Annotated in this window: 27 protein-coding genes and 2 pseudogenes; 8 read left to right on the top strand and 21 right to left on the bottom strand. The window is 56.9% G+C overall.

The genetic code is table 11. The features are described 5' to 3' along the window. The 9 genes from ACRXB1_RS02725 to ACRXB1_RS02685 form a co-directional block, all read right to left on the bottom strand. A partial coding sequence (locus ACRXB1_RS02725) for an NAD(P)H-hydrate epimerase (RefSeq protein WP_449491014.1) occupies positions 1-222 on the bottom strand: 222 nt, incomplete at its 3' end. Positions 223-265: 43 nt separating this feature from the next. Further along, entirely contained in the window at positions 266-1,300 is a 1,035-nt protein-coding gene (locus ACRXB1_RS02720) for a zinc-dependent alcohol dehydrogenase (RefSeq protein ID WP_449491013.1), read from the bottom strand. Between the two features lie 33 nt (positions 1,301-1,333). Next, positions 1,334-2,785 carry an NAD(P)(+) transhydrogenase (Re/Si-specific) subunit beta gene (locus tag ACRXB1_RS02715; protein ID WP_449491012.1) on the bottom strand — a complete coding sequence of 484 codons (1,452 nt, stop codon included), beginning with the start codon at positions 2,783-2,785 and terminating at the stop codon, positions 1,334-1,336. Between the two features lie 10 nt (positions 2,786-2,795). Continuing rightward, positions 2,796-3,158, bottom strand: a complete 363-nt coding sequence (locus ACRXB1_RS02710; RefSeq protein ID WP_075357217.1) for an NAD(P) transhydrogenase subunit alpha — start codon at positions 3,156-3,158, stop codon at positions 2,796-2,798. Between the two features lie 28 nt (positions 3,159-3,186). Continuing rightward, positions 3,187-4,377: an NAD(P) transhydrogenase subunit alpha gene (locus ACRXB1_RS02705; protein ID WP_449491011.1), complete on the bottom strand. Its 1,191-nt coding sequence runs from the start codon at positions 4,375-4,377 to the stop codon at positions 3,187-3,189. A 27-nt stretch (positions 4,378-4,404) separates the two neighbouring features. Next, positions 4,405-5,787 (bottom strand): NAD-dependent succinate-semialdehyde dehydrogenase, encoded by a 1,383-nt coding sequence (locus tag ACRXB1_RS02700; protein ID WP_062001837.1) that lies wholly within the window; start codon positions 5,785-5,787, stop codon positions 4,405-4,407. Between the two features lie 354 nt (positions 5,788-6,141). After that, a complete protein-coding gene (locus tag ACRXB1_RS02695) occupies positions 6,142-6,423 on the bottom strand; it encodes a hypothetical protein (RefSeq protein WP_449491010.1) in 282 nt (93 codons plus the stop codon). 43 nt (positions 6,424-6,466) lie between these two features. Next, positions 6,467-7,066 (bottom strand): hemerythrin domain-containing protein, encoded by a 600-nt coding sequence (locus tag ACRXB1_RS02690; RefSeq protein WP_449491009.1) that lies wholly within the window; start codon positions 7,064-7,066, stop codon positions 6,467-6,469. A 995-nt stretch (positions 7,067-8,061) separates the two neighbouring features. Then, complete coding sequence (locus ACRXB1_RS02685) at positions 8,062-12,495, bottom strand: CheR family methyltransferase (protein WP_449491008.1); 4,434 nt, start codon at positions 12,493-12,495, stop codon at positions 8,062-8,064. 1,064 nt (positions 12,496-13,559) lie between these two features. Between ACRXB1_RS02685 and ACRXB1_RS02680 the strand changes: the two genes are divergently transcribed. The 5 genes from ACRXB1_RS02680 to ACRXB1_RS02660 all read left to right on the top strand — a co-directional run bounded on the left by ACRXB1_RS02680 (position 13,560) and on the right by ACRXB1_RS02660 (position 19,771). After that, positions 13,560-14,669, top strand: a complete 1,110-nt coding sequence (locus ACRXB1_RS02680; RefSeq protein ID WP_449491007.1) for an asparaginase — start codon at positions 13,560-13,562, stop codon at positions 14,667-14,669. 115 nt (positions 14,670-14,784) lie between these two features. Then, the gene (gene aspT, locus ACRXB1_RS02675) at positions 14,785-16,491 is read left to right on the top strand and encodes an aspartate-alanine antiporter (RefSeq protein ID WP_449491006.1); all 1,707 of its coding nucleotides are present in this window, start codon (positions 14,785-14,787) and stop codon (positions 16,489-16,491) included. Between the two features lie 20 nt (positions 16,492-16,511). After that, positions 16,512-18,110, top strand: a complete 1,599-nt coding sequence (locus ACRXB1_RS02670) for a bifunctional aspartate transaminase/aspartate 4-decarboxylase (RefSeq protein ID WP_449491005.1) — start codon at positions 16,512-16,514, stop codon at positions 18,108-18,110. Between the two features lie 162 nt (positions 18,111-18,272). After that, a complete protein-coding gene (locus ACRXB1_RS02665; RefSeq protein ID WP_449491004.1) occupies positions 18,273-18,857 on the top strand; it encodes a universal stress protein in 585 nt (194 codons plus the stop codon). A 41-nt stretch (positions 18,858-18,898) separates the two neighbouring features. Beyond that, entirely contained in the window at positions 18,899-19,771 is an 873-nt protein-coding gene (locus ACRXB1_RS02660) for a slipin family protein (protein WP_449491003.1), read from the top strand. Here ACRXB1_RS02660 and ACRXB1_RS02655 read toward each other — a convergent pair. Genes ACRXB1_RS02655 through ACRXB1_RS02635 form a run of 5 tightly spaced genes read right to left on the bottom strand, consistent with a single transcriptional unit; the run spans position 19,755 to position 26,863 of the window. Beyond that, positions 19,755-20,684 (bottom strand): carbamate kinase, encoded by a 930-nt coding sequence (locus ACRXB1_RS02655; protein ID WP_449491002.1) that lies wholly within the window; start codon positions 20,682-20,684, stop codon positions 19,755-19,757. The two genes, ACRXB1_RS02660 and ACRXB1_RS02655, sit on opposite strands and share 17 nt — an antisense overlap. 10 nt (positions 20,685-20,694) lie before the next feature. Then, positions 20,695-21,699, bottom strand: a complete 1,005-nt coding sequence (locus tag ACRXB1_RS02650; RefSeq protein WP_089161061.1) for an ornithine carbamoyltransferase — start codon at positions 21,697-21,699, stop codon at positions 20,695-20,697. Positions 21,700-21,726: 27 nt separating this feature from the next. Next, positions 21,727-22,950, bottom strand: coding sequence for an arginine deiminase (locus ACRXB1_RS02645; protein ID WP_179258310.1), 1,224 nt, complete (start codon positions 22,948-22,950; stop codon positions 21,727-21,729). Between the two features lie 22 nt (positions 22,951-22,972). Continuing rightward, complete coding sequence (speC, locus tag ACRXB1_RS02640; RefSeq protein WP_449491001.1) at positions 22,973-25,318, bottom strand: ornithine decarboxylase; 2,346 nt, start codon at positions 25,316-25,318, stop codon at positions 22,973-22,975. A 42-nt stretch (positions 25,319-25,360) separates the two neighbouring features. Then, positions 25,361-26,863 (bottom strand): basic amino acid/polyamine antiporter, encoded by a 1,503-nt coding sequence (locus ACRXB1_RS02635; RefSeq protein WP_449491000.1) that lies wholly within the window; start codon positions 26,861-26,863, stop codon positions 25,361-25,363. A gap of 196 nt (positions 26,864-27,059) precedes the next feature. Here ACRXB1_RS02635 and ACRXB1_RS02630 point away from each other — a divergent pair, with 196 nt between their 5' ends. Both ACRXB1_RS02630 and ACRXB1_RS02625 read left to right on the top strand, forming a co-directional pair. Continuing rightward, positions 27,060-28,670: an oleate hydratase gene (locus ACRXB1_RS02630; RefSeq protein ID WP_449490999.1), complete on the top strand. Its 1,611-nt coding sequence runs from the start codon at positions 27,060-27,062 to the stop codon at positions 28,668-28,670. A gap of 176 nt (positions 28,671-28,846) precedes the next feature. Then, positions 28,847-29,401 carry a general stress protein gene (locus tag ACRXB1_RS02625; RefSeq protein ID WP_449490998.1) on the top strand — a complete coding sequence of 185 codons (555 nt, stop codon included), beginning with the start codon at positions 28,847-28,849 and terminating at the stop codon, positions 29,399-29,401. Positions 29,402-30,237: 836 nt separating this feature from the next. Here the strand turns inward: ACRXB1_RS02625 and ACRXB1_RS02620 are convergent. The 5 genes from ACRXB1_RS02620 to ACRXB1_RS02600 all read right to left on the bottom strand — a co-directional run bounded on the left by ACRXB1_RS02620 (position 30,238) and on the right by ACRXB1_RS02600 (position 35,434). After that, entirely contained in the window at positions 30,238-30,543 is a 306-nt protein-coding gene (locus tag ACRXB1_RS02620; protein ID WP_449490997.1) for a chaperone modulator CbpM, read from the bottom strand. After that, the gene (locus ACRXB1_RS02615; RefSeq protein ID WP_449490996.1) at positions 30,540-31,502 is read right to left on the bottom strand and encodes a DnaJ C-terminal domain-containing protein; all 963 of its coding nucleotides are present in this window, start codon (positions 31,500-31,502) and stop codon (positions 30,540-30,542) included. The genes ACRXB1_RS02620 and ACRXB1_RS02615 overlap by 4 nt, the downstream gene beginning before the upstream one ends. Before the next feature lie 269 nt (positions 31,503-31,771). Continuing rightward, complete coding sequence (locus ACRXB1_RS02610) at positions 31,772-32,758, bottom strand: 2-hydroxyacid dehydrogenase (protein WP_449490995.1); 987 nt, start codon at positions 32,756-32,758, stop codon at positions 31,772-31,774. A 22-nt stretch (positions 32,759-32,780) separates the two neighbouring features. Further along, the gene (locus tag ACRXB1_RS02605) at positions 32,781-34,145 is read right to left on the bottom strand and encodes an MFS transporter (protein WP_449490994.1); all 1,365 of its coding nucleotides are present in this window, start codon (positions 34,143-34,145) and stop codon (positions 32,781-32,783) included. Between the two features lie 521 nt (positions 34,146-34,666). Continuing rightward, positions 34,667-35,434: a PRC-barrel domain-containing protein gene (locus ACRXB1_RS02600; RefSeq protein ID WP_449490993.1), complete on the bottom strand. Its 768-nt coding sequence runs from the start codon at positions 35,432-35,434 to the stop codon at positions 34,667-34,669. A gap of 2,031 nt (positions 35,435-37,465) precedes the next feature. Between ACRXB1_RS02600 and ACRXB1_RS02595 the strand changes: the two genes are divergently transcribed. Next, on the top strand, positions 37,466-38,812 hold the full coding sequence (locus ACRXB1_RS02595; RefSeq protein WP_449490992.1) for a paraquat-inducible protein A: 1,347 nt from the start codon (positions 37,466-37,468) through the stop codon (positions 38,810-38,812). A gap of 299 nt (positions 38,813-39,111) precedes the next feature. Here ACRXB1_RS02595 and ACRXB1_RS02590 read toward each other — a convergent pair. Next, positions 39,112-39,252 (bottom strand): annotated as a pseudogene (locus ACRXB1_RS02590) (AAA family ATPase); the annotation flags it as partial. 577 nt (positions 39,253-39,829) lie between these two features. Continuing rightward, positions 39,830-40,399: pseudogene (locus ACRXB1_RS02585) on the bottom strand (TniB family NTP-binding protein); the annotation flags it as partial. Between the last annotated feature and the right edge of the window lie 125 nt (positions 40,400-40,524).

The raw sequence follows: 40,524 nt of genomic DNA, 5'->3' as shown, positions 1-40,524 counted from the left end.
TTCCGCGAGCCGCCTCGCGGCCACGAAGCCGTCACCACCGTTGCTTCCTGGGCCGCATAGCACAACCACCGGGCATGGCGTCCAGCGCTTTGCGATCTCGAACGCCACCGGACGGCCCGCGTTTTCCATCAAAGTGATGCTGTCGATGCCCGAGGCCACCGTGAGACGATCCGCTTCACCCATCTGTTTTGCGCTGAGGAGTGCGGTTTTGGTATTCGTCATGATTGGCGGTGACTCAAGGTTTAAGCCTAGCGATGCGCAGCGCTCAATGGCTCGTGAACTCCAGCACCACGCGCGAAGGAACGTCGCCATGGGCCAGCCGATGGAACACGTTGTTGATCGCCGATAGCGGCTGCAACTCGATATCCGCCTTCACCTTTCCGTCCGCGGCAAAGGCAAGCGCTTCGGCCATGTCGCGTCGATTGCCGACGAAGGAGCCCTTGATCGTGATGCAGTTGGCTACCACGTCGAACAAGGGAGTCGGAAATTCGCCCGGCGGCAAGCCCACCAAAACACAAGTCCCGTGCTTGCGGGTCATGCCTACACCCTGCTTGAACGCCCCGAGCGACGGTGCGGTAATCAGCACACCATGAGCGCCGCCGCCGGTGGCCTTCTTGACAGCTGCGATCGGGTCTTCGTCCTTCGCGTTGACCATCACGTCCGCGCCCAGACGTTTAGCGTGTGCGAGCTTGCCATCGTCGATGTCAACCGCGCACACGTGCAAGCCCATGGCCTTGGCGTACTGGATACCCAAATGACCCAAGCCTCCGACACCTGAAATGACAACCCATTCGCCCGGACGGGCCTGTGTTTCCTTGATGCCCTTGTATGACGTGATGCCGGCGCAGATAAGCGGGGCCGCATCCCGGGCGGCCAGATGCGCCGGTATGTGCGCTACGTAGTTGGGGTCTGCGAGAATGTAGTCTGCGAAGCCACCGTTTTTCGTGTAACCGCCGAACTGCGCTTCCGGACACACGGGCTCGTGCGCCGCGAGGCAATATTCGCAATGTCCACAGGCGGAATAGAGCCAGGGTACACCAACGCGGTCCCCTTCTTTCACGGCCGTCACCCCCGCGCCGATAGCGGTGACAATGCCGATACCCTCGTGGCCCGGAATGAACGGCAAGGTGGGCTTCAAGGGCCAGTCTCCGTTTGCCGCATGCAGATCGGTATGGCAAACGCCACAGGCCTCGGTCTTGACCAGCACCTGCCCCGTCCCGGGCGTTGGAATGTCGACTTCCTTCAGCACCAGTGGCTTGCCGAACGCTTCGACAAAAGCGGCTTGCATCTTGCTTTTCATGATCTTTCCCTCGGTTAAAACGTGTCTGGCGCTTTACGCCACTGCGGGCAAATTCAGGCCTCTGACCGCCTCGATCATCTTGATGAGCACCGTCTGCGCATCGCCATACACCATGTCGCAGTTGTCGGCATAGAAAAGGGCATTGACAATCCCGGCATAGCCCTTGCCTTCCCCGCGCTTGATCACGAATACTTTCTTGGCCTGATCAGCATTGAGGATCGGCATGCCATAAATAGCGGAGGATTTATCAGTACGCGCGGCTGGATTCACCACGTCATTGGCGCCGATCACAAGCGCCACATCGGTGCTCGCGAACTGGTCGTTGATGTCCTCCAGTTGAACAATCAGGTCGTAGGGCACACCCGCCTCGGCCAGCAGCACGTCCATCTGGCCCGGCATCCGGCCGGCAACCGGATGGATTGCGAACTTGACCAAGACGCCCCCTGCCTGCAGCAGTTTGACGAACTCGAAGAGCTTGCCCTGGCCTTGCGAAACTGCGAGGCCGTAACCCGGCACGATGATGACTGACGCCGCATAGCGCATCGCGATGCCTGCGTCGCCCGACTGCATTGGCTTCAAACTGCCTTTTATCTTCCCCTGCTTGTGCTTCGCCACTTCTCCGAAGTTCGTAAAGACCACGTTGCTGACGGAGCGGTTCATCGCCTTCGCCATCAACAGCGTCAGCAGCATACCGGCCGCGCCCACCACCATCCCCGCGATCATCAGCGCCGGGTTTTGAAGCACGTAGCCCTCGAGCCCAACCGCCAGGCCCGTGAAGGCATTGAAGATGGAGATCACGACCGGCATGTCTGCACCGCCGATTGGCAACGTCATCAGGATGCCTAGCGCCAATGCACAACCAAAGAACAGGTAGATCGTAGTCGGCATGGCCAGCACCAGTAGAGCCTTGTCCGCACTCGCGACCACGATGTATACGCCGACCGCGACGGTAGCGAGCATCAACAGCGCGTTGAAGGCTTGCTGTCCCTTCACACGAAACGGCTTGTTGATCACCCCGTCGAGTTTGGCCCATGCGATCAGCGAGCCCGACAGCGACACGGCGCCGATCAACGCTCCCAGCAAAGTGACGATGAGCTCGGTCTTGCCTTGCGCCTTGTTGCCGAACAGCTCCACAGCCGCAATAGCGCCGGCCGCACCGCCGCCCATGCCGTTGTAGATCGCAACCATCTGCGGCATGGCCGTCATTGCGACCTTACGGCCGCTCCACCAGGCCGCGCCTCCGCCAAGTCCCAGCGCGAGCACCGCGAGGCCTATGTTGACCGGCAGGTTGGATCGCGCAGCAGTGCCGACGCCGAAGGCGTAGAGAAAGCTCGCGAGCACAGCCACGGCCATGCCGATACCGGCGACGAAGATGCCCGAAGGCGCCGTCACTGGCGATGACATACGATGCAGGCCATACAGGAAGAGGAAGGCCGCCGCCAGATCAGCCGTACCAATGCCAAGTTGTTCAATGAGAGTTAGCATGGCGGCGTCCTCACTGCTTCTTTGCGTGGATAGACTTCACGCGAGCGGTCTTGCCGTGGGCGGCATGCTTCGCGGGAGGGCCGCTTGTCTTGAACATCGCAAGCATGCGGTCGGTAACGGCGTAGCCACCCGCGGCATTGCCCGCACCCAGCAGCACGGCGAAAAAACCAATCACCTGCTCCTGCACCGTTGATGCATTCAGCAGCGCATAGATCCCGCCCACCACCACGATACCGTGCACGAAGTTCGAGCCCGACATCAAGGGCGTATGGAGGATAGCCGGCACGTGCCCGATGATCACCCAGCCCGCGAACGCGGCAAGCATGAAGATGTAGAGGGCGACGAAGCCTGAGATACTAATCTGGAAGTCCATGCGTGTGTCCTCTGTCGGCTCGTGATGTCTAACTGGATGTGGCCGGTGTCGATTTTGCCGGCCGTGCAGCCGGCGCGTCCGGTCTTGCGGCTTTGTCTCCTTTGTCTTCTTTTTTGCTCGCGGAAGCTTTGTTCTCGCCCGCATGCGTGAGAACCGTCTGGGCAAGGATTTCGTCGCTCCAGTCGATTTCGATCACGTTGTCTTTCATGATCAACGCAAGGAGGTTGTACTGATTTTTCGCATACAGTTCACTCGCGTCCTCACCAAGCATTGAAGGTACGTTGAGCGGAGCGACAATCGTCACCCCTCCCAATTTCACCGTCTCGCCGGGGCGCGTGTCTTCGCAATTACCGCCGCCCTCGGCTGACAGGTCCACAATCACGGCGCCGGCCTTCATGCCAGCAACCTGCTCGTTGCTGATCAGCTTAGGCGAAGCCTTACCTGGAATGGCTGCCGTTGTAATGATCAGGTCCGCTGCCTGAATATGTTTTGTCAGTACCGCCGCGACCTTGGTCTTTTCCTCTGCACTTAGCTCGCGGGCATAGCCGCCTTTTCCGCGCGCGTCGACGCCGGTGTTCACGAACGTGGCACCCAAAGAAAGCGCCTGCTCCTCCGTTTCGGGGCGCACGTCGTAGCCTTCCACGATCGCACCTAGCCGGTGAGCCGTGGCGATCGCTTCAAGTCCCGCCACGCCCATTCCCATCACGAGTACATGGGCCGGCCCGAGAGAGCCCGCCGCACTCGTGATTTTCGGCAGCACGCGCGCCAGATGCGTGGAGCCAAGCTGTACCGCGTAGTATCCGGCGAGCGCCGCCTGGCTTGAGAGCGCGTCCATTGCTTGCGCGCGGGTAATGCGCGGCACTCGCTCCATCGCGAAGCAGGTGATCTTTTTCTCGATCAAACGCTTCACCAGTGCAGGCTCGTTGTGCGCATAGATGAAGGAAACCAGGATCGAGCCCTCCTTCATCGCATTGATCACCTCGAGCGCGGGTGGTTGAACGGCAAGTACAACGTCCGCATCCTTGACCAATGCGCTCCGGTCAGCCATGAAGACCACGTTCTCGAAGGCCGCATCGTCCAGGTCGATGGCCGCCCCTGCGCCGGTTTGCATGTGCAGTTTCGCACCCAGCTTGATCAGTTTAGGAATGACGGCGGGAACAAGCGCCACCCGGCGCTCGTGTGCGTGTGTTTCCTTTAGCACGGCAACGTTGATGTACATGTCGGAGTTTCCCGTGGCGAGTCGTGGTCAGGCCGGAGCGTTCAGATCAGCGGTGCGAACCAGCTTCTTATTGACGAACTCCTGAATCCCCATGTTGCCAAGCTCCCGCCCGTAGCCGGAATACTTGATGCCTCCGAACGGCAGTTCGGCGTCGGACCAGTCAATGTTGTTGATGAACATCATCCCGGTGTCGACCTGGCTGGCCACACGCTTACCGCGTGCCTCGTCCTTGGTGAAGACGGAGCCGCCCAATCCGAAGTCGGAGTCGTTCGCAAGAGCAATCGCGGCGGCTTCGTCTTTGACGCGGAAGAACGAGACGACCGGGCCGAAGAACTCGTCACGAAAGGCCGGGTTGTCAGGCTTGATATCGGTGAGGATCGTCGTTTCCATGAACGAGCCGGGCCTGTCGATGCGCTTGCCGCCCATCACCAGTTTCGCGCCGCTGGCCACTGCGTCGTCAACTTGCTTGAGCAGTTGTACCAGCGCCGCTTCGGTCGACAAGGGACCGTGCGTGGTCTTCTCGTCCATTGGGTCGCCCGGTGTCAGGGCCGAGAGAGCGAGCTTGAACCTCTCCAGGAACTTGTCGGCGATGGAATCGAGAACAATGAATCGCTTTGCCGCGCAACAGGTTTGGCCGGCGTTGTACATCCGCCCCCATACCGCCCATGGAATGGTTTTCTCGAGGTCAGCATCGTCGAGCACGATAAACGCGTCGCTGCCGCCCAGTTCCATCGACGTCTTCTTGAGGTTCTGTCCGGCTTGGGCCGCAATACTTTTGCCTGCCGCGACACTGCCGGTCAACGCCACACCCTTGATCCGCGGATCGTCGATAATTTTCTCGGACTGTTCATGCGAGATCAGCAGGTTGGTGTAAGCGCCTTTAGGTGCACCTGCGTCGATCCAGAGCTTTTCGAATGCAATAGCGCATTGCGGGACGCAGCCCGCGTGCTTGACCACCAACGTGTTTCCCGCCATTAGTTGTGGTCCGGCAACACGTGCAAGCTGATAGAACGGAAAGTTCCACGGCTCCACGCAAAAGAGCACACCAAACGGGCTGCTTTCCATGTGGGCTGCGCCGACTTTAGGATGTAGTTTGGTTGGTGCCAGGAACTTTTCAGCATGCTCGGCGTAGTAAGCAAGGATGTCGGCGCTGAACTTCACCTCACCACGTGCTTCGTCAATCCGCTTGCCCATCTCCAGCGTCGCCAGCTTCGCGAAATCATCGACGTGGCCGCGCATCAGTGCGGCGGCCTTCCCTACGATCGCAGCGCGCTCCGCGTAGGTGGTGTGCTTCCAGGTCTGGAAGCATGATTCGGCCGCAGCGAGCGACTGTTCCAGCTGCGAGTTGTTCAGTTGATCAAAACTCTTCAGGACTTCACCGTTGCTCGGGTTAACGCTTTGGTAGGCCATATCTTGCTCTCTTCAGGTAGAAGTGTTCCGGAGGTCAGGGAGATGACATCAAGTGTGCTTGAACATTTTTTATGATTACATCAGTAATACTAATTATTAGTGATTGAGATGTTAAATTCGGGCTTAGTGGAGCCACGCTACGCACGACGTGGCCGCTTCGACAACGCGGCATCTTTCGACGTCGACTCTTGAATTGATGCTCAATCATAGGCTGTGTCGACACCGAAACCAGCCTCGGAAACTACTCAGTACAATTGCGGGCTTACCGGCAATGCGCAACGACGTGAATTTGGGCGCGGCACCGTACCATTTAAGCCGTAGAGCTTATTCAAAAAATCGCCCATCCTTGCTAGCTCAGCTGTGCGCGAAAGAGTCGCCTAATATTTCGTCTCGTTCCGCGGAATCCGATAACAAAAAGTCTCGTCGGGCCTCCTCAATCACTCGTCTCGCGTAGGTATCTTGAGGGTCGTGATCCTCATTCTTCATATCCCAGTTCCGCGCTTCAGCGTCGGGCGAATGAGGTGTTGGCAAAGAGACGAAAATCTGCGAACCGTCTCCGGGCGCGGGAGACTCTTGAATCAAGCGTCTGAGCACTTCCTCGCGAATTTGTTCGGCAGTAAAAACTTGCTTTGGCATGACAGTCTCCCGAGATTCACGCATTGAGTAAGACGGAGCCGATTCAAGCATTGGGCCGAGAACCCCGCCCAGAAGCGGGATCAGCGTGCTCGCTCGTCGCTTCCTCTGTAATGACCCGATACAGTTGAGAAAATTGTTCGTCCACCTCGCCATCAAAAAGTGGGTCCGCCTGCCCCTGGAAACCAATGTCTTCGATCGCGTGCCAGTCTTCTTCGTCGAGGCTCTTTCTGGCTGCCGGGAACAGCGTCAACTCCTCGATGGCCATGTTGTGCCGGAGTCGCTCGGCATAAAGCCGGACCCGGATGTCGACGAGCTCCTGCGACATATTCTCTCCCCGGGTTGCCGCCTCCAAATCCCTCAGCAAATCGAGTCCATCCCGGATCAACTTCGTGTGTTGTGCCTCGATCTCATGCCCGAACTCGACCGGGAGCGCCTTCTTTGCCAGCAACCTCTCGACCATTCGATCCTCCAGCACGTGATGGCTCACGTCGGGAAAACGCGTCAGATAACAAAGCGCATCGACCAGCAATCCGATATTTGGCGCAGTTGCATCAGTCCGGAGATTTGATTGGTCGTTGAGCAGCCGCACCACTTTTGTGAGCCTCGAATGTTCCGTAATCAGCCTTTCAATAACATTGGACATGGCGCGCCATCCCCTATTCTTCGTTTTCTGTCTGATACGACAATGGAAGCTTCGCCCGCACGTAGCGGACAATTCCAGCAACATGCTTGATTGTTTTCATCGGACGGGTATGCCCCCTCACGTTACGCATCGGATAGGGCATCAGGTATCAGCCTCGACAAACGGTCGATCGAGACATCGCCTGTGTTGCCGTAAGCGTTGCACTCGCTCGAAGCCTCAGCGTGAACACGAGCTCATAAACGTCCCTGTCCTCGCCCTCACAATAGCGCCGAGTGCCCAACAAAGGCAGACTCGGAAACTACTCAGGCCGTCGTCCAACAATACTTTTGAATGAACAGTTTTCGGCCTGCGTAAGACCGTACAGCATCGTGATTCACAGCTTTTCCAGCACCATCGGCACGAGCGATTCCTCGGCTCGGGGCCTGCAACATAAGCGCAGGTTTGATTGCTGGATCTTTGCAAGACAAGCGGATGATCTGGCCGTCTCCGGTTGCGAGGTCGTATGATTTCGTTACGTTGGATTCGGCAAACTAAGTAGTTTCCGATCCTGCCTAAGCGATTCTTTGGGGATTACATTGGTCAGATAGGACCGCGATGGCTTCATCGTTTGGTCGTGGGAGGTGCTGTCCTGCACAGTGCAAACGCGTCAACCTATAATCATAAAACTAGGAGTACAACCATGGCACTACCAATTTGGGGCATCTTGGGTGGTATGACGGCATTATTCTTCTCGGCTCTTTTTTTGCGCGGGCAGAAAATGCTCGAACCTCGCAGAGCACTGTCCAAGCATAACGGCACAAAATAAGACCGACTATGCGGAGCATGAAATTCCCTCAATCTACAAAGCGGAAGTCGTACCGGGGATGGTCCGCGAGCCTCCTTTGTCAAGGTCGCTTGATGTGCTCAACCGTTGGGAAAACGGCTGAGCAATGCCGCGCAGCCTGAGAGAGCGTCGTCTCTACCGCCCTCTTCGCTATCTGCGACGCAGGCTCCTACTAACTACTGGAAGACGGGTCGTCGACACTATTGGCATTCACCAACTGGGCCGCAAGTGCGAGGCGAGTCAAAGCCGGCAGAGACCTCGAGCCGGTTTTCTTCATGATCAACGCCCGGTGATTCTCGACCGTACGCTGGCTGATGCCAAGGTCCGCTGCGATGATCTTGCTAGGGCAGCCCGCAAGCACGAGATCCATTATCTGGTGTTGTCTCGGTGTTAGGCCCGAGATGTGACTGGCCGCAGCTTCACGCCAAGCAAAGAGCTTTTGCGAATTCAGTGACTGTTCAAACGCACGCCCGACGCTTTCGAGTAACTCGGTCGTGCCGATCGGCTTTTCAATGAAGTCTGAAGCGCCTTCCTTCATGGCCTGCACCGCCACTCGTACGTCGCTGTTTCCCGTGATCATGATTGCGGGTAACCGGTCTCCCCGGTAGTGCAATAGCTTGAGCAGATCGACACCTTTCATACCGGGCAAGTAGGCATCCACAAGCAGGCATGCCTCTCGTCCCGGCTTGTAGGCTTCCAGGAACGCCTCACAGGACTCGTAATCTTCGACGGTGCGGTCGTCGTCTTCAAGCGCCTGCCGAATTTCCGTGCGGACATATTGGTCGTCATCGACTATGTATACGACGGACGATGTCTGCCCCGTCGACCGCGCGACAGGCTCTGACGCCCGCAGCGGAACTGGATGACGCGAAGTATCCATGAGACCTTCGATCGCCTTGATGAGGTCCCCTACCTTAACCGGCTTGTTAAGGTGCAGGCATTTCCCTTGCGCAATGTCGCGCAGAGTCTCCAGCGATATGTCACCCGTCAAGATGATCGCCGGAATCTCCCAACGGGCGATCTTGCGAACGCTGGCAACAACCTGGAGCCCATTCATGCCTCCAGGCAGGTTGTAGTCCGCCAGGATGAGGTTGGGTCGGATGACGTTCTGTAACACGAGTTCCAAACCCTCGACACCGTCGGATGCCGTCCTCGCGTTATAGCCCTCTGCCTTGAGCATCGACCCTATTAAGTCTCGAACTTCAGGGTCGTCCTCGATGACGAGTATCGAGCCATTGTGCGCGTTCGGCTCCGGCGTTGCGACCTCCGCAACGGGCTCGCCATCGTGCTTTGGAGGCCCACTCGTTTCGGGCGGCACAAGCGCGACTTCAATCGAGAAAACAGAGCCCTTGCCAGGCTGAGAGCGCACCGTCACTTGATCGCCGAGAAGATCAGCCAGACGATTCGCTATAGACAGGCCAAGACCCAAACCCCGGCTGCGTTCCCGCGCCGCGTTGTCCAACTGATGGTATTCATCGAATATCGCCTTTAGCTCATCGTTCGGAATACCAATACCTGTGTCCCAGATTTCGATGCGCAGTCTATCGCCTTTGCGGCGGCAACCTAACAACACGCGCCCCCGCTTGGTGTACTTGAAGGCGTTGGACAAAAGATTACGAATCACCTGCATCAGCAAATGCGGATCGCTTCGAATCAAAAGACTACACGGGGCAACGCGGAAAGTGAGGTTCGACGGGAGCGCGCGGTCGTTGAACTCATCCTTCATTTGATCAAGAAGCTCGCCAATCGGAAAACTGGCCAGCTCCGCATGAACGGTTCCGGCTTCGATCTGGTTGATGTCCAGCAACGCGTTCAACATACCGGACATCGAGCTCAGTATATGCTCGAAACGCTCGACCATCTTCTTGGCGGCGTCGCCTTGCACTGCGTTAGCGAGGGAACCTTGCAGCAGGACAAGCGCTTGCAGCGGCTGGCGCAGGTCATGGCTCGCCGCAGCCAGGAATCGCGACTTCGCATTATTGGCTTGGTCTGCAAGCCGTTTGGCTTCCCTCAACGAGGTCTTTACTAACTTACGTTCGGTAATGTCCGCAAACGTAATGACAACGCCCTCCACCCGGCTGTCCTCCGTTCTATACGGCGAGATCCGACGAATAAACCAGACACCGGTTTGCGTCTGTATCTCACGCTCGGAGGGGACCGACGTGCGCAGTACCGTGCGTGTGTCGGCTAGCAGATCGTCTTCCGGAGCCAACGACCTGAGATCTCCCAGTGGCCGGCCTATGTCACCCGGGAGGACATTAAACACCGATCTCGTCGCCGGCGTGAAGAAACGAATATTGAGTTGCACGTCCAGGAAAAGCGTTGCTACCTCGGTGCTATACAAGACATTCTGGAGATCGTTGGAGGTCGTGCGCTGCCGCTCCAGCGTCTCTTGTAGCTGGCTGTTGAGCGCAGTCAGCTCTTCGTTCAGCGCTTGCAATTCCTCTTTAGAGGTCAGCAACTCCTCGTTAGTCGATTGGTATTCTTCGTTAACCGACAACGCCTCTTCGTTGACCACCTTATGGTCCTCGCTGATTATCTCGAGGCTGTGAATTGCACTCGCCAGTTCCCCTTTGGTCGCCTCAAGCTCGCTCTCAAGCTCTGTAAGTCGAGGCACGTCCTCCGGTGAAGTAGTGACGGCCTTCCTGTCATGATGGTCATGATACGGCTCGTCGACAAAGCAAACCAGAAACATTTCCTCTCCGTCGTTCGAGACAGGCTCGACGTCGAGTTTGAAGCCCACAACTTGGCCGTTCAGCTCCGTCGTGCCCCCGGTGACGATCACGCGCGCATTGGATTGCTTCGCGCGCTGGATGGCGAGCCGGAGCCTGCTTCGCACGTCCTGGGACGCCATTGCCAAGATATCTTGCGTGGGAGGGCCCGACGCGACATGCAGATACCGGTTGGTGGGTCCGACAGAATGGATGCATTCATGGTCCCGGTTGATCAGGACGGTCGCAGGTGCATGCGACTGGATGACCAGTCGTCGACACAGCTCTGCCATGGCGGATTGGCGCGAGACACCGTGGCCCTGCTCTTGCCGGGAGGCAATGCGGACCGCATTGGTAGAATTCATCGAAAAGCCGACGTTGTGCGATCGGCCGCGACCGGTATGCCGATAAATTCGCTCTGACTTTGAAAGAATCTCGAAACGGCCGTCAGGTTTTCCGACTGTCTCTGCACTGCCGAGGAGAAGAACGCCGCCGTCGCGCAACGCGAAGTGGAAAAGGGATACGACCTTCGTCTGGGCCTCGGGATTCAGATAAATGAGCAGGTTGCGGCACGAGACCATGTCAAGCCGGGAAAATGGCGGATCCACAAGCACATCATGAGCGGTGAACACCACCAACGACCTCAGCTCGGCCAACACCCTATAGGTGTTACCTTCCTTCATGAAAAAATTAGCCAATCGAGTTGGCGATACATCCGCCTCAATGGTTTCCGGATACAGGCCTTCGCGGGCCTTGATAAGCACATCCGGATCGGCATCTGAAGCAAAGACCTGCAGCTTGATGCTTCGCCTCGAGGCCTCGATCTCCTCGAGAAAAAGCATGGCAAGCGAATAGGTTTCCTCTCCGGTGCTGCACCCTGCGATCCAGATGCGGATGTCCTGACCTGGCGCATGATTGCGGACAAGCTCGGGCACGACCGTTTTCGCCAGTAAATCAAAAACCTTCGGATCGCGAAAAAATTGCGTGACGTTAATCAGGATGTCTTTGGCGAGAAGTTCCAGTTCGGCAGGGTCGTTCGCGAGAACCTCAATGTAGCCCGCCATGTCGCGCGTCTCGACTGCCGCCATTGCGCGGCGGCGCTCTATTCGACGCTCCAGCGTGCCGCGCTTATAGAGCGTGAAATCGTGATCGGTTCTCGTGCGCAACAACTCAATTATCGGAGCCAGCCAAGCCGGCCCGGCGCCCTCGTTTGAATCTTCGTCAGCCCGCTCTCTGCCTGGAGTTCGCCGTCGGTATTCCATGAGCGCTTCCGGAATTTTTGCTAGCGGCAGCACCCGGTCCACTGCCCCGGTGGCAATCGCGCTCAGTGGCATTCCGTCGGATCCCGCTTCGTGAGGATCCTGGGCAATGATCATTCCACCTTGCTCCTTGAGCGCCGTCAGGCCGAGACTTCCATCCGCGCCGGTTCCCGACAGGACAACGCACGCAGCCTGTGGGCCATACTCTTTCGCGAGTGAATGCAGCAGGAAGTCAAAGGGCAGCCGCGCGCCGTGACGTGCTTGTGGAATGAAACTGCGTAACACTCCGTTGGCGACGGATAGATACGTACCCGGGGCAATAATGTAAAGGTGTTCCGGCTCAACCAACATACCGTCTGCCGCTTGCATGACGGTCATCCGTGTATGACCGGTAAGCAAGCTCACCAACAAGCTTTCGTGAGCCGGATCCAGATGCTGTACAAAGATCCACGCTGTCGCGGTTCTCGGCGGCAACGCTTCGACAAGCTTACGGCACGCGTCGAGCCCGCCTGCCGATGCGCCGATCCCGACGACAAAAAGCTCGTCGCTCTTAGCAGCAGGACCAGCGTTTGAAAGTGGCTTGCGCTTCGACCTGGGTCGAGAGAGGCTAGCCTGACGAACGATACTTGCAGGCATCTTGTGCATCCGGAGAGAATTGTTTCGAAGCGGCCAGCGCTCCTCGAGCCTTCAGGCTCACAAACGCAAGCCGTCAGTGTGCGTAAGTGCAGATCGCTGGCATTCGACGATCACCCCAGGCAGAAAGCCGTAGCGACCTTGCTAGTTGACAAACAGGTCGATATGCGCAGATATGCGGGATCGGAGAATAATCACGCGATTGCAGAAACCAATCGGGATTCCCCTTGGATGACGCATAAACCAAGCCTACATCAGCGTATGTTTGCGGATTGAGGAGCGAATGCAGATGGGTACCCACGGAGCAGCCCCTGCATTCAATTCATTCATCGTACTCGCCTATCTCACTGCTGTCGCGGTCTTAGGTGTCAGGTTAGCGTGGCGGGTCGAAAATCACGCGGCTGTACGCCGCTTCATTCTTGCTGCCGATCTAACAGACTGCTCCGTTCACTCTGAATCTCAATGCGACGGATGTCTATTTTTTCTGTGCTTCATTCACAATTGAAGAATCCTCTAGAAGAAATATCCCCGTTGGGAGCAAAAAAAATCGACAGATTAGCTGATCGCAAGATCGACGCGCGAATTTGTTCCGCAAGTATCACAATCTCTCAGCGCTATCTGACGACGGAAATGCCGCTTTCCATACCGCAGCTATGATGATCCGGTCCCGTTGCAGTCGAAAGGGTCGGAAACTACTCAGGCGCATTTTTATCGGTCAGATCCAACGTTTGTCGCCATACATGTGACGACAGATTTGCGGATGCCACTATCTCTGGCGCGCTGCCTCCAGGCTCGCGACGCAACCGCGAACTCCCCGCGCCACTGGCATTCAAGGGTTCCCACACCGACGGGCTTCCATTCTGCCAAATGAGAATGCGCTCCTGCTAACGGTTCTGAGTACTTTCCGACTCTACCGTTTTCTTTATCCAAGCGTGATCATTCCGAACACGGCCACCCCATAGTTGCCCGAGATGCGGAATCGCGCACCACCAATTTTATGCTCTTTAGGATCCCGGAAAATGCGCTCGTTAGTAAGCCCCCTTACATTGAAGGCACACCATCGCATAGTGAAAGCGCTCGTAGCGGCGAGTTGCACCGCAGTGGCCCTTCTTTCGACCTGTGCCCAAGCAGAGAAACCAGCCACAACGTGTCAGGCCGCCGCCAAGGTGGGTTCAGGTGGATTGTCCACATTGCCTCGCGTCATCGTTTTAGCAACGGGAGGAACGATCGCAGGGCAATCCGACCCTCGCGCCGCCGACGCATACAACGCAGGCAGTGTCGGTGCCCAACAGCTCATCAGGGCTGTTCCGGGGATTGATAAGTTAGCCCGTCTCTCGACTGAGCAAGTCGCATCGATTGGTTCGCAGGATATGAACGACACGGTCTGGTTTCAGCTTGCACGACGCATTCAACAGATTTCCGATAAGAACGAGGCAGATGCGGTGGTCATCACGCACGGCACGGACACACTCGAGGAAACTGCCTTCTTCCTCGACAAGGTTCTCCATACCGACAAGCCCGTCATTCTTGTCGGATCGATGCGCCCGTCCAATGCCATTAGTGCGGATGGACCAAACAATCTCTATGAAGCCGTCGAAGTTGCCTCCTGCGACAAAGCGAGCAGTCGAGGCGTCATGATTGTCCTCAACGACAGGATCGAAGGTGCAAGGTGGGCAACGAAGACGAACACCACTAGCGTGCAAACGTTTCGGTCTCCGGACAGCGGATCGATAGGCTATGTCGACCCGGCAAGTGTGCGATTCATGACCAGCCAGCATGCGCCTCATTATGCAGGGCTAGCCCTGCCTGCAGCGGGGACGTTGCCAAGGGTCGAGATCATTTACGGACATAGCAATATGGACGGCGTGCAAATAGACGACGCCGTCGCCAACAACGCGAAGGGCATAGTTTTAGCGGGTGTCGGCGATGGAAACACATCGATAGCAGCGCTTGCCGCACTTGAACGAGCAGTCAAGAAGGGCGTTGTAGTCGTCCGCTCGACGCGCGTTGGATCCGGATTCGTGAATCGCAATGTCGAAGTTGACGACGACAAAAGCGGTTTCATCGTCTCACTGGACTTGAATCCTCAGAAGGCGCGCATTCTCACGCAGCTTCTCATCGCTAACGGGGTAACGTCCGCCGCCCAAATGCAGCAGCAATTTTCAGCCACCTGGTAACGCCTGCTCAGGGCACCATCAGCGGCAGCCGGACAGCCGCAGCGGCGAGTCACGATAGCAACTCGCCCTCCCCCAAACGATCAACGACAGCCACGACTCTCCGGAAAAAATAGCAATGGAAATCCTAAAACACTTGTTCACAGAGGAGCCGCTTCTCGCGCTATTTGCGACGATCGCGCTTGGCTATCTGGTCGGCAAGATCAAAATCGGAAGCTTCGTGCTGGGCGGTGTCGCCGGAACGCTTCTGGTGGGCGTGGTCATCGGCCAAATGAACATTCAGATTGACGCAGGGATCAAGGCAATCTTCTTTGCATTGTTCATCTATGCGGTTGGCTTTCAGGGCGGTCCTCAATTCTTTCACGCGCTGAACAGACGGTCGTTGAACCAGTTGGCGTCTGCAGTCGTCATGTGTGTTACAGGACTCCTTTGCGTTCTCGTCGCAGCGTGGGCTTTTGGGCTCGACCGGGGAATGGCCGCGGGACTGGCTGCCGGCGGCCTGACGCAGTCTGCAATCATTGGAACAGCTGGTGACGCCATCAGCCGGCTGGGGCTGGCGCCGGCAGTGATAAAAACCATGCAAACCAACGTCGCGGTCGGATACGCCGTCTGCTACATTTTTGGCTCGCTTGGCCCAATCATCATGGTGACATGGTTCTTGCCAATGGTGATGAAGTGGGATATCCGGCAAGAAGCGGTGAAGCTCGCCAAGCTCATGTCGGGCGGCAAGGCCGAACTCGACCCGGGGCAATTCAACGCTATTACCTCGGTCAATACACGCTTCTTTGAAATCTCCAAAGCAAGTACCGCTATCGGGAAAACCGCGCTGGCGATCGATACCGAGCTTTCGGATGCAGCGGTCGAAGCAATCTATCGCGGGGGCAAAGTGCTCGATGTCACCGACACGGCATTGGTCCAGGTTGGCGACAGCGTCGCGATCAGCGGCGCGGTGGGAGTCATGGACGCTGCTTCCAGCATGCTTGGTCCTGAAGTCGTCGCGCCGCCCGACATGGCAGTCGTGCTTGAGAGTCGAGAGATCATCCTGACCAATCGTGAAATGACTGGCCGGGAAGTAGGCAAAATGCATGACGACATAAATGTCGCCACCCGTCACGGTGTTTTCCTGACCGCGGCCAAGCGCATGGGACGCGACCTGCCCTTGCTGAGCAACCTTCAGTTGAAAACGGGCGATGAATTGCATTTCGTCGGCAGCTCTGCCGATCTCAACCGCGTACAGCCGAAGATCGGCTACAAAATTACGGCTGCTTCCGTTACCGACTTCGTATTCTTTGGCCTCGGCATGATACTTGGAATGCTGATCGGACTGATCCAGTTCAAGCTCTGGAGCGTGCCCGTGTCGATCGGAAGCGGCGGCGGCTGCCTGCTGTCAGGCTTGCTCTTTGGCTGGCTGCGCAGTGTCCATCCGAAGTTCGCGGCGTTACCGATCGGGGCCTCGAACTTTTTACGCGACTTTGGGCTTGCCGTCTTTGTTGGAATTGTCGGAATTGCGGCAGGTCCCCAAGCACTGGTCGCGATTCGGCAATATGGTTTGACCCTGCTGCTGCTCGGCGTCGCCGTCACCCTTATCCCTCAGATCGTCACGTTCTTTTTCTCCTACTTCGTTCTACGCATTCGAAATCCAATTGAAGCACTGGCGTGCGTCGCAGGCGGTCGCAGCGCGAATCCCGCGTTTGCGGCATTGCTATCCAAGGCGGGCAATGCCACGCCGGTCGTTTCCTTCACCGTCACCTACGCCGTTGCCAACGTCTTCCTCACGCTGTGGGGACCGGTCATTGTCGGCATTATTTCGAAAAACGCAAGCTAAAACTTTTAAGCGAGACCATCATGGCAGAGCAAGACTATAGTAAATTTTCTGGTCTGAGCCCGTTCGAACTTAAGGATCGGCTCATCGAAATTGCTTCATCCGATGCACAGCGAATCATGCTGAACGCGGGCCGGGGGAATCCGAATTTCCTCGCAACATTGCCGCGTTGGGCGTTCCTGAGCCTGGGTGACTTTTCCCTGCGAGAATCGGAACGGTCATATTCCTATTTAAACAGCGGCTTCGGCGGTCTTCCCGAACATGACGGTATCGTGCAAAGGTTTGAAGCCTACGCTAACGATCATCGACAGAGTGACGGCGTTATCTTCTTGCGCTCCGCAATTTCCTATGTCAAAGATCAGCTCGGCCTCGATCGTGATTCGTTTCTCTATGAAATGGTGAGTGCATTCCTCGGCTGCAACTATCCCACGCCGCCGCGCATGCTTAAACACACGGAACAGATCGTCAAGGCGTATCTCACTCAGGAAATGTTCGGTGCACAGCCGAAGAGCGGGGACTTCTCCCTGTTCGCCACAGAGGGTGGAACGGCCGCGATGGCCTATATCTTCCAGACGCTTCACGAGAATGGCCTGATTCAGGCTGGAGACAAGATCGCTATCGCAACGCCGATTTTCTCGCCCTACCTAGAGATTCCCGTCTTAAGCGATTACCAGCTAGAGGTAGTCGACATCCGGATGGACGAACACGCTGACTGGCAATTCCCGGAAGCCGAGATCGCCAAACTGAAGGACCCGGCTGTCAAGCTCTTCTGCCTCGTCAATCCGAGCAACCCACCGTCGACAAAGCTATCGGATGCCTCGCTGGATCAGTTAGCGGGGCTTGTCGCCAGTCATCGCCCGGATCTGATGATTATCACCGACGACGTCTACGGGACGTTTGCAGATGACTTCGTTTCCCTGTTTGCCAAATGCCCACACAACACGCTTTGTGTGTACTCGTTTTCCAAGTTCTTTGGCGCGACGGGTTGGCGCCTGGGCACCATTGGCGTACATGACGACAATGTCTTCGACGCATCGCTTGCAAAGCTGCTAGAACCGCAGAAACAACTGCTCGACAAGCGTTATTCCACGCTTACGACTGAACCTCGGGCACTGCGTTTCATTGATCGTCTGGTCGCCGACAGTCGCGCCGTCGCATTGAACCACACAGCGGGGCTCTCTGTGCCGCAACAGTTGCAGATGGCTCTGTTCGCGCTGAACGGACTTATGGACCGGGACCATCACTACAAGAATTCGGCCAAACAACTCATACGCAAGAGGCATCAAACGCTTTACCGCGAGATGGGAGTGAAGGTGGAACGGGATGCTAATGACGTCAATTATTACAGCTTGATCGACCTCCAGGAGATCGGCGGCAAGCTCTACGGACCCGCCTTCGAGGCGTGGTTTATCAAGAGCAATCTCGGAACTAACTTCTTGTTCCGTCTCGCAGAAGAGACAGGCGTAGTCTTATTACCTGGGAACGGCTTTGAAGTTGTCGATACATCGGCCAGGGTATCGCTCGCAAATTTGACCGATATCGAATATGCAGCGATCGGGAAGTTTACTCGACAGATCTTGAACGAATACCGAGAAGACTACGAAAAGGCAGTGAAGCGCTAGTACACCGCCGATTGGCATGTTTTTCCCGGAACCACCAGACGGCGGTTCACTTCGTCACACGATTTGCGGCCGGCGAGCGACATGGTCGCAAGTCGTCGCGGGCCGCTGCCTGAGTAGTTTCCGAGGCTGGCGTTGCGGCGCGTTCAAGCGCTACGCTCGTCTATGGAAACCGTCACGCAACGCCCGCATGCATCGAACGCCGCGGCCGCAAGCGTTGTGTATTACCGAAGCGAGAACACCGTGTATAAGCGCATTCTGGTCGCAATAGATGGAAGCGAGACGTCGCTCCTGGCGCTCGACGCAGCCCTGCAGATCGCTCGGGAAGCCGATGCCGAACTGCAGCCCGTCTACATCATCGACGCACCCTTGATGGCCTACGACGCCCTAGGCTACGACCCGTCGATCCTGCGCGACGCGTTGACCAAAGAAGGAACACGAGTAACGAACGCGGCGCTCGAGAAGATGCATTTGCAAAAAACCAGAGGCGTCGCGCGGATCGCTGAGGTCGATCTGTATGGCGACGGCATTGCACAACGCCTGCTGGTCGCGGCGGACGAACTGAAAGCCGATCTTGTTGTTATGGGTACCCACGGGCGCCGAGGTTTCCAGCGGCTCTTGCTAGGAAGCGTTGCCGAGCGTTTCGTCCGAATGGCAACGTGCCCAGTCCTGCTCGTTCCTGCCCCCCATCCGGGCGCCCTCGACTCCGCAGCGCCTGCTGCTGCGAAATCCATCGAACATCCGGTCTGATTGAGTAATCGTGGCCGGCAGCCTTTCAGGAAGTGACCATCATGAATCCCATCACCCTGTTCCTTGCGTTGGTACTGCTACTTGCCGGGCTGGCGACCGGCGAATTTGTAAGCGTGTGGCTGGCACCGCTGTTCTTTGTCGCAGCCGTGCTCATCTTCCTGTCCGTGAGGGTCGCGAACGTCTGGGAAAAATTCGTGGTGTTGCGCGTTGGCAAATTACAGGGCGTCAGGGGACCGGGGTTCTTCATGATCATCCCGGTAATCGATACCGTAGTTGCCGTCATCGACGAGCGCATCCAAACCACCTCGTTTAATGCCGAGCAGGCACTCACGAAAGACACGGTGCCGGTGAACGTCGACGCGATCATTTTCTGGCACATCCACGATGCGCAAAAGGCGGCATTGGCCATCACCGACTATCGGCAGGCGATCGACCGGGTAGCACAGACATCGCTACGGGAAATGATCGGTTCATCGATGCTGTCGGCGCTTCTGTCGGACCGACGAGCAGCGGATGCCCAGTTGCGGGACGAGATCGGCGCCAAGACGGCTGCATGGGGCGTGACCGTTGGCTCTGTCGAGATTCGTGATGTGGCGATCCCGGTGGCATTGCAGGACGCCATGTCGCGCCAGGCGCAAGCCGAGCGCGAAAAGCAAGCTCGCGTAATTTTGGGTTCGGCGGAAGCGGAAATTGCGGCGAAGTTTGTCGAGGCGGCAAAGGTGTACGAGACTCAACAGGGAGCGCTGCAGTTGCGCGCGATGAACATCATTTACGAAACGACCAAAGAGCGCGGGGCGACCATCCTCATGCCAACGTCGATGGTCGACAGTCTGAATCCGCCGCTCGCGCTTGCGATCGCCGGACGTGATCTGCCCGGCGCCGAAGTCAAGCCGCTCATCAAGACGGCTGCGTAGCAAGTGCCTCTTCAATGCCGGCCGCCGTTGCATCGATAGATGTCCCGGCATTGCCGGCGATCATTGCCTCGATGTCGCTCAACGCACCAATGACCGAGCGCCGACCCGTGCGGCTTGCAAAATCGCACGCCGCTTCGACCTTTGGCGCCATTGATCCAGCCGAGAAAGCCAGTTCGCCAAGCGCTGCTGGATTCGCACGCGCGACCAAGCGCAACGACGGCTTGCCCCAGTCGAGATAAACCCCTTGCACGTCAGTCGCGACGACGAACAGATCCGCCTTGAGTTCCGCCGCGAGCATCGCAGCGCTGCGGTCCTTGTCGACCACTGCCTCGACACCCCGATGCCGCCCTTGTGCGTCAGCGACTACCGGAATCCCACCACCTCCGGCGCAGATGACCACACAACTGTGTTCGAGCAACCAGCGTACAGGCTCTATCTCGAGCATGCGCGCCGGCTTTGGACTCGGTACGACACGCTGTAACTTGTCTCCCTGTGCCGCCAGGGTCCAGCCTTTCCCCTGCGACGCCACCGCCGCTTCGGCAACCGTGTACCTGGACCCGATCGGCTTGTCGGGGTGTTCGAAGGCCGGATCGGACGCGCTCACTTCAACCATGGTCAGCAAGGTCACGCAAGGCCGTCCTGCAGGCAGCAGGTTGCGCATTTCCTGCTCGATCATGTAACCGATCATGCCTTCCGTTTCCGCATCGAGGACATCGAGCGGGAAGCTGCCCGCCTGCAGCGCGAGCATGCCAACCTGTGGTCCGTTGCCGTGCACGATCACGAGGTCGTTGCCGGCCGCTGCCTTCGCGAGTTGTGCGGCAGCGATCCGCACGTTGTTGCGCTGTGCTTGCGCGCTTACCGCTTCGCCATGCTTGAGCAACGCGTTGCCGCCCAATGCAATTACCATCAGCATTGCGTTCTCCTCACTCGGCCAGCGTGGCGACGAGAATTGCCTTGATCGTATGAAGGCGGTTTTCTGCCTGCTCAAAGACAATCGATGCGTCCGACTCGAATACGTCGTCTGTCACTTCCACGCCATTCAGCAAGCCGTATTTATCGCCGATCTGCTTGCCGATCTCCGTCTTGGTGTCGTGAAGCGCAGGCAGGCAATGCATGAACTTCACGCGCGGATTGCCGCTGGCCGCAAGCAAGGACGCATTCACCTGGAAGGGCAGCAGCTCCTCAATCCGTTCACCCCATTTCTCGAACGGCTCACCCATCGATACCCAGACGTCGGTATAGATAAAATCGACACCCTTCACCGCTTCTGCCGGTGTTTCCGTTAGTGTCAAACGACCTCCGCTAGCCGCCGCGAACGTGCGGCACTGCGCGATCAGGTCGTCGTGCGGCCACAACCGGCGCGGTGCACACAGGCGTACGTCCATGCCAAGCTTCGTGCCCACGATCATCAACGAATTGCCCGTGTTGTTGTGGGCATCGCCTATATAACAGTAGCTGATTTCGTGAATGGGCTTGTCGCTGAATTCGTGCATGGTCAGCACGTCGGCGAGCATCTGTGTCGGGTGGAACTCGTCAGTGAGCCCGTTGTACACGGGTACCCCTGCGTACTTGGCGAGTTCGTCCACGATCTCCTGCCCGTAGCCCCGGTATTCGATCGCGTCGTACATGCGGCCAAGTACGCGGGCAGTATCTTTCATCGACTCCTTATGACCGATCTGGGACGCGCCTGGATCGATATAGGTGACATGGGCGCCCTGATCATGAGCCGCAACTTCGAATGCGCAACGCGTACGAGTCGAGGTCTTTTCGAAGATCAGCGCAATGTTCTTGCCCACCAGACGCGCGATCTCCGTGCCGGCATATTTGGCGCGTTTAAGATCCCGCGACAGATCCAGCAGGTAGCGAATCTGACGCGGTGTGTATTCGATCAGCGTCAGGAAACTGCGGTTATGTACATTGAACACGATGAGATCCGGTTGAGAATTAGGGGGGATTCAGGCGTCGATAGCGTCTCGCTCGATCGGGCAACTGAGGCAATGCGTGCCACCCCGTCCACGTCCGAGTTCCCCGCCCGGGATCTCGATGACCTCCACGCCCGCCTGCCGCATCTTGCGATTGGTGTAAGTGTTGCGGTCATACGCGATCACCATGCGCCGGTCAAGCGCCAGCACGTTGTTGCCATCGTCCCATTGTTCACGCTGGGTTTCATATGCATCTCCGCCAGTCGTCAGGATGCGCAGTGAACCCACCCCGAGGGCATTGCTCACGACCGTCAGGAACTTGGCGTTATGGCGTTCATAGTGGATTTCGCCGGGTGCATCACCCGGATACAGGCTGGTGCAGCGGATCTCGTCGGCGACCTCGGGATAGATGCTGACAAAGTCGATATCGAGAAATGAAAACACCGTGTCCAGGTGCATCGAGGCGCGCCGCTTCGGGAACTCGCAAGCGATCACCCGCTTGGCGCCGCCGCCCGCAAACAAATGCCGCGCGACCTGCGTGACCGCTTGCGGACTCGAGCGCTCGCCCATGCCGATCAGCACCACGCCGTTGCCAATGGACATGACGTCACCGCCTTCCATGGTTTCCACGCCGAAGTTGCGATCCGGGTCGCCCCACCAGGTGTTCACCTTACCGGCGAAGCGCGGATGAAAGCGGTACACCGCGGCGACCAGCAATGCTTCCTTGCGGCGCGCCGGCCAATACATCGGGTGAACCGTCACGCCGCCGTAGATCCACGCGCTCGTGTCGCGCTGGAAGATCAGGTTCACGAGCGGCTGGATCACAAAGTCCGATTGCTCCAGGTAGCCGCCAAAAAGGCCGCGGGCGTCGAAGGGCATTTCGGCCTTCGCCACGCCGCCGACCAGCACCTCGGCCAGTTGTGCCGCCGGCATCTGTTCGAGCCACGCGCGCAACTCCTTCAGCATCCCCGTGCCGACTTCCTCCTCGACAATGCGTCGATCGAGAATCCAGTCGCGCGCGACCGGGTCGCCGCAGATCGTTGCGAGCAGATCGTGAAACTCCAATACTTCGATACCCCGCTCGCGCATCGCTCCCGTGAATACATCGTGGTCTTCGATCGCCTTGTCGACCCAGATGACATCGTCGAACAAAAGGGATGCCGCGTTGGCGGGGGTCAACCGCCGGTGTGCAAGACCCGGACGGCAGACCATCACCGTGCGCAGCTTGCCCGCTTCCGAATGAACGCCTAGAGCCATCAGTGATTCCCCCTCAATGTCTTCATGCTCTTCGACCACTAACGACGTAGGTATAGAGCCGCACGCTGCCGTCGGCTTCCTTCTTTCTATAGATTCCCTGGATCTCGTTCTCGAAACCAGGGAAACGGTTCCCGCCTTCCTCGAACATCCGGAAGTAATCGAGCGTGGGCATCGCGCGCTCGGTGTAGCGCTCGCCGGATACCACCACCGCAATACCCGGCGGATAAACAAGACCGAGTGTTGCCGCGATTCGTCCCTCGATCTCGTCGATCGGCAACAGCTCCACGTTGTTGCGCACAAGTTCGTGCATGGCGGCTTGCGGGGTCATCGCCATCTCGGGAAAGTGCGCTGCGCGGAATTGCTCGCGTTGCAGGCGGCTTGCATTGCGCTCACGATAGAACGCATGCATGTCGGCGCAAAGATCGCGCAGGCCGATTCCCGCGTAACGCTCGCTATGGGCAGCGACGAAGGTCGGGATGACATCGTCGAGAAGCGCGTTCTCGTCGTGCAATTGTTTGAAGCGCACCAGTGCCGAAAGGAGCGTGCCCGCCTTGCTCGACTCCAGCCCCGGTGTCAGCAGGAACAGGATGCTATTGAGGTCATTCTTCTCGGGCACGATGCGCCGTTCGCGCAGGAACTCGGCGAGCACCGCTGCCGGAACACCGTGCTCCGCGTATTCGCCGGTGCGTCGATCGAACCCGGGCGTGATGAGCGTTAGCTTGTTCGGGTCCGTCATCGCGTAGCCGGGCGAGAGGTGGCCGAAGCCATGCCATTTCGCGTCCGGCGCAAGCTCCCAGTAACGCGGATCGCTCGCAAGTTCGTCCGTTGACAGGTCTTCCCAGCGTTGCATGCCGCTCGTGGCCGTGACCTTGTCAGGAACAAACGGATCGAAGAACCAGCGCCGTGCGGGGTCCGTCTCGGTGGCTTCGTAGTCGTGTTTCAGCACACGGATCTTCTTGCGCATCTCGATCCCGAGCTTGATCGTATCGTCCCACAGCACTTCGCCGGAGCGGCCCTTCATCATTTGCGCGCCCACATCGAGCGAGGCGAACAACGGATAGAACGGCGACGTGGACGAGTGCTGCATGAAAGTCTCGTTGAAGCGCCGGTGACTGACCTGGCGACGCTGGCCGTCCAGATGCGCGTCCTTTACGTGGATCTGCGACGCTTGCGAGAAGCCGGCGAGCTGCTTGTGCGTCGACTGCGTGGCAAGGATGCCCGGCGCGTTGGCATCCAGTCCCTCGATGCCCATCGCGAAACGTCCCTTGAATAGCGGATGGAACTTCATGAAACCGGCCCAGGCTTCGTCAAAGAGAATGTATTCGCACAGGTGCCCGATCTTCTCGATCAGCATTTGCGCGTTGTAGATCGTGCCGTCGTAGGTGCATTGCTCGATCACCGCAACACGAAACGGCCGCTCGTGCTGCCACGCCTTGGGATCGGTGATGAGCTTGTTGTAACGGATGCCGTCGCGGATGCGGTCTTCGTCGAGCGCGTCGTAGTCGATCGGACCGATCATCCCGTGCGCATTGCGCTGCGTCTGCAAATAGACGGGGATGCCCCCGCCGAGCAGCAGCGCGCCGTGATGTGCCGCCTTATGATTGTTGCGATCGAAGAGCACCAGGTCACCCGGTGTCACGAGTGCGGTCAATGCAATCTTGTTGGACGTGGACGTACCGTTCAGCACGAAGTAAGTCCGATCCGCGCCGAAGATCCGCGCTGCCGCTTTTTGCGCAGCGAGCGCGGGGCCTTCATGAACCAGCAGGTCACCCAGTTCGACGACGGAGTTATCCAGGTCGTTACGGAACACCGCTTCGCCCAGATGCTTGACGAACGCGCGGCCGATCGGACTTTTCTGGTAAAACACGCCACCGTTGTGGCCCGGACAGGTCCACATCTGGTTCGCCTGTTCCGCGTAATCGACCATCGCGCCAAAGAACGGCGTCTTGAGCGAGTCAGCGTACGTCCGCAAATGACTCACCAGGTTGCGGGCGACGAACTCAGGCGTATCCTCTTCGATGAACACATAACCCGTCACATGCCCCAGCACCGCAACCGGAATCTCCGCGAGCAGATGGCGCTCGACCAGGATGAAGATGGGTACGTCGAGACCCCGCTCCCGGACAAAGCGCACGAAAGCCTCAACGTCCGTCTCTGATTCGGTCAGCGACCATTCCACGATCACGCAGCCAACCGCGGCCTCGCTGCGGATAGCCGAGGACGCTTCTGCCACCGTGACGGTGACCGTGGTGGCATAGCCCAAGCGTCCGAGTTCATCGACGAGTCGCTGAAAGCGTGACGACGGCAACACGGGTGGCAAGGGCAACGCACAGCAAAACAGGAAGCCGAACATCTGGTCATACAGCATCTTGATCCTTGTATTGGCAATCGTATTGCGTCATTCACGACCTCAACTGATCTTCACCAAGCCCCTGCTGAACAGGACGACAGCCACACCCGCCACGACCACGAGCAGGCCCGCGACCGATGCCTCACGCCCCGTGAACACACGCTCGCCGGCTGCATGTTCACGTCGTGCCCACCAGAAGACGGGGAAGCCGAGTGCGAACAGAATGGTGGACATCAGAAGGAACTGCAGTCCCGCGGCATAGACGAGCCAGAGGGAATAGACAGTCGCCAACACGCCGGTCCAGATCGATTCTTTCGAGGTTTCACCGGCGGTCGGTGCGTACTTCGACTGCGTCGCGTAGCGCCACAGGAAGACCGTGCTCGCCAGATACGGCGGCAGGATCATGATCCCGGTGATCGAGATCAGCCACATCCAGGCGTCGTGGGCGAACAGCACCACGAAGATCACGAGCTGCATGGTCGCGCTCGATACCCACAGCGACGGCGCCGCGGCATGGTGACGGTTTTCTTTAGCGAGAAACTTCGGGAATACGCCGTCCTTTGCGCCTTCGAACGGCAACTCCGCGACAAGGATGGTCCAGGCAAGCCAGCAGCTCAGAAGCGACACGAGCAGCGAGACGACGATAAACACCGCGCCCCAGTCGCCCACTGCTGCTTTCAGCACGTAAGCCGTAGACGGTGAAGCCAGCCCCGCGAGTTGTGCCTGATGCATCACACCGAACGGCAGCGCCGACAACAGGAAATAGAGGATCGTGCAAACCGTCAGGCCGAGAAAAGTCGCGATTCCTACTTGCGAGGTCTTGCTGGCGCGGTCCGAAACCACCACCGCCCCCTCGATGCCGATGAACACCCACAACGTGACGAGCATCGTGCTCTTGACCTGCCCAAGGAGGCTGCCCAAATGCTCCTGAGCGCCCCAGAAGTCGTAGGAGAACATGCCGCCCTTGATCGCCACCGCCATCGCGCACAGGGCCACGGTGATGGTGCCAATATTCAATACGCTCGAGATGACGCTCAGGATGGCTGCCCGCTTAACGCCATACAGCACGACAAAATGCATGACCCAGATCAGCAGCGACGCGCCGACAATCGACGGCCAGGTGTTGCCCGCTGCGAACACCGGAAAGAAATAGCCGACCGTCTTCATGATCAGCACGGCGAATGCAACATTGCCGAAAGCAGCGGACAGCCAGTAGCCCCAAGCCATCTCGAAGCCCGCGAACGAGCCGAAGCCTTCTTTCGCATACGAGTAGATGCCCGCTTTCAGATCAGGGCGTTTGTCGGCCAGCGTGCGAAACGTGTTCGACAGAAAGAACATGCCGACAAGCGTGATCATCCACGCGATCACGATTGCCGCCAGTCCTGCGCCCTGCGCCATGTTCTGCGGCAGATTGAAGGCGCCGCCGCCGATCATCGAGGCGATCACAACACCCGTGAGGAGCGGCAAGCTCAGCTTGCGGCCTCCGGGTTGAGCGGCGGGTTGAGCAACGACCGTATCGGCGGCAACGGGCTTGAGCGGCAAACTGCTATGCGTCTGGTCCATAAGATGTTTTCTCCCTGCTGCTGGTGTGCCGTTGCAAGCGCCCTTCGGCGTTTGACCCGATCCAGCATAGGGACTGCATCAGCCCGCTCGTTGATCTTTATCAACCCCGGTTTAAGTGGGACCGCTACCTTTCAAAGCGGCGCTTCACTGTTCATTGGTCAACACCGCTCAACCCAATCCCAAACAGGGTGATTCCATGCAACGTGCGTACACCGGCGGCACGGCCAAGCCGTTCTCCTCCGAAGACAGCAAGTTCTATCTCGTGGGAGGCGGCATTGCATCGCTGGCCGCGGCCGCCTTCCTGATCCGCGATGCCGATGTTCCGGGCCGCAATATCACGATACTTGAAGCGCTTGGCGTGGCAGGCGGAAGTCTGGACGCAGCGGGCTCGGCGCAAGAAGGTTATGTACTGCGGGGCGGCCGCATGCTCGAGAGCAAGTACGTATGTACGTTTGACCTGTTTTCATCGATCCCCACGCTCGATGAAAGCAAGACGGTCACGCAGGAAATCCTGGACTGGAATGAAACGGTGAAGACTTCGTCGAAGTCTCGTCTGGTACGCAACGGTCGTCGGATCGACAAACCCGAGTTCGGGCTCACCGAAAAAGACATACTCACGCTCGAACGGCTCGCAATCGAACCGGAGCGCCTGCTCGGCCGCAGCCGCATAGCGGACCACTTCGCCCCGGCCTTCTTCAAGACCGACTTCTGGCTGATGTGGTGCACGACCTTCGCGTTCCAGCCATGGCATAGCGCGGTTGAATTCAAGCGCTACCTGCTGCGCTTCGTGCACATGGTATCGGGATTCAATCAGTTGCACGGGATCATGCGCACGGTCTACAACCAATACGACTCGATGGTCCGACCGCTGAGAAAATGGCTCGACAACCGCGGCGTTCAGTTCCAGTTCGACACACGTGTGAGCGATCTGGTGTTCAACGAAGCCGACGGCGAAACGCGCGTGGAGGGAATCGTCTGCGAGCGCGAGGGGCACAGCGAATCAATCCCGGTGGGGCCTTGCGATGCGGTGATCGTCACGCTGGGATCAATGACCAAAGGCTCGACGCTCGGCGGTATGGATCGCGCCGTCGCACTGGACAGCGGCGCCAACACCGGTTCCTGGGCGCTCTGGAACAAGATCGCCGTGGACCGCCCAACTTTCGGCCGCCCGCACGTGTTCACTGATCACGTCGATGAATCGAAGTGGCTGTCGTTCACAACCACCTTGCATGATCCCGCATTCTTCAACCTAGTCCGGGATTTCACCGGCAATGTGCCTGGAGAAGGTGGGCTCATCACCTTCGCGGATTCGAACTGGCTCATGTCCATCGTCCTGCCGCATCAACCGCATTTCATCGGTCAGCCGAGTGACGTGCAGGTGTTCTGGGGATACGGCCTCTATATCGATCGCCCAGGCGACTTCATGAAAAAACCGATGGCCGAGTGCACAGGCCGCGAGATCATGACCGAGGTACTGGGACATCTGCGGGCTGGCCACGCGGCTGCGGTTCTCGACCATGCCGTATGCATTCCGTGCCTGATGCCTTTCATTACGAGCCAGTTCATGCCGCGCGAGCACGGCGACCGGCCGGAAGTCGTGCCGCAGGGATCGGTGAACCTGGCTTTTACCGGCCAATTTTGCGAATTGCCGGACGACGTTGTCTTCACCGTCGAGTATTCGATTCGCTCGGCGCAGGCAGCGGTATATCAGCTACTTGATATCGATAAAACGCCGCCAGCCGTCTATAAGGGAAAGTTCAATCCGCGTATCCTGTTCAAGGCGTTCGAGGCCCTGCACGACCTATAGGGAGCAAACAACCCGCCTAGAGCCCCAGTCGCCTTGGTACGCACCGCATCCACTGAGTAGTTTCCGAGTCTGCGCATCGGCGGTCTATGTCGATACCATTGAGACAAACCGGCACGGACGGGTTTGCATCCGCGATTCCGTGCTCATTCTATTCAACGCGTTTTAAGGAGAAGCAAATGACTGGCAACGACGTTCTGATCGCTACGTTCGACGACCACACGGAAGCCGATGCGGCTGTCCGAAAACTTATTGAAAATGGCTTCGACATGAGACATTTCAGCGTGATCGGCAAGGGTTATCACACCGAGGAAAAAGTGGTCGGTTTCTACAACACCGGCGACCGCATGAAAATTTGGGGGAAATACGGTGCGTTCTGGGGCGCGCTATGGGGTGCTCTGTTCGGCGGTGTCTTCCTGACGTTGCCGGTCATCGGGCCTGTTGTCGTGGTCGGTTATCTTGCATCCATTGTGATATCCGCTGTTGAAGGCGCAGTTGTAGTAGGGAGTGTCAGCGCTTTGAGCGCTGCGCTCTTCACAGCGGGCGTTCCAAAAGACTATGTCATCCATTACGAGACTGCGCTCCAAGCCAATGGGTTTCTCGTGATGGCAAATGGCCCGGCCGAAGAAATGGCGCGCGCCCGAACAATCCTAGAAGCACACAATCCGACACGGCTGGACCTTCACGAAGGGACAATGCCTGCTAATGAAGTGCCAGCTGCAGCGGTGCTTTGACGTGACTTGACCTTCGCCTAAAGCTAGGCAGATAGTGAATCAAGGCCCGAAAGATCGACGCCACATCGTTCGATACTTTCGGTACCGTCTCTCTCAAGCGTATGCAGCGGATTCATCCGTCAAAGAGAGCGCTCCGCTGAATTTGCTGCGGAAACGAACCTCGAGGAAGTCCCATCTACGCCTTTGACGAGTCGTAACGCAATCGCCGTTGCTCGCCGTTGCTATATCTGCGAATCTGACAACTCTAGCAGCTACCTGCAGTCGACGGAGCAGCCGGTATCGACGTCCGTTACTCTGATGAACCGGTACTCTCAAGAGCAACGAACTTTCCATTTTTTCGATAATGCCGATGCCTCAATTCGACAAAGCTCGCCTGCTTGGGGCTTACTGCGCTTACGATGTTGAACGATGGGCAGGTCCCCTTGACGCCGCCCATCTACGCGCGTCCGACAACAGACCAGACCCGACCCGCCCGCGTTGGATACGCTTGTGCCGTTTCGCGCGCGCTACTACGCCACCAAAGATATTCATACAGCCAGCCGAAGTTCGGTCCCAATGACCGTCTTGCGTCTTGTATCTGCGGCTATCGCGTGTTCGGCTCAGCGTCTATGGTTGTCTTACGTTGCGCCAATAAGCTGTTTCATCGCGGCGGCGTTTCCGTTTCGCGCTCATTCGCAAAACGAGCAAATAAACGCGACTTTAATCTGTGCCATCATCTCCGATGCATTCGGCTGCCAGCGAGGAACGGAAACAGTAACGGTCTTGATCCGTATCCTCTGAAAGAAAAGCCACGATCGCGATCTGAGAGGTCTCGGCCGCAAGAGAGCCCTACCGTGCTAGCGATTAGGTCTTCTCCGTAATGTCTCGATCTCTTCCAGCAAATCGAGTGCGAGCGCAACACCGGCAGGGTTTAGCCCAAAATCGTGTGTTAAACGCTGCGCCGTCGCCGCACGACGCAATGCACTGCCAGTAAAGCGCCAAGCCACCGCGGCGTGCCCCCGCAGTTCAAACGCACCTTCGGCCACCCAAAGGCTCAATTGTTCCGCGGACGCGCCACTTGCCCTGCTCAGTTCGCCAAGCGTAAATTCGACGCTTTCTTCGACGATCTCACCTTGCAAAAAAACCGTTGTCGATGATGTCATGTCGAATCGCCCCTGGAGCTGGCTCGCGGATCGAACTTGAAAGCGTCGCGCAGCGCGCCATAAGCGGACTTTTCCGCATCGGTGTCGGCAAGTGGCAAAACAACATCGAGCACGACATACAGGTCACCAACAGGCGTTGATTGTGTCGCCTGCGGAATACCTCGACCCTTCAGCCGCAACCGTCTCCCATTCGCAGAGTTGCGCGGCACCGTCATGCTAACACTGCCGCCATCGGGTGTTGGCACGATAACTTCCGCACCGAGTGTCGCCTCCCAAGGTGCGACTGGCAGGTCGATAGTCACGTCGCGGCCTTCAACCCTAAACCGCGTCTGTTCCCTCCATTCTATTTCCAGGTACAGATCGCCTGATGAGCCTTCCCCGATTGGCGCCCCGCCCTGACCGGCAAGCCGAAGACGCTGGCCTGCGAGAATTCCCTTGGGAATGGAGACATTTAGGGTGCGCAATTGCATTCCCACCACCCCATTAGCATCCGCGACTGGCATCCGCAGTGTGATCGCACGTTGCGCGCCCGTGAATGAGTCACGCAAATCGATCATGACCTTGGCGTGATGGTCCTGCCCTTCTGCGTGCGCGGAAGGCTGGCGCCGTTGCGTACTCGCGCTCCCGAACATTGATTCGAAAAAGTCGCTGAAATCGCCATGCGTGCCTCTTCCGTCACCTCGTCCGCTGTATTCAAAGCCGTCGTTCCAGTTTGGCGATGGGCTAAAGTTCTCGGCATTATTCGGTTTCTCGCCCAGTTGGTCATATGCCGCGCGCTTTTCCGGGTCCTTGAGCACCTGATAGGCTTCGCCCACCTCTTTAAAGCCTGCTTCCGCGTCAGCTTTCTTGTTGAGATCGGGATGAAATTTGCGGGCGAGCTTTCGATGAGCGGCCTTGATCTCTGTTTGTGTGGCCGTACGGGGCAGGCCCATCACTTTGTAGTAATCCTTGTACTTCATTGGCGATCCAATCCTAGCCATGTAGTGATGTAGAAATCGATGTTGACCGCTAATATCTACTGCGTAGCGTGGAGCAACTTCGGGGGAAGTCGTAGACAAGATTGAGGGGTTAGCGTTCCTCAATATGGATGCCATAAAGCGCATATACGATACAAACAATTCTCATCGGACCTTTTACTTCATCAGTACTTTAGTGATCGAGATGGAGCAGAAGCGCCGCCACTGCGCGTTAATTCGTACTTGCATTTCGTCATGAGCTAAGACAACGCTCAAGTGACCTCGTGGAGGGCTCGACCACTTTTTTCAAACGACGTCATATTGGCGATCGTTGTTTCAGCAATTGCAGCCAGCGCATCGCTTGTAAAGAAACCTTGATGACCAGTGACAAGAACGTTCGGGAATGTCAAGAGGCGCTCGAAGACATCATCGCCAATCACTTCGTCCGATTTGTCCTCAAAGAACAGCGCCGCTTCCTCTTCGTAGACGTCGAGTCCCAAATGCCCGATAACCCCGGTTTTTATGCCATTGACAACGGCCAATGTATCGATAATCGCACCACGGCTCGTATTGATCAACATCGCCCCATGCTTCATTTTCTCAATCGCGGCCGCGTCGATCAGGTGTCTAGTCTGCGGGGTCAACGGACAATGAAGTGAGACTATGTCGGATGCCGCAAGCAGTTCACCAAGTGCTAGATAGGTAACACCGAAACTGACACAAGCGGAATCAGGGTTAATGTCATACGCCAGCACGCGGCAGCCATAACCTTTCATGATCCTCGCGAGACTTGCGCCAATGCGTCCAGTCCCCACAATTCCCACGGTGCACCCCTGCAAATTGAAGCCAAGTAGACCTTCGAGAGCGAAATTACCTTCGCGAACTCGCGCGTAAGCACGATGAATATTTCGATTCAACGAGAGGATCAGCGCCGATGCGTGCTCCGCGACAGCCTCGGGAGAATATGCCGGTACACGGGCGATGGTTATTTCCTGTCGCTTCGCTGCGTCGAGATCGACGTTGTTGTAACCCGCCGCCCGTAGCGCGACAAGTCGTACACCAAGTACCTTAAATTCCTTTAAAACTGCCTCGTTGACCTGGTCGTTCACGAAGACACATACTGCATCGGACCCGCGCGCGAGCACCGCTGTATCGGATGTTAGACGTGCCTCAAGGTAGTGGAGCTTATGGCCTTTTCCAACTGCCGTATCCATAAACTGGCGATCGTAAGATTTGGTGCTATAAACGGCGATGTCCATGCTATGTCTCTCCGCCAGATTTTTACATTGATGAATGAACAACTGTGTTTTTGGCAAGGGTTGCGACGCTTTTTGGGGCTCGGTCCGGCGCGCCGGACCGGCCGGTTTCCCGCAGGAACAGACTTAGAATAATCGCAATTACGACGCCGACGACCAGTGGCAAGAACGCTGTCTGAAATTCATGCAAACTCAAGGGCGAGGCCTGGTCCGGAACCATTAGACGGGAGATGAAGGGCGACACTATTCCGGTGGTCACAAATACAAGGAAATTCATTACTCCTGCAGCAGTACCTTTGACTTCCGAAGGATTGACCTCCTTCATCATTGAAAAGGGAATCATTGCCGCGCCAGATGAGATGCCGAGCAACAAAGCCACTGTAAAACGCGGCATCACGCCCACGGGTATGTAGATCGCGCTAAGACCCGCGGCAAGCATGACCAGCGCACCTACAATCAAGACCGGCTTGCGGCGGCCTATTTTATCCGAGATGTATCCAAGCAATGGACAACCAATGACCCAACCAATGGGCACCATGGCTGCGTCCGATGCAGCCGCCGCCATGGTCATCTTCTCGCCACCATGAAGAAATGAAGTCGCCCAAACCAATGCGCCTATCGTAGTCGGCAAAAACAACAAACCCCCTACGACCCCGGCTAGCCAACTTTGAGCGTTGCCGAACACCGTTTTGAACGGCTTTATCGCGTTGCTGAAAGATAGAGGTCCATGATGATTCGGACTGTCCCCTTTCTCCTGCGGCATGAAGAACCAAGTCGCCATCGCGAGAACGAAGCCGATGCAAGCGAACGCAATCCAAACATATTGCCAGCTGACGTGGAAGCTGCCGGCCGGATCTATCACCATGTGGACCGGCTTGGAGCCGAAAGCCGCGCCTGCCATCCCAAGGCATTGAGTGAAGCCGATAAACATCGCTAACATACGGGCAGGCAGATACCGAGCAGCGACGTAAGACGACCCGATAAAGGCAAATATCGCGCCGACTGCCTGAAGGACAAATCCAATCATGCCTGCCACTTCGCTGCCCTGCGCGAATATGAGGCAGCCTACACCTACCACGGCGATACCAAACGGAATTGTTACTCGTGGGCCATATCGGTCTAGCAAAACGCCTGCGGCCAACGCCATTAAGGCATAAGCCACATAGTAAGCCGAAATCATTGCGCCGATGTGATTGCCGCCCCAAGCTGCGGTAAGCTCACTCTGCATGACACCAGGCGCTGATCTCACCGCGTATTGAAAGAAGTAGAAAACCGCGCACAGCAACCACGCTACAAAAAAGAGTGGCTTAAGGTCATTGGGCGCTACTTGGTCAATGGACTGAATAGCGGGCGTGCCTTGCGGATTTGCAATTTCGGCGGTCGTTGGCATGATATTTAGGTTATTTAACTACTATCCGAATGGCATCTGTACACAGATCGAATCGATATGGCTAATGAGTCGACTTTCGTGATACTAGGGACGGGCAAATGCAAAGCTAGAAGCTGGCGGTGCTGCTCCGCAGCTTCACCTTTGCCGGTGCAAGTATCGGCACCAGCTGTGTGAACAGCCCTATGTACTGGATACCCAGAGTAATTGTTCGGCGCCTTCGGGCCATAATCTTTGTAAGCAGGAATAGGCATACACGCATCGATACAGAAAGATTCGTACGGCTCATCGCAACTCCCTTCGAAAAATTGAAATTCCTGTAATACCCACCAAGACATACAAGAACAAATCCGTACCGCTATTCACTTGTTGTATCGCTTCAATGTGAGCCGGAGGCATGGGTGTCAGCGACCTACTAGAAGACCGGTGGCTTAGGTGGATCCTTTTCATTTATCCGGAACCCTAAGCCGCGTGCTAGATGCCGGATCTACCGCATTGCAACTTTCTCTACCCTCTGGCAACCGCTACTCTTGTCGACCGAAGTTCGTGTGTAGTTCCTCTTTGAAGGATCTATCTGGGGCTATGGCACTGAATAACGGACTGCTTCTGACTTCGTCGCGCGTTAATGGCGTCGACACAGACGACCCAATCCAATCGATATGGTTCAGCCAGCGCGTTGCAATCAGTACTTGGTCGCCGCCTGGCCACCAACTTCTTGTATCGACGATTAGGTCTCGGATTACCCAAGCGGCGTCATCGAAAACAAACCCATCGACATGACCGATGCCGCCGTCCGCAGCCTGGATGCGGTAGCCGCTAACTGCGCGAGTACTTCGCAAGTGTGTGTCCTCGGTGCGCGCGTCCTCTTCATGCTCGAATCGCCCGACGTTCGTGTCGCTTCTTCCGCCAGTCGTTGTACCCATCGACCTTGATGTCGGAAGTTCGCTCATTCCCCACAAAAATGCCCCATCCCAGTACGTCGGATAGCCGTAGTAGTCGAGGTAGTCAATTTCATGCTGACGCGACACAGGTCGATGCGTGTCGATTTCTGGACTGTCCTTGACCTGTTGACGCGTCAAATCCAACTTGATCGATCCAGAAACCTGGTTGTTCGGCTCAAATGAGTAGGGGGAAATTAGGACTTGTCTTGTATCAAACCAGTTTCCCGTTTCGACGACGAGGTAACGCACTCCCCACGCCTCGTCGTCGAAGTAACAATCTTTGATGTTGCCGATTTCTCCGTCTCGGGCGATCACCGGTTGTCCGTAAAGCCGCTGAATACTTTGCAACATGATCGACCCTCCCTATTCGCTCCAGCCCGAGCCCGCACAACTGAAGGCAGGTTAAAAAGATGCGACAGCCACTTTGACGATGCATACGAGTCATCGTAAAAGTGACCGTTTTCCCGTCGTAGACTTCAGCGTCCTCGAGTAGTAATCAACGAACGGACTGCCTGTCGAGGAACCCCCCAAGTCGGGTCTCAATCACCCGTTTCGTTATCTTGTATCCTCAGCAATCAGCAGGACGAGCGAACCAAAAATGCTAAAGAAGCCATCCGACGCGAAAATGTGCGGCCAGTATGAGCTTCAGCTTCCATCGCTTACTATCGCGCTTAGCCATCGTCGGATGGGTCGAGTGCGTGTACCGTCGCTAAAACTTGATGGTAGAGACATCGCGTTGAGTTAGATAGCATCGGAAACTACTCAGCAACAAGTGTCCGTTTCTCGTCGCAACATGCGTACGAGTTGGCGTGCGTGTCTAGTAAGCTGATGCAACGGAAAATTAGGGTAAGGGGCAGCGCTTCCAAGCTGAAGTCAGATGTTGTGAAAGGCGCAGGTATCTTGTCATTGTTGATCTCGCGCAATATCTAAGGCGGCGATCTTTATGATCGCCGCGTGATCTTCGTAAAATCCCGGCGTTTAGGGCGCCGTCCGGTTCTTGGCGAAATGTCCACCTGCGATGGTTAAGTCATCTCGGAGATAGGTTGTATAACGGTCGGGTTTCCCTTAGGCAGCGGTCGGCAGATAGCGCAAAGGCGAATCGGGCGCATCGAAACTGCAGTGTATTGCTTGTGATCGCAATGCCTCGTCGTGGAAGGCTTACTCCCTTGCGGCGTTTGAGCGGCGCACGATCTCCAAACGACATTGGCGACCGACTTGACAATTACGTGTCCGGCGTACTGTACATAGCACCGCACGGGGCTCGCGTGACGCCACCATACGTCACGGGACACGGGATCGAAGTGTTGCTGGCCGAGCGGCTGAATCAGGACTCTTGGTAGGCAAATTGCCTTATTTAAGACAGTTGCGCGTTGAATCCGCGCCATGTCATGCCTGTGTTTCCCAAGGTGGTGGTCAAGATGCCAGCGGTCGCGGTTTATGAAGCCCTATGAGCAGCCAAAGGTGAGTCCCGCTGGAAATACGGCTGTATGCAAAGTTATAACGTAACAAAATCGCTGTCTAAATATCAAATCACCACCGGCAACAAGTGATCAATTCGTTCCCACATTGATACAAGTCAAGATCGGGAGCACCGGGGTGGCGCTTACTCAGACAGTTGATGGATTTGCTGCATGTCCTTGAATAGGGCTTAGGGGTTGGTAATGCTAACGCGGTCTTCTCGAGAACAAACGTGGTCTTCGCCTTGATCTTCGAGATATTGGAAGCATCCGCACAGGACGCGGCACCTGCGCCGCAGTCTCAGGCCACCCCACCGTTCACCGCGCAGCAACTTGATCAAATGCTTGCATCAATCGCTGCGTTCCGATTTATCTCGTTGCCCGGATCACGAAGGCGGTGACATGTCATCTCGATGTTGTCGAAGACGATTTGAGCACACGGTTGGCACGCTTTGCGTTGTCCGGAGCATTCGGCCTAGAAAGTGCAGGGACAAATGCGTGATTGCGCGGCCCTCGCACTCTCAACCTCTCTGAGTGGGCTGCAGTGGCCGACTGATACCAGCAAAACGGAAACGAACGACCAGAAGGCGAACCGCCTTCAACCAGCGGCACTAAGGATAAAGAGGTTGAATATGAGCAGCGCACTGGTAGAAGTCTACGACTACAAAGCCCCTAACGGCAACAACCCCGCTTGGATCTGGCAAGGAACCCCCAAGCACATTGCAGAGATGGGACTTCATCCCATCTCGGGAACGGCGAAGCAAGTGCCAGCTACTGAAATTGACGAAACCGGTCGATATCGGCCTGAGTGGGGGACCGGGCAGCAGTAGATTGGCTGTCGTTTTGTTCCGTGTGCGTCAGCCGTACATCGAGATGAAAACGTCACCTTTGCCCGTATACGACTGTCACCCATTGAAAGGCCCGCATGGAATATGGCAAAAAAATCATTGCGTGCCGATATTGCGATACGCTGTTCCAAAAGCCGATTCTAACCGGCCGCGACGAAGTCGCATGCTGCCCGAGATGTGGATCGACGCTCTATAGCAGTGCCTCACGGCGAATTAAAATTACGAGCGCATTAACGCTGGCGGCCTTGATCACGTTTCTGATAGCCCAGGCGTGTCCAATCCTAGAACTCGTGGCTGACGGGATCACATCCCAGACCACCTTGACAGGCGCGATCATGGTTTTATGGCACGAAAATGTGCAATTCATCGCGGCCTTGGTCTTCGGCTTGACCATCCTCTTCCCACTGACAGAGCTCACCGCACTGCTATATTTGCTGATGCCCATACGGGCAGGATACATTCCACCGGGATTCAACTGGGTGCTGAGGATGATCCAGCACATCCGATCGTGGGAAATGATCGAAGTGTTTATGCTCGCTGTTCTGGTAGCAATGGTAAAGATGCTTAGTCTGGCGCGCGTGATTCCGGAAATCGCCTTTTTTGCATTCGGTGCGCTGACGATCATGCTTGCGATCCTCGTGAAGTTTGATTTGCGATCATTGTGGGATCTCGCAGACGGGCTGAGCCTCAATCAGGCGAAGCGCTCAACCTGCAGTGAGCCGATAATCGAGGCTGTACAAGCAGGACCACCGCGCGCAGCGATGGCAGTGGCCGCGCAATCAAGCGCAAGTAACCCCAAGCACACATTGCAATACGTCACGGCGCTACGGGCCGGCCTGATCTCTTGTGCCGCGTGTGCGCGGCTTGATCCGTACAAGCGCAGCATGAAAAACCAGCGGTGCTCTCGCTGTGACGCGGCTTTGCACCAGCGTCATCCGGATAGCCTGAGGCGCACCTGGGCGCTTTTGATCGCCGCTGGCCTCTTGTATATCCCCGCGAATTTGCTGCCTGTCATGCATACCGCCACATTGACGGACATGCAAGACAATACAATCATGAGTGGAGTTATCTATTTCTGGACATCGGGCGAATGGCCCCTCGCTGTGATCGTCTTCGTCGCGAGTATCGTGGTGCCGATGTTTAAAATTTCTGCATTGGTGCTGCTCCTCATCACTGCGCGGCGTCATTCAAGCTGGCGTCTTCGCGAACGTACCAGACTGTACCGGATGATCCAACACATTGGGCGGTGGTCGATGCTCGACGTGTTTGTCGTTACGGTGACAGTAGCACTGGTGCGCTTCCAACCCTTCGCCGAGGTTACGGCCGGCCCGGGCGTGATCGCATTCGGTTCAGTGGTAATTCTCACTCTGCTTGCCGCGGAGCAATTCGACCCGCGGCTCGTCTGGGATGCTGTGGAGTCTTAACATTCCGTTGTTCACTCGGGTGCGGCGACCAGTCCATTTCCTGATCTGGTTCGGATAAAACGCTTGCACAACTTATTTTGGTCCTAAAGCAGTGCGAGCTTGTCCGCGCCGAGCGAATTTTGAGCCACCGCGCCGATTGCATTCTGAGCCAGGGTGGAGACCGGTCTAAAGGAGGACCGGTTGTGGATAAGTCTATGGGTTTTCGAGTTGTTTGTCCTCCTGCGTATGAGGATGGGTTGCGCCGGGGAAGCTGTGAAGGGCGTAGCCCGTAGCAGATTCCCCGGCGCGGCAAGCGCCGATCATTCGAGCTCAGAAGCACTTGCAGCGTCGGCTTTTCGCGCAGTTTCACGCGACCGGATGCGCTTCTTTGCACTGGCGCTGCTATGCCGGAAACGGTGACTCTCGTTGCCGGTCTCCACGATGTGGCAGTGGTGCGTTATGCATTGACCTACCGTAGCACGACTTCAATTCCAAATAACTAGAACTATCCGCCCCTTCATTTTGAGCGTTTCGGAGGTAATCCGGTCGCTACCGTCGCGTCCCTTCGCAATCTAATATGCCCGATGACCAGCCCGTGCGAGTGAGAACGAGCGGCGAGAAGCCGGTACGCATCGAGCGTTGCTTTGATGTCCTGAAACTCCGAGCGCGTGCCGACGTTGCGTGCCGCACGTCCTTCAGTCAGGCCAACGGGGAGCCGACACATCTGCATCATTTAGCACGAAGCATTTAAAGCAGTAAGGCATGCAGCGACGGTCGGCAAGCCATGTTGGCGGCGTCTGTATCTGGCTCAACCTGGCAACATCAAGACGCGCGAGCGTCGCGAATTGCTGCAGTGTAAAAGGCGATATTGTCGGGAAGAGTATCCATCCTGCGCTTCCCAGCACAGGCATCTCTTCTGAAACGCTGCTTTCCCAAAGCGCCCCAACGCTGACCTGATAGCGTGCCGCCACCCTGCCAAGCCAGCTCCCGAAAGCCTCTTCATAGAAGGGCCTTGGAGCGACCGGCCAGAGACCCGAGTTACTGCGTGATTCGGCAGGCATGCTCAAGGTGCGTCATATTGATCAATTCGTCGCCGTTGCGAATCGCCAGCTCTGCGGCGTTGTTCAGCAGCGAAGATATTTCACCAGTTAGTCCTCCAGTCGCACTCAAGACGAACTGAACAATCTCGCGTCGAGCGAGATCCGACGGTTTGCGCAGTGGAAGCACCCGTTCGAACGCGGCGAGCAGCCGTCGTAGACCTTCGCTTTCGCGCCAACGCGGGATCTCAAATGGCGTATAACGGCTGATCATTTGAGTATCGGTTTGAAGCGCCAATACAGCATCGCGTGTTCCGACCAGAACCATACTGATCTGTAAGTCATTCGCGAGGAATTTAAGAAGGTTCAGGGCCGCACGCTGCTCGCGATAGCTGCCCGCCAGCAGATGATGGACCTCGTCGACAACCAGCATCCTTGGAGATACGCGTCTGAGGATGTCACGAGCTAACCGCTCCAAAGAGGCCAGACCAGCTGCAGCATTGTGCGGAGCGCCTAGCTCGAACAGAAGGCCCGAATAAAATCGATGCTGGTCTGGAGTCGGTGGCATCTGCGTATTCCACGCCATCGCGAACAAGGATTCCACGGGAAAAAAATCACGAATTCCACGGCAAAGTTAATGCCGATTCCACGGCAAAGTTAATGCCGATTCCACGGCAAATAGAACAAGGTTTCCAC

The sequence above is a fragment of the Caballeronia sp. M23-90 genome, assembly GCF_053574605.1.
Note: the sequence above shows the minus strand (reverse complement) of the source record. Positions and strands in the feature narration are given on the sequence as shown.

Excerpts from the sequence above, each read along its gene's own strand:
- ACRXB1_RS02645 (WP_179258310.1), bottom strand. The coding sequence starts at position 22,950 with ATGGCTCTAGGCGTTCATTCGGAAGCGGGCAAGCTGCGCACGGTGATG.
- ACRXB1_RS02655 (WP_449491002.1), bottom strand. The coding sequence starts at position 20,684 with ATGCTGATGGTAATTGCATTGGGCGGCAACGCGTTGCTCAAGCATGGC.
- ACRXB1_RS02635 (WP_449491000.1), bottom strand. The coding sequence starts at position 26,863 with ATGGACCAGACGCATAGCAGTTTGCCGCTCAAGCCCGTTGCCGCCGAT.
- ACRXB1_RS02690 (WP_449491009.1), bottom strand. The coding sequence starts at position 7,066 with ATGTCCAATGTTATTGAAAGGCTGATTACGGAACATTCGAGGCTCACA.
- ACRXB1_RS02600 (WP_449490993.1), bottom strand. The coding sequence starts at position 35,434 with ATGTTGCAAAGTATTCAGCGGCTTTACGGACAACCGGTGATCGCCCGA.
- ACRXB1_RS02595 (WP_449490992.1), top strand. The coding sequence starts at position 37,466 with ATGGAATATGGCAAAAAAATCATTGCGTGCCGATATTGCGATACGCTG.
- speC (WP_449491001.1), bottom strand. The coding sequence starts at position 25,318 with ATGCTGTATGACCAGATGTTCGGCTTCCTGTTTTGCTGTGCGTTGCCC.
- ACRXB1_RS02625 (WP_449490998.1), top strand. The coding sequence starts at position 28,847 with ATGACTGGCAACGACGTTCTGATCGCTACGTTCGACGACCACACGGAA.
- ACRXB1_RS02720 (WP_449491013.1), bottom strand. The coding sequence starts at position 1,300 with ATGAAAAGCAAGATGCAAGCCGCTTTTGTCGAAGCGTTCGGCAAGCCA.
- ACRXB1_RS02610 (WP_449490995.1), bottom strand. The coding sequence starts at position 32,758 with ATGGACATCGCCGTTTATAGCACCAAATCTTACGATCGCCAGTTTATG.
- ACRXB1_RS02700 (WP_062001837.1), bottom strand. The coding sequence starts at position 5,787 with ATGGCCTACCAAAGCGTTAACCCGAGCAACGGTGAAGTCCTGAAGAGT.
- ACRXB1_RS02615 (WP_449490996.1), bottom strand. The coding sequence starts at position 31,502 with ATGAAGTACAAGGATTACTACAAAGTGATGGGCCTGCCCCGTACGGCC.
- ACRXB1_RS02710 (WP_075357217.1), bottom strand. The coding sequence starts at position 3,158 with ATGGACTTCCAGATTAGTATCTCAGGCTTCGTCGCCCTCTACATCTTC.
- ACRXB1_RS02665 (WP_449491004.1), top strand. The coding sequence starts at position 18,273 with ATGGAAACCGTCACGCAACGCCCGCATGCATCGAACGCCGCGGCCGCA.
- ACRXB1_RS02705 (WP_449491011.1), bottom strand. The coding sequence starts at position 4,377 with ATGTACATCAACGTTGCCGTGCTAAAGGAAACACACGCACACGAGCGC.
- ACRXB1_RS02670 (WP_449491005.1), top strand. The coding sequence starts at position 16,512 with ATGGCAGAGCAAGACTATAGTAAATTTTCTGGTCTGAGCCCGTTCGAA.
- ACRXB1_RS02660 (WP_449491003.1), top strand. The coding sequence starts at position 18,899 with ATGAATCCCATCACCCTGTTCCTTGCGTTGGTACTGCTACTTGCCGGG.
- ACRXB1_RS02695 (WP_449491010.1), bottom strand. The coding sequence starts at position 6,423 with ATGCCAAAGCAAGTTTTTACTGCCGAACAAATTCGCGAGGAAGTGCTC.
- ACRXB1_RS02715 (WP_449491012.1), bottom strand. The coding sequence starts at position 2,785 with ATGCTAACTCTCATTGAACAACTTGGCATTGGTACGGCTGATCTGGCG.
- ACRXB1_RS02620 (WP_449490997.1), bottom strand. The coding sequence starts at position 30,543 with ATGACATCATCGACAACGGTTTTTTTGCAAGGTGAGATCGTCGAAGAA.
- ACRXB1_RS02630 (WP_449490999.1), top strand. The coding sequence starts at position 27,060 with ATGCAACGTGCGTACACCGGCGGCACGGCCAAGCCGTTCTCCTCCGAA.
- ACRXB1_RS02685 (WP_449491008.1), bottom strand. The coding sequence starts at position 12,495 with ATGCCTGCAAGTATCGTTCGTCAGGCTAGCCTCTCTCGACCCAGGTCG.
- ACRXB1_RS02605 (WP_449490994.1), bottom strand. The coding sequence starts at position 34,145 with ATGCCAACGACCGCCGAAATTGCAAATCCGCAAGGCACGCCCGCTATT.
- aspT (WP_449491006.1), top strand. The coding sequence starts at position 14,785 with ATGGAAATCCTAAAACACTTGTTCACAGAGGAGCCGCTTCTCGCGCTA.